This window comes from Frankia umida (assembly GCF_023242945.1).
GTDB lineage: Bacteria > Actinomycetota > Actinomycetes > Frankiales > Frankiaceae > Frankia > Frankia umida.
This window is the reverse complement of record NZ_JALKFT010000017.1, coordinates 76,465-131,496: the sequence shown is the minus strand read 5'-3', so window position 1 is coordinate 131,496 and position 55,032 is coordinate 76,465. Positions and strand designations below refer to the sequence as shown.

Genomic DNA, 55,032 nt, shown 5'->3' with positions numbered 1-55,032 from the left:
ACTGGCTCCTTCGGACGCGGCGGCGCCCAGGGCGGCTCGACCGGCTCCTTCGGACCTGGTGGCGCCCAGGGCGGCTCCACTGGCTCCTTCGGACGCGGCGGCGCCCAGGGCGGCTCGACCGGCTCCTTCGGACCTGGTGGCGCCCAGGGCGGCTCGACCGGCTCGTTCGGTAACGGTGGCGCCCAGGGCGGCTCGACCGGCTCGTTCGGTGGCGGCGGCGCCCAGGGTGGCTCCACTGGCTCCTTCGGACCTGGTGGCGCCCAGGGCGGCTCGACCGGCTCCTTCGGACCTGGTGGCGCCCAGGGCGGCTCCACTGGTTCGTTCGGTGGCGGCGGCGCCCAGGGCGGCTCCACCGGCTCGTTCGGTGGCGGCGGTGCCCAGGGCGGCTCGACCGGCTCGTTCGGTGGCGGCGGTGCCCAGGGCGGCTCGACCGGCTCGTTCGACTAATCTGCCCGTAGCACCAAAATACCTTCCCTGTACGTAGCCAACGGCGGCCCTCCCGTTTCCCTTCGTGGAATACATTGAAACGGGCGGGAGACGGAGGGCTGCCTCTACACCGACCACGGCAAAAGCCACAACATCGCGAAGGTTCGCCGACACGACGGAACCGAGCATCCGGTTACCCCAACCTGACCGGTATATTTGAAATCTTCCGCAACACGCCGATGCCAGCGGCCGGCTGTTTCAGCGAAGCAATCATTATTCTCTCGCCGAGACGCTTTGGATCCTAGTTTCGAGCGGGGACGTCATGATTCTCAGGAAAAGCTTGCCCGCCTTGTGGCTGACTGGTGGAATATCCGCCATCACCATCCTGTCTGCGGCGCCAGCAAGAGCCAACATAGCCACGCTGTTCGATACGCCTCCAACCTACGCAGCGATACCGGGACAAACGTCCGACTACAGCCTGCCAAGCTGGCACGAAACGCTGCCATGGACATGGGACGACAAGGAAAAAGAACTGTTCCCGAGCGTCCCGGCAATCTCGATAGTTTCAGTTTGGAACACCGCGATCGGCGGTCCTACCAACGCGTTCGGACCGGGCGCCAACGCACAGGGCGGGTCCACGGGAACCTTCAAGGAGAACGGTTCCCAGGGTGGCTCCACCGGCGCGTTCGGGGCGGGTAACGCCCAAGGCGGTCTGACCGGCTCGAGCGACGGAGTGACCACCCCGTTCGCACCAGACGATGCCCTCGGCGATGGAACAACCGGCTCCTTCACACCGGACAGCATCACCAGCACCACCTCCGGCTCGTTCACTCCGGCCAGCATCACCGACAACACCACCACCGGACCGTTCGCACCGGACAGCATCACCGACAACGGAACAGCCGAAGGGTTCTGGCCGCAGGACACCCAGGACGAGTCGGCGGCCCCCGATCTCGGCAGCTACGACCCCGTCCACCAGTTCCTTTATAATCTCTATTCCTTTTTTTCCTTCATCGGCTCACTAGGACTCCAGAGCCTTCAGTCCACACAGCCAACTGGAGCCGCGGGGAACAGCTGAGGTCTGCGCCGGCCGCTTCCTGGCTCAGGTCGAGGGAGTAGATGCACGCCCGTCCACGGTGTGTTGCCGGACCGCGACGACGAGGCGGGGCCACCAGGGCCGCACAGGTGAGAACCCGCCACGCGGACCGCACCCGGCAAGCATCGGCGAAGGGCACGACGATCCGGCCACGCCGTCGGCCAGCAGACGGTGAACGCCAGGTTTGCGCTGGCCGAGACGGTGGGTACCTCGGGATCCATCCAGTCGTCGATCATCGGCCGAGCCGGGCGCCGATGATCAGCATCTGTCGGAGGCCCCTGTCATGCTCTGGACTCTGCTCACGTGGATTGTTCTCGGTCTGATCGCGGGTGCTGTCGCCCGGCTGCTCGTGCCCGGACGTGATCCGATGAGCGTTCCCGCGACGATCCTGCTCGGCGTGATCGGCTCGTTCGTCGGTGGTTTCCTCGGCTACGTCCTGTTCGACAAGGACTTCGGGGAGGGAGCGCTGCAGCCGTCGGGCATCGTCGGGTCGATCCTCGGTGGCATCGTGGTGCTGCTGATCTGGCGTGCCGTCGGCGGTCGCAGCCGCGCCCTGCACCGCTGAGGCTCGTTCACGTGGGACGTCCGTAGCCGGCGTCACGCCCCCGTTTCGTCCCCCCGATGCCCACCGTCGCCGCCCCGGCCAGACGGTGGGCATCGGCCGTTGGGCGATAGCCGGCGGCTGCCCTTCTGGCCGTGCGCCCCCACCCTTGATGCCGACCCCGACCCCGGCGCCGCTCGCCGCGCGCAGAGAGCAGCTCGGCAGAGGTTTCGCCTGACCGTCTCGGCTCAGGGGCGTCGGATGAACCGGATGCTGTACGGCTCGTATCCCAGGCTTGCGAAGAACGCCTGGGCATCCGCGTTGAAGCTTCCCGTGCTGAGACGCAGAACGTCCAGCCCGCGGTGCGCCGCGTGCTGTTCCGCCGCGGCCATCAGGGTTCGCCCGACGCCGCGTTTGCGCCGGTCGGCGCGGGTGCCGAGATGGTGGATGTGGAGGTCGTTGGACGACCGTTTGAAAGCATCCCCTTCTCGACGCTGCTCCTCGGCGTACAGGTAGCATCAGGCGCCGTGAACTCGGCCGGCTGCGCGCGGACATGCAACTCCTGCACAGCGGCGTTCAGGGCCCCGAGCGTGGCCACGTCCGACGCTGTCGCCGGTCTGACCACCAGCCCTGCGAGGAGACGATCGCTGTCCACGCGATCATTCTAGTGACCCGGGAAGCCGCGTCTGGGTATCACTTCCAAGGTCTCCTACGCCGACGTCGCCGACGTCATGCTCACCCAGCTCACCAGTGACGCCTTCGTCCGCCGGGCCGTCGCCATCACCTCCCAAGCGGATGGCGGAAGATCCGCTGACCCGCGGGGCCGCATCCGGTGGCCGGACGGGCGGCGCTTCGGCGATCGGGGTGACGAACCACCGTTCGGTTTCCGGTCCGTGCGGGCAGCGCGCGGTGGCGGGCGCGTCCCGCACGGACCGGTGCGCGGGCACCGTACTCAGCGGCGTCCCACGCCCGGCTGGTTGACACGGGGCGGCACGTAGACCCGGGGTGGTGTGTAGACCCGGGGCGGCACATAGACCACCGTCGGCCCGGAGGTCGGCGAGGCACTGGTATCGGGCACGGTCCCGTAGACCACGCCCGGCCGGTAGACCCGTGGGGGCACGACGACCGCGCCGGGTCGGTCGACCCGGGCGCCTCCCACGGGTCGCGCCTGCGCCGCGGCGACGGGCAGGAGCACGAAGGCCACGGCAATGGCGAGGAACAGGGCGAGCTTCGACAACAACGTCCGTTTGAGGATCATGTTCTGCTTCCCGTCGTGGGGTCACGGCTCGTGGAGACGCCGCTGGGCACTGGACGGTGGCCACTTCGTCACGACGATGTCACCTATAGCACGGATTCGATCGCCGCCGGTTACAGCATGGGCGAGGTGGGACGGATACGCCACCGGGGCCCGGCAGGGCGGGTTCCGCACCTCACTCGGGGATGAAGGACACCCCACCACGGCCCGGGCGATCAGCGCTCGCGCGGCGGGCCAGGCGCTCCCGGGCGGGGCGCGGAAGGCGCCGTCGTCCAGGACGGGAACGGCGGCGCCCGCGCCAAGGTCGGCGGCCGCCGCGTCGATGCCGCCAGACACCACAGGGCAACATCGCACCTTCGCCCTCCATGTAAAGGAGGCTTGACATCGCACCTTGATGTCAAGCATCCTTTACATCATGCGGAACTCGGTCCGGGCGCTGAGAACAGCCAGGGGGATGTCGCAGGCCGAGCTGGCAGGTGCGCTGCACGTGTCCCGCCAGACGATCAATGCCATCGAGACCAGCCGATACCTGCCGTCGCTGCCGCTGGCCATCCAGCTCGCCCGTTTCTTCTCCACCCCGGTCGAACAGCTCTTCGACCTCGACGACGACGGAGGCAAACGATGACCACCTCACCGACCCGCACGCCTCGGCCACCACGAACACACCGGCTGGGCCGACTGGCCACCACCGCCGTCCTGCTCCTCGGCGGCGGCGCCATCACGCTCGGAGCCTGGCTGGGCGGCGACCGCGACCTGGCGCTGGTCCTGGCCGTCTTCTACGTGGTCATCGGTGTCGTCGCCTTCGTGGTGGCCGGCGGTCGCAGCGACGTCGCGGCCCTGCTGCGGGTGGCCGGCGACGAGCGGCAACGCTCTCTCGATTTGCGCGCCACCGCCCTGTCCGCGCTGGCGATGGAAACGTTCTGCGTGGGTGGCCTGGTCGTCGACCTGGCCCGCGGGGGCAGTGGCTATCCGTGGGCGCTGGTCTGCGCGGTCGGCGGCGTGTCCTATGCCATCGCCCTGGCCGTCGTGCGCACCCGCCACTGACCGCGGGCCTCGACCACCCGACTCGGCGGTCGAGGCCGGCTCCGCCTCACCTCAGAGCGAGCGGCCAGGCGTCAAGGACCTCACGTGCTGCCCCACCCAGCACCCGTCAGCGCCGTGCGCGCCCCTTCCGCTACCGGATATGTGGATGATCGCCGACAATGACCCGGTGACCACCACGGGGGATGACGCCGCCGGACCACCGCTGCCAGCAGAACTCATCACCGCGCTGGACGAGACGGACGGGGCGTGGGACGGCTGGCAGGCCGCCGACCAGCGGACCCGCACCCTGTTCGCGGAGTGGGTCGCCAAACCCCGCACGGCCCGCCTACGCCGGGAACGCGCCGCGATCACCGCCGAGCACGCCGCCCACGGAGTGCTACGGCACGCGATCGAGCGCCCCGGCCTCGCCGAGGCAGGCGTCGAAGCGGGCGTCGAGACCGGCGTCGAAGCAGGCGTCAGCGCCGCCGCGCCCGGCGTGTCCCGCTGGCTGATCCACACCCTCGGCAATATGATCAACTGATCGCCGAACTGATCACGTGGGCACGACGATGACCTGCGCCGAGGCGGCAGGCCGTGAGACGCGCCCCAGCGCCACCGCTGGATTCGACGGCAACCGGCGGCTGCGGAGTTGCCCGTGCCGCGCGCCCGAGAAGATCGACACAGCGGCCGCGTCACCGTCGGCAACCGGTCGGCGGCGTTCGGGCTTGTATGGAGGTCGGATGCGTATCGAGGGTGAGGGTGGGGTCGTGGACCGCCACGGGTCGCGGGTCGCCCGTGCCGTCCGCCGCAGGCGCTGGCGGTCCGCCGCCGTCGTCGCCGCGGCGGTCGTCGCCCTGGCCGCGTGCGGCGACCCTGGCCGCGAGGGCCCGGCCGCGATACCGGCCGGGTCGGCCAGCCCGGTCGGACCCCCGCCTGTCGTGCTCCCCGCCGGCCCGGAGGGAAAGCCGGTCACGCTCCGTTTCGTCGAGACCCAGCGGCTGCTCGACCTCGATGCCGACGCCGAGGCAGCGGTCGTCCACCGCTGCGTCCCGGGAATCAACGGCAGCCCGGGGTCGTCGGACGGTGGCAGCCGGTTGCTCGTCGCGGTCGACGGCCCCCTGGTGCTCGTCCAGAACAGTCAGGGTCTGGCGGCCTGCCTGGTCGAGCTGGTCAGCCGCGACGGCCCGCCGGATTTCTCCTGGTCCGACAAGCCCATGCTCCAGTGGTGGCACTCGGAGCGCAGCCCTGACTTCTCCCGGCCACCAGGGGCACCGATCGAGGTGTTCAACACGAGCGCCACGGATGGCGTCGTGGCCGACTGGGTGCACCCGACCTGGTTCTGGCGTGCCTTCGGGCGGGTGTCCCCGCAGGTGAAGGAGCTGTTCGCCGTGATCCCGAGCGGGGAGGCGATCCACGTTCCCGTCGGTACCACGGGTGCGTTCGCCCTCTCCTGGCGCAGGACGGTCGACACACCCGAGCAGGCGCGGCTCCAGCCGCCGCTGTCGCTGTTCGCCCGCGACGGCACCGGCCGGGTACTGCCCTCGGTGACCCTGCCCTGATCCCGGGGCGGCGGTGGGTGCAACTGTCCCGCTAGGAGGACGACCGGCGGTAGGTCAGGAAAAGCGCACCGCTTTTCAGGACAGTGTGGTCGGCCAGCATCCAGGTTCTCGGGTCGAACACGGCGGCGCGGGAGAACAACGGGATGCCGGTGCCGAGGGTCAGCGGCCCCAGCTTGACGACAAGCTCGTCGATCTCCGGGTAAAGAACGCCGGCGAGCTCACCCCCACCGACCAGCCAGAGGTCCTTCCCGTCCAGTTGTTTCAACTCCCGCACCGTCGTGACCGGATCGGCGGCGACCAGCTCCACCCCCGGGTCCGGACTCACGGTCAGAGTGCGCGAGAACACCAGGTGCCGCAGGTGCGGGAAGGCGTTCGTCAGGCCGGCCCGCAGCCCGACCTCGTAGCTGCGCCGGCCTTCCAGGACGGTGTCGAAACGGGTTCCCGGGGCGGTGACACCCAGGGCCAGCCGGGCAGGGCCGGGCAGGGTCTCCGGGTACTCGGCGACGAGGTGATCGACATAGTCCTGCGGCACCGGCCAGAACCCGTCAGGACCGGTGGGATCGGCACCGTCGGGACCCGCCACGAACCCGTCGAGGGTGGACGCCACGAAATAGACCAACCTGCGCACACACCACTCCTTCCCGCCGGCAGCACCGACGCCGGTCACAGCTGACGGCACGTTCCACGGACGAACCCTACCCATCCGAGATCCGGCGCCCCGACGCTTCGGAGAAGGCCGCCGAGTACCTGGCCGGGCGCACGGCCCTGGACCTCCAACGCCCGGCCGATTCGGTCGCTATGCCCGCACCGATGTCGAAGGCCTGCGTCATGACCGCTGACCAGCCTGAAAGGTGCGAGCCGAAAAGCGACGCGACGTTCTGGCCCTCAGGGCGGTGATGCCTCTCGTGCCCGGTCCGGCGTGCCTGCCGAGACGCGCTCCGCGGTCAGTGGCGGTATCCGGGAGTGGCCGTGTTCAGGTGTGTTCGGGGGCCGGTGCGGTCGTAGCGGCCTGTGCGTTGTCCCAGACGTCGGCGGCGATGGTGGCCCACAGATGTTCTGGGAACTCGTGTCCCATGTCGGGATAGGTGGTCAGCCGGGCACCGGGAATCGTTTTTGCCAGGGTCCGGGCGGCGCGCAGGCGAATCCAGGGGTCGTCCTCGCCGTGGATGACGAGGGTGGGTGTCTGGAGCCGGCGTAGCTGGGCTCGGAGGTTCGTGGCGGTGCGGGCCGCGGCGAGTTGACGGTGAGTCCCGCCGGGGTCTTGGTCGCGGTCGATGGAGGCCTCGGCGGTGGCACGCACCCATTCCTCGTCGATCGGGTGTCGCCGCGAACACATGAGCAGGTAGGTGTCGACCAGCCGCCGCACGTCCCCTTCGCGGGTGTTGTCGTAGCGTTTGGTGGCCAGCCGCAGCAACGTGCCGATCTTGAGATTGCGCAGGTTGCTGAGCGCGCCGCCGGTCCCACCGGCCATCGCGGACACCAGACTGCGCACGCGGGAAGGATGGTGGATCGCGACCAGCTGCGCGAGCGTGGCCCCCAGCGACTCCCCGAGCAGATGGGCGGAACTCCAGCCGAGGTCGTCGAGGACCGCGACCGCGTCGCCGACCATGTCGTCGACGCGGTAGGCCGGGCCGCCACCACGTGCGGTGAGCGCCCGCCCGGTCGTGCCGGGCGCGTCGGCGAAGTGGGTGGACAGGCCCGCGTCGCGGTTGTCGAAGCGGGCGACGGCGAACCCCCGGTCCGCGAGCTTTCGGCAGAAACCGTCCGGCCACCAGATCATCTGGAAGGTCAGACCCATCATCAGCAGCAGTGGTTCACCGTCGGGTGGACCGAACGTCTCGTATGCGATCTTCACGTCGCCGTGCTGGGCGAAGGACATGGTCACCGGCGTCTCCGTTGCGGTGAGGTGGTGCAACGAGGCAGAACCCTTGGCAATGCAACTGACATGCTAAGGGGGACGTGGCACCGATGCAATGCGCTCGCATTGCCAAAGGGGGTTGTGATGCCCAAGCGGGTGGACCCGCTCGAACGGCGCCGCCACATCGCGCAGGCGGTGTTCCGGGTGACCGCCAGCCACGGCGCCGAAGCGGTCAGCCTGCGTGACGTCGCGGCCGAGGCCGGCGTGTCGATGGGGATGGTCCAGCACTATTTCCGGACCAAGGACGAGATGTTGCTGTTCGCGCTCGAGCACATGCGCGAACGCGTCGCCACACGCCTGCACGCACGGCTCGCGCATCTGCCGGAGGCCACCCCCCGCGACCTCGCCCGCGCGGTGTTCACCGAACTGCTGCCCACCAGCGAGGACAGCCGAGCCGAGGCGGCCGTGTCGGTGGCTTTCTACTCCCGGGCCGCCGTCACGCCGGCCTACGCCGCGGCACTGTCCGAGGGCCTGCGAGGCCTGCTCGCCGCCACCACCGAACGACTACGCGCCGCCCAGCGCGACGGCCACCTGCACCCCGACCTCGACCCCGAGCAGGAGGCCGCATCGCTGTTCTGGCTCACCCACGGTCTGGTGGGACCGCTCCTGGCCGGTCTCTACACCCCCGCGCAGGCCCTGGCGATCCTCGACCACTCCCTCGACCGGATCTTCATCGCCGACGTGCCGACTAAGGACCGGCGGTGAGGACACGGGTCACAGCCGCCGCGACGGCGGGAGTGAGGCGCGGGTGGTCGAGCGCGGGCAGCAGCGCCTCGGAGGGTGTCGCGGCGACGAGGGCGTACACGGCGGCGACCCGAGCTTCGATGGTGATCGGCCGGCGGACGGCGACGGCCGCGCGCAGCAGCCCGGGCAACGCGTGCAGCGGACGGGGCCCCGAGGTGGCAGCGGCCAGCGGAGGAGGAGTCTCCGGGCGGGCACGCAGGACGAACACGCCCTGCGGCGGCGCCGCCAGCCCGATCAGATCGACGATCAGGTCGAGGTCAGGGGCCAGCCGGTGTAGCGCTTGGACGCCGTACTCGATCGGGTCGTAGAGCGTGAGATCGCCGATGCCGACCGCGATCAGCAGGCCGGCCAGGTCCCCGCCTCGGGCGGGATCGACCACGGCCACGCGGGCGCGGCCCGGGGTGATGCCGCGCGCCCGCAGGTAGCCCAGCACCGCGGCCGTGGCGGCGACGGCGAGGCCGTCGTTGACCGTGTCGAGCAGCAGGTGGGAGTCGGCCGCGAGCGCGGCGCGGGCGGCGTCGACGCGGTGCAGGTGGGTGTGGACCAGGACGGTGGCGGCGAACCCCGGGGCGAGCAGGCCGATCGCGGTCGCAAGATCGGCAGGGTCGCGGGCGGCGACCGGCAGCGGGACGACGTCCAGGCCGGTGGCCAGGTGCAGGTGCAGCGCCTGGGACTCGACCGCCGGCAGGGCGGCCTCAGGGGCGAGCGGCTCGAAGTCCAGCACCGCGCTGGCGTCGGTCAGCAGCGCCACCCGGCGGGAACGGCCGGTGACCCGGTCGACGTGGCGGGGATGGTCCGCCAGGTAGTCGATGACGCGTCGGTCGGCGTCCGCGTCGGACAACGCCAGGTCGTGGCTGGTCGTGGTCGCAGCGCAGGCCCGCTGGACGAGCTTGCCGGTGGACGCGGCGACGAAGACCAGGTCCTCGGCCAGCAGCAGATCCGCGCCCAGCCGTTGGCGCAGCGCACTGACAAGCCAGCGCAACGTGGGGTCGCCGTCGGCGTCCAGGGTGATGTGACGATCGCCGACGGGATCCGACTCGTCGGAGTGCACCGTGATCGTGCCGGGAGCATCAGCCACGACCGCCGCGACGGTCGCCGCCGCCGATCCCGGGACGCGGACGCGGATGCTGTAGGCGGGCTTCGCCCCGGGCGGATTCGAGATCATCGCCTCGACGCCCTGACATCCGGCCCGGACGGCGCCGTCCAGGACCGGGGCGCTCGGTGCGGTGCGGCTCCCGCGGTCACCGCACACTCGTCTCGGCCCCACGGAGCTGCTCGAGCAGCCCCGCCTGACCGGCGAGCATCCCGGTGAGGATCCGCCGCGCGGCCTGCATCAACTCGGCCACGTCGACCCCGGCCAGCGCGTAGACCACGGTCGAACCGTCGCGGGTGGCGGTCACGATCCCCGACCGGCGCAACACCGCGAGCTGCTGCGACAGGCTCGAGGGTTCGATCTCGATCGCTGCCAACAGATCCCGCACCGGCATGGGCCCGGCCTGCAACAGCTCCAGCACCCGGATCCGCACCGGATGACCCAACATCCGAAACAGCTCCGCCTTCGCCTGGTACAGCGGCACCTGCACCGCAGCCCCCTTCCTCCCGGACGCCCCACACACGACGGCCGAGGCCACGAGGTTCCACGTTCGAAAACTACTACATAATCAATTGAAAAATTATGCAATTCGTTGTCTTCTGAAGAAAGACCAGGACGAGTCCCGGCGGGTCTGGGCGTTGGCGATGCCAGAGGGCAGAGGATGCACCAGGACACCGGCGACACCCTGCGCGGTCGTAGTGGTACTCGGCGTCGTAGCCGCCGACGGTGCCGCGTGGACCTCCGCCGCCTGGTCTCAGGTGAACAGGCGGTCCCAGGCGGCGAGCATGGCGCCGCGTCCCCGGGAGATGTCCGCCGGACGGTCGAGCAGGATCATGCCTGCCCCCCATCGCCGCGTGAACCGACGAGCCCCGCGTCGTCACGGTGGGAGGACGTCTCCCCGCACCGGACCTCTCACGCCTGCGCGACGAGAACGCGCAGCCGCGGGCAGGCTCCGCCGACGATCAGACGCCCGGGTGGGGACGTGGTCGGCCGGTCGATCAGTCCGTGAGGATCAGGTTGAGCTCGGTGCTCAGATCGCGGGGGTCCATGCCGGGTGCGGGTTTCGTCAGGTGGACCTCCCATCTCGTCGTTCCCGCGGCGAGGCCATCGCGCGGTCCGTGGCGAATCCGACCTCAAGATCGACGGTGGTGGCGTCGTCGGCGACAGCCGGTTCGTAGCAGAACGGGCCGAGGTGTTCCTGGTCCTCCGCTTCAGTGGAAGCGTGACTGGTGTCGATCGTTTTATCCTGGGTGCTCGCAGGAAAGGAGCAAGGAGCGAGGTGGACTGGGGCACACTGGTCGCGACCGCCAGCGGCGCGGTCATCGCGATCGCCGGCACCGTCCTGGCCGATCATCTGCGTGGCCGGCGCGACGACGACCGAGGCCACCTGCTGCGGCAGCGGGATGCCTACATCGCGTTCATCGTGGCCGCGGGTGTCTGTCACACCCGGCTGCGTCAGATCGCCCAGGACAACACCGGCAGCGGTGACCCCGATGCGGCGTCGCGGGCGGTGCTGGCCGATGCGGGCATCTACGACGTGCGCGAGCGGCTGTTCATCGACGCCACCGCGACAGTCGCCGGCGCCGGCCAGGCGATGTTCGAGCGGTTGCGCACGTTGCGGCAGGTGGTCGCCACCGGAGCCGGCCTGTCGTCGGCGCCCTTCCATGACGCCTACCACCCCTACCTGGACGCGGTCTGGCGCTACCGGGCGGCAGTTCGCGCCGAGTTGGAGACCACCGCCCTGTCGCCCATGGTCTTCGGCTGGGACAGCTGGGACGGCAACGATCGCTGCCCGATCTGCCGATCGGCCGCCAGCGGCGCCTGACCGGAGACCGGTCCACCCCGGCCGCGCATCGCCAGGTTTGTCCACCGGACTGGCCGCATCTCGTCACCTCCGCATGGGCTCAGAGGTCACTGGATCTTGCCAGGACCCGTTGCGGGGCGTGGTGGTGGCGGGGGTGGATTGCCCGCTGCGAAGGTGATGCCTGGCTTGGTTGCGGAGAGTGGCCGGGCCGGTGGGCGGGGGTGCGGAGGCGGAATCGTGGGGCTCCTGGCGACGACGTGTGGCCTTTGCTACCGAGCCGGGCCGCCCAACAGCGGCCAGGATGGACTTTCTACCGGGCGTAGAATCTCGGGGGTGCGACGACAGGGGCAGGTCCGGGCTGGTAGCCGTCACCGCGAGCGGGCGCGGGCGCCGATCGGGCGCGTGGTGGCCTGCCTGCTCGTGGCGCTGCCGGCGCTGGTGATCGGGCTGGCCGCACCGGCCTCGGCCCACTCCCGGCTGGTGTCGACCTCCCCGGCCGCGGACGCCACCGTGGCGGACCCGCCGACCGAGGTCACCCTCACCTTCAGCGAGTCGATCTCGTCCCGCTACACCCGGGTGGCCGTCACCGGGCCCGACGGTGCTCCCCACACGGACGGGGCACTACGGGTGCAGGGCGGTACCGTTCACCAGCCGCTGACGGCGACGAGTAACGGTGTGTATACCGTCTCCTATCAGGCGGTGTCCGCCGATGGTCATCCCATCGGGGGTACCTTCACCTTCACTGTCACGCAGGCCGCCACACCGACCCCCACCACCCCGCCGGACGCCACCCCGCCCACCACCACCTCGCCGGGCGCCTCCGCCGTCACTGTCTCGCCGACGGCCACGGCGACCGACGCGTCCGCCAGCGCTGTCCCGACCCCGGCTACCACCGCCGACGACCCTGACGACGGGGGCGGCATCGGGGGGTGGGGCATCGCCGGTCTGGGCGTGCTCGCGGTCGCGGTGGTCGGGGGCGCGCTGTACTTCGTCCGACGTCGACGCCGTCCGGGAGAACACTGATCATGGACCTCCCCCCCGCACCGGGCACGCCTTCGGACGCGGCCGGCGACAGCGCTGCCCCACCCGACCCCACGGGCGTCCCGGCGGGCTCGGCCACGTCCGAGGATTCCCCTCGACGGGGGACGGCCGGACGGATGCCACCGATCGCGGTGGCCGCGGGGCTGGCGGGGCTCGGTGTGCTGGCGCTGGTGGTCTGGACCGGGCCGGGGCCGCTGCGGCTGCCCGGGCTGCCGTCGTCGGGCACGGGGACGAACTGGGCGCTGCCGATGGCCCAGCTGGTCGGGCGGATCGCCGCGGTGGCCACACTGGGCTGGCTGCTGACCGCCGCGACCCTGCTGCCCTCCGCCCGCGGCGCGGCGCCGAAGACCCTGACCGCGACGGCCCGTCGGTGTGGCCGGCAGGCGGCCAACGCGGCGGTGGTCTGGCTCGTGGCGACCCTCGCCGAGCTGGTCTTCACCCTCTCCGAGGTCTCCGCCCGACCCGCCGGTGACGTGCTGGACCGGCACGCGCTGCGCCTGTTCGTCACGTCCACCGGGCAGGGACGCGCCCTGCTCATCGTCGCGGCACTCGCCCTCGTCCTCGCGATCATCGCCCGGACCGTGACCACGACCACCGCCGCCGGCGCGCTGCTGATCGTCGCGGGGGCGGCGCTGCTGCCGCCGATCCTGACCGGGCATGCGGCGAGTTCCGGCGATCACGCGGTGGCGGTCGTGGCGCTCGCCGTGCATGTGCTCGCCGCGACCAGCTGGGTCGGTGGCCTGCTGGGGCTGCTCTCGGTCGCCCGGCTTCCACTCGCCTCCTTCGGCCCGGCGCTGCGGCGATACGGCGCCGTGGCCACCCTCGCCGCCGCCGCGACCGCGCTCACCGGCATCGGCAGTGCGGCGCTGCGCCTCGGCGGCGTCGAACCGTTGTGGCAGACCCGTTACGGCGTCCTCGTCCTGCTCAAGACGGCCGGGCTCATCGCGGCGGTCCTCCTCGGTGCCGTGCTGCGACGCCGAGTCGTCAACCGGCTCATCGCGACCACCTCGACCACCTCGTCGACGTCGACCACCGCGTCCACCTCGTCAGCCTCGACCACCGCGTCCACCTCAACCAGCGCGTCGGCCTCGACCACCGCGTCCAGCGCGTCCGGTGGTGGTGTCGATGTGGGACGGACGGCGGTCATCGGGCGGTTCCTGCGGCTCGCGGGGGTCGAGCTGATCGTGCTCGTGGCGACGTTCGGGCTCGCGGTGGGGCTGTCCCGCACGGCTCCCCCGGTCGACGACGCGTTCGTGCCGAACGATGCGAACCGGGCGCTGCTCGGCTATCCGATGCCACCGGCGGTGACGGCCTGGCGCCTCGCGCTGGACTGGCGTATCGACTGGGTGTTCCTCATCGGCTCCCTGCTCGGCGCGGGGACGTATCTGGCCGCTCTGCTGCGCCTGCGGGCCCGCGGCGACCGCTGGCCGATCGGACGCACCATCGCCTGGTTCTTCGGCCTGTTCGTCGTGGTCGCCGCGACCTCCAGCGGACTCGGACGCTACGGCCCGGTGCTGCTCAGCGTGCACATGACCCAGCACATGCTGCTGAACATGCTGGCGCCGATCCCGCTCGTCCTCGGTGCGCCGGTGACGTTGGCGCTGCGCGCGCTGCGCCCGGCCAAGGCCCCGCATCGCAGTGGGCCGCGGGAATGGCTGGTCGCCGGGCTGCACTCGTGGCCGGTGCGGTTCCTGACGCATCCGGTGGTGGTCAGCATCAACTTCGTCGGCGGTCTGTACGTGCTGTACCTGACGTCGCTGCTGTCCACGCTCATGAGCAACCATCTCGGCCACCTCTACATGAACGTGCACTTCCTCGCGGTCGGCCTGCTGTTCTTCGAGCTGATCATCGGCATCGACCCGCTGCCGCGCCGGCTGCCGCACCCGGGCCGCATCCTCATGCTGATCGCGATCGTGCCGTTCCACACCTTCCTCGGCCTGACCATCATGGGGACGTCCAACCTGCTGGGCTCGGGCTGGTACGACCGGCTGGTCCGGCCGTGGGGGTCCAGCCCGCTCAGCGACCAGCACACCGCCGGCGGGATCGCCTGGTCGTTCGGGGAGCTGCCGACCTTCACCGTGCTGCTGGTGCTCGTCGCCCAGTGGGCCCGCACCGATGACCGGCGCAACCGCAACCGCGAACGGCGCATCGCCGCCGCCGGTGACGTCGACGTCGAGCTTGACGCCTACAACGCGTACCTGGCGCGGCTGTCCGCTCGCCCCGGCGGAGGCCAGCTCCCGCCCACCGGCATGACGACGGTGCCCGGCCCGATCCGCCCGCCCCGCCCCCGCGAAGCCGCCGACAACCAGGAACCCCCCGCCCGCGGCACCCTCCCGTCCGCCTGACCAGCCGCCCGTCCCGCCGGCTCGGGCTCAGGAACCGGACGCGGCGGAATCCGACGTCGACTTCGCGGAATCCGCCTTCGGCCTCGCGGGTGCCGGCAGCGCGGCTGACGACCCGGCGGGGCCAGCCGACGGCACCACGGATGGCTGCACCACGGCGGCTGGCGGGACCGTGGCTGACCGCACCACGGTGACCATCGGAGTGGAGGCGCCGGCGCGCGTCACCGGGGAGGTGGGGACGGGAGCGCGACCGGCGGCAGCGGTGGTGTTGGTGGTGGTGGTGGTGGTCGCGGCGGGGAGGGTGCGGACGTGGCTGCGCTGGACGTGGGGGCGGTGGGTGGCGGCGAGGCCCTCGCGGGCGGTGGCGGCGGCATCGCGGCGGCGGATGATCACCCAGGCGATCTCGAGCAGCAGGCCCGCGCCGACGGCGATCGCGAGACCGCTCAGGGGGCCGGTGGTTCCGACCAGGGAGAGCTGGAAGAAGTCCTGACCGAACGGGATGACCAGAACCAGCACGAACGCGACGGCCATGGTCAGCACCAGGGCGATCCGCCACCAGGTGTAGGGGCGGGCCACGATCGCCAGGGCCCACAGGGCGATGACGAACAGGGTGAGGGTGGCCATCGACGTCTCGGCCTCGAGGTCGGCGTAGATCGACCGGGCCAGCAGGTAGGACGCCATGGTGGCCCCGCCGGCGATCACCCCGGCGGGGATCGCGAAACGCAGCACCCGGCCGACGAAGTCGGGGCGGGCCCGCTCGCTGTTGGGGGCCAGCGCCAGGAAGAACGCCGGGATGCCGATCGTCAGGGAGCCGAGCAGGGTGAGGTGGCGGGGCAGGAACGGGTACGGCACGCCGGTGACGACGACGAGCACGGCCAGCAGCACCGAGTAGACGGTCTTGGTCAGGAAGAGGTTCGCGACCCGTTCGATGTTGCCGATGACGCGGCGTCCCTCGGCGACGACCGACGGCAGGGTGGCGAAGCTGTTGTCGAGCAGGACGATCTGGGCGACGCCGCGGGCGGCCTGGCTACCGGAGCCCATCGCGACCCCGATGTCGGCGTCCTTGAGGGCGAGGACGTCGTTGACGCCGTCACCGGTCATCGCCACCGTGTGTTTGCGCGACTGCAGCGCGGCGACCATCTCCCGCTTCTGCTGCGGGGTGACGCGGCCGAACACCGAGTGGCGTTCGAGCAGGTCGGCCAGGGCGTCCTGGTCGGTGGGCAGGGTGCGCGCGTCCACCGGATGCTCGGCGCCGGGCAGACCGAGACCGCGGGCGACCGCGCCGACGGACAGCGCGTTGTCCCCCGAGATGACCTTGGCGGCGACGTTCTGCTCGGCGAAGTAGCGCAGGGTGTCGCCCGCGTCGGCGCGTAGCCGCTGGGCGAGCACGACCAGCGCCGTCGGGGTGACCGTGCCCGCGACGGTGGCCGGGTCGGCGAGGGCCGCGTCCAGCGATGTCGTGGTCTGGCCGAGCAGCAGCACCCGCAGGCCCTGCTCGCCGAACCCGTCGGCCTCGGCGAGGGTGGGATGCCCGGCGGGCAGCAGGACGTCGGGGGCGCCGAGCAGCCAGGTGGTGACGGTGTCGGTGTCGTCCGCCAGTGTCGCGCCGCTCCACTTGCGGGCCGAGGAGAACGGGGCGGCCGCCCGCACCGCCCAGCCCGTGGGGGCCGGGTAGGCGTCGATGATCGCCTGCAGGCTCGGGTTGGGGCGGCCGTCCGCGGCGCCCAGCGCGCCGAGCACCGCCCGCACCCGGCCACCCCCGTCGTCCTTCGCACCGGCCTCGGACAAACCCGGCCCGACACCGGGGGAACCGGCGGTGCCGGGGGGCACCAGGCGCAGCTCGGTGACGTCCATCGCGGGTTCGGTGAGGGTGCCGGTCTTGTCCAGGCAGACGACGTCGACCCGGGCCAGGCCCTCGATGGCCGGCAGCTCCTGCACCAGGCACTGGCGCCGACCCAGGCGCACCACGCCGACGGCGAAGGCGACCGAGGTGAGCAGCACCAGCCCCTCGGGCACCATCGGGACGAGGCCCGCGACCATCCGGCGGATCGCCTCGGGCAGGTCGTTGTCGTTGACGAGCAGCTGGCTGATGATCAGCGCGATACCGGTCGGGATGATCATCCAGGTGACCACGCGCAGGATCGTGCTGATCCCCGTCCGCAGCTCCGAGCGGACCAGGGTGAAGCGGCTGGCCTCCTCGGCGAGCTGCGCCGCGTATGCCTGCCGGCCGACCCGGGTCGCCCGGAACGCCCCGCTGCCGGCGACGACGAAACTGCCGGACATCGTCGTGTCCCCGGGCTGCTTGTGCACCGGGTCGGCCTCACCGGTCAGCAGCGACTCGTCGACCTCGAGCCGGTCGGCGGCGACGATCTCCCCGTCGACGGGGATGCGGTCACCGGAGCCGAGCTCGATGATGTCGTCCAGGACGATCTCGGCGGTGTGCAGGGGGGCTGCGATGCCGTCGCGGCGCACGAGGGGACGGGCCTCGCCGACGAGGGCCAGGCGGTCCAGCGTGCGCTTGGCCCGCAGCTCCTGGAACATCCCGACCAGGGTGTTCGCGATGATCACACCGCCGAACAGGGCGTCCTGCACCGGTCCGACGATCACCACCAGGATGAACAGGACGCCGATCAGCGCGTTGATCCGGGTCAGGACGTTCGCCCGGACGATCTCGGCGACCGACCGGCTGGAGCGCACCGGCACGTCGTTGACCCGGCCGTCGGCGACCCGCTCGGCCACCTCGGCCGTGGTCAGACCCGTGAGCACCGCGGGCTGGTCCTGTCCGGCCGGTGGCCGATCCATCGTCTCCTCCAGCCCGTCGCGCGCCACATGCCGCCTCGGCCAGTGCCCAGAGGCATCCCGCCGACCACACCGGTCCGCACACCGCAGGGTCCGCGCGACCACCGTAGTCGACCACACGGATCCATGGCGCGGCCGCCCCACCGGGTCCGTCCCACCGCGCGAACCCGACCGGGCCCGCCGCGCGGCGGTGCGGCCCAGCCCCGTCCGCCCGATCAGTCCTGCGGGGTGCCCGCCTGGGCGTCGAGAACACCGGCGGCGAGCAGGACGAGCAGCAGCACCCCCAGCCCGACCCGGTAGGCGACGAACGGCGCGAAGCTCCGCGAGGAGATGTAGCGCAGGAACCAGGCGATCGCCGCGTACCCGGTGGTGAACGCCACACCGGTGGCCAGCAGCGTGGGTCCCCACGACAGCTCCGCGACACCCGCCACCGACGACGCCGACTGCGTGGCCGCCGAGGCCGACGGGGTGTCGCCCGCGTCCTCGTCGCCCGAACCGATCAGATGCCGCAGCTCGAACAGGCCCGAGGCCAGCACCGCGGGCATCGCGAGCAGGAACGAGTAGCGGGCCGCGGCCTCCCGGGTGTAGCCGAGCAGCAGGCCGCCGCTGATCGTCGCCCCCGATCGGGACACCCCCGGGATCAGGGCCGCGGCCTGCGCGAAACCGAAAAGCACCCCGTCGCGCACCGACAGGTCCTCCAGGGTTCGCCGGGGCCGGGGCAGCGCGTGGCGACCCCTGCGCCGGCCGGAGGCGGCGTAACGATCGGCGCCGCCGAGCACGAGGCCGAGCAGGATCAGGCTCATCGCGGTCAGGCGCAGGTCCCGAAACGGCCCCTCGATGGCGTCCTGGAAGGTCAGGCCGAGCACACCGATCGGGATCGTGCCGAGCAGCACCAGCCAGCCGATGCGCGCGTCCGGGTCGTGGCGCGCCTCCCGGTCCCGGATCGACCGGGCCGACGCCCGCAGAATCCGGGCGATGTCCCGGCGAAAGTAGAGCAGCACGGCGGCTTCGGTGCCGATCTGGGTGATGGCGGTGAACGCCGCACCCGGATCGTCCCAGCCCGCCGCCGCGGCGGTGATCCGCAGATGGGCGCTGGAGGAGACCGGAAGGAACTCGGTCAGCCCCTGGACCAGCCCCAGCATCGTGGCCTGCGGATAGTTCACCGCGCCACCCGCCGTCGATCCCTCGTCGGCCCACCACGCCCAACCCGGTACCCACCCCATATCCGCACGGCTCTCACGCTAACGTCCGTGCACGGCGGGCCTGGCGCGACCCCGGCGCCATCCGGCCGGCGACCGTCGGCTACGGTCGGCCGGCCTCCCGCGCCCTGGCGCCGCCCGGCGTCGACCGGGTGCGGTCGGTGAGATGGCTCGCCGCCGCGACCGCGAGCGCCACCGGCCACTCGACCAGTTCGACCGCGACCAGAGCGCCAAGCCCCAGGTAGTACGCCACCCGCCCCGGCGTCGGCACGCCCAGCGGCCCCACCCGCAGCCGCGCCGGCGGCTGCGGAACCGCCACCTCCAGATGGGCCGTCACGAACGGCATCCGCACTGTCATCTCACGCCGGCGCACCAGCCCGGACGCGCCTCCCCCACCCGCACCCACCTGACCCGCCGGGCCCGTTCCGACCACCCGATCCGACCTGGTGGACGGCACTCCGCGGGTGGTGGCGGTGGCGCCGCGTCCCCCCGTACCGCCACGGGCTGGTGTGCGTCCACCCTCCGCCTGGCGCACCGCGGCCGTAGACCGCCCCGAGGCGACCCGCACCCCGACCGCCCGCGACGTGCTGGTCCGAGGCGCACTGACACGGGACATGCTGGTCCGAGGAGTGCTGGTACGGGACGCGCTGGTCCGAGGGGCACTGGTCCGGGACGCGCTGGTCCGAGGGGCGCTGGTCCGAGGAGTGCTGGTACGGGACGCGCTGGTCCGAGGGGCACTGGTCCGAGGGGCACTGGTCCGAGGAGTGCTGGTACGGGACGCGCTGGTCCGAGGGGCACTGGTACGGGAGGCGCCGCTGGTGCGGGGGGCCGCAGGACCAGGGGCCGGTGCCGGCCGGCTCGGCGCGGGACCAGCCGACGCCGGAGGTGATGCCGACGCGGCCCGTGACGGCGTGGGCCCGGACGGCGTGGGCCCGTCCTGGTCCGGGGACATGAACAGCGGGCTGACGGAGACACCGGTGATCGGGCCGCCGCCACGCAGGACGACATACCCCGGGCCGACGCCGTTGTGCGAGCTCATGCCTGCCATGGAGCCGTACCTCCCCCGCCGGACGATCCCCCCGCCGACAGCCGTCGACATTACGGATCGCATCGATGGGAGCACAGCCTGACAGCAGACCGCCCACCCTGCCACCGCACCACCCACCCACCACCACCTCCACCAGCACACCACCGCCGACGCATCGCCCCACCACGGGCGGCATGTGCGCGGATCGGCCGGGAGATGCGCGGGTCGGCCGGGAGGAGGTGCGGGTCGGCCGGGAGGAGGTGCGCGGGTCAGAGCAGGGCGAAGCCGGTGGCCAGGAGGCGCAGGGCCTCGTCGAGAATGATGACCAGGTCGGCGTCGTCGGTACGCAGCCACTGCTCGTAGGCGGTCACGGCGACACCCAGATGCGCGGCGGCCACCGACTGCGGGATGAGGGCGCTCTCGGGCTGGCCTATCCGCCCGGCGACGAACTCGGCGACCACGTCGCGCCAGCTGGCGAAGCGCAGCGTCGAGTGGGCCTGCAAGGTGGGGGTGCGCAGGATCAGGGCCATCCGCCGGCGCAGCCAGACACCCTCGGCCGGCGGGTAGGTGTTGAACTCCAGGATCGCGTGACGCAGGACGTCCAGCGCGGGCGCGTCCGGTGCCGCCTCGGCCAGGGCCGTGCGCATCACGACCAGGTGCGCGTCGAAGTTGCCCCAGGCGAGGTCGTTCTTGGACGCGAAGTAGCGGAAGAACGTGCGCCGGCCGATACCGGCCTCGCGGGCGATGTCGTCCACCGTCGTCTCGTCGAAACCGCGCTCGGTGAACAGGTGCAGCGCGAGGCGTTCGAGTTCGGCCGCGTTCGTCGCCGGACGTCGGCCGGTACGCCGGCCTTCTCCGCGCGGCGGTGCCACCGGGGCGACCACGGGCTCACCACCCCTCCGTCTGTGCCCACCGTACGTCGGCTGCCAGCCCTGCCGGGAGGCAGGCGGTGGCCGCGTCCCGGACTCTGGCGGGCTGCCCGCGCGACAGCCCTGCCCGTGATGTTCCCATGCCCGCGGGGCGTCTGCCGCCACCCGGGTGCGCTGTTGCTCTCACCAGGCCACCATCATCGGACGGGCCAGCCGGACGGGCATCCGCCACCCCGGATCGCGCCCCGCCAGCCGTGGTCAGAGCAGCCCTGATCAGACCAGCCGTGATCAGGCCAACCGTGATCGTCCCCAGGATATGAGAACATGGTCCCATACCTCGGGACATCTGGATCGCGAGATCGTCGAGGCGACGTGTCATCGCGGCGACATCCTCGCCGCGCAGTCGCAGAGTGGGAGCCACCGTCAGTCACATGAGCATCGTCAGCCCCGCCGCCGTGAGCGCCGCCGCCACCAGCCCCACGGCCACCAGCTCCACAGTCACCGGTCCCACGGTCGCCGCGCCCGTCGCGCTCGCCGCGCGGGCCAGTCGGCTGCGCACCTCCCCCGTGCGTGACCTGCTCGCGCTCACCGCCGACCCGGAGCTGATCTCGTTCGCCGGCGGCCTGCCCGCCCCCGAGCTGTTCGACGCCGAGGGGCTGCGCCGGTCCTACGCCGAGGTGCTCGTCGAACGGCCCCGGGAGGTGCTGCAGTACTCGACGAGCGAGGGTGACCCGGCGCTGCGTGCCGTGCTCGCCGACCGGCTGACCCGGCGGGGCCTCGGGACCGAGGCAGACGATCTGGTGATCACCTCCGGTTCACAGCAGGCGCTGGCGCTGCTCACCGCCGCGCTGCTCGATCCCGGTGACACGGTGGTGGTCGAGGAACCGACCTATCTGGCCGCGTTGCAGGCCTTCGATCTCGCGGGCGCCCGGGTCGTCGCGGTCCCCACCGACGACGACGGGGTGCGGCCCGACGACCTCGAGAAGATCGTCGGTCAGCACCGGCCGCGGCTGCTCTACCTGGTGCCCAACTTCCAGAACCCCACGGGACGCACGATGTCCGCCGCGCGCCGGCACGCCGTCGCCGAGATCGCGGCCCGGCGCGGAATGTGGATCATCGAGGACGATCCATACGGTGAGCTGCGCCTTTCCGGTCAGCCGCAGCCGTGGATCGCGGGCCTGGCCGCGGCAGGCGATCGCACGGTGCTGCTCGGCAGTCTGTCCAAGACCATGGCCCCGGGTATGCGGCTGGGCTGGCTGCGGGCACCGGCGGCGCTACGACGGGCCTGTGTGATCGCCAAGCAGGCCACGGACCTGCACACGTCCACCGTCGACCAGGCGGCGGCCGCGCGTTACCTCACCACCGCGGACCCGGACGCGCGGATCGCGCTCATGTGTGCCGCCTACCGCGAGCGGCTCGACGCGTTGCTGGCCGGGCTGCCCGCGGCACTGCCCGCCGGCAGCCACTGGAACCGGCCCGCGGGCGGGATGTTCGTCTGGGTGCGCCTGCCCGCCGGTCTGGACGCCACCGCCCTGCTGCCGGCGGCCCTGGCCCAGCGGGTCGCCTATGTGCCGGGCGCGGCCTTCTATCCCGGTGCCGCCGACCCGCGCACGCTGCGGCTGTCGTTCACCACGCACTCCCCGCGGCGCGTCGCCGAGGGCCTCGACCGGCTCGGCGCCGCCTTCGCCGGCGCCACCGGACGAGCCACCGGGCGGGGCTGACCAAAAGGGCCGACTTTCCTGACCTCTCCGGGATGGGGAACCTTTACCGAAACGGGCCGTTTGACAGGGTCGGCACCGGGGATATCCCTCCTCGATCAGCCCGGCGAACTGGAAAGCGGCACTCCTGGCCGCCGCCGGCCCCGCCTGTACCTATGGAGGTTCCCGTGCTCTGGTTCATCATCAGCTTCATTGTTCTCGGTCTTCTCGCCGGCGCTGTCGCCCGCCTTCTCGTCCCCGGTCGTGACCCGATGGGAATTCCGGCCACGATCGGCCTTGGAATCGTCGGTTCCTTCATCGGTGGTTTTCTTGGCTACATCCTGTTCGGTCATGACCTCAGCGAGGGCGCCTTCCAGCCGTCGGGCTTCATCGGCTCCGTGCTCGGCGCGATCGCGGCTCTGCTGATCTACCGGGCCGTCGCCGGTCGTCGCCTGGTCCGCCACTGACCGACGGGCGCGGTCTCGCGGCGGCGGGCCAGCCCACCGCATCCGGGCCGGTGGCCACCCGCCGCCCCCACCACCAGCGCCACCAGCACCAGCGACGTCTCGCCACACCACGCCACCCGTGCCACGCTGTCACCGAGGAACCGTCCGCCTACCCGGCGTGATGATCGGTGTCAGGTGGCGCGGGTGGCGGCGTACGTGGGTCGGCGCGGCGGGATGGTGGGACGGAGGTCGCAGGTGGTCGAGCAGGGTGCCACACAGCCGGGCGACCCGTTCGAACCGACCGAACCCGCCCGGGCGCGGTTCACCGGCTCCCCGCGCCCCGGTGACGACGGCGACAGCGACCTGCGTCCGCTCCTCGACCGCCCCGGCGACCCCGACGCCCCCTCGCCGGGCCCCGCCATCAGCCAGCACGACCAGGCCCATCCCGACGGTGCCGCCAGCCCACCCGGTGCCGCCAGCCCACCCGGTGCCGCCAGGCAACCCGGTGCCGCCAGCCCACCCGGTGCCGCCAGCCCTGGCCGTCCGGGTGTGGGGGAAGCCGCGGGCACCGCTGGGGGGGCGCAGGCACCGGCGGTTCCCACGCCCCGGTCCAGAAGCACCCCGCGGGGCTGGCCGGCCCGGGGCGCACCCCGCGACCCACTGCGGCTGCCGCGCCGGGTCACCGGGCGCACCGGCGCCGAACCCACCCTCCTGGAAGCACCCAGAGTGCCTCCCTCGCTACGCGAGTGCGCCGGCTGCGCACGTCCGGTCGCCCAACCGGAAGGATCGGGGGCGGCCGCCCTCGAAGGTGCCTGCGGAGAATGCGGCCATCGCTATTCGTTCACCGTGAAACTTCGCCCCGGCGAACGGGTCGGCCGTTACACCGTGCATGGCGTCATCGCTCATGGCGGACTCGGCTGGGTGTATGCCGCCACCGACGACAATCTCGGCGGCGACGGTGTGCAGGCCTGGGTGGTCCTCAAAGGACTGCTGGACGCGGCGAACTCGGAGGCGCGGCGCGTCGCCGAGGGAGAACGACGCATTCTCACCACCGTCTCCCATCCGAGCATCGTGAAAATTCTCGACTACGTCGCGCACGCCGGCGAGGACTACATCGTCATGGAGTACGTGCCTGGCATCTCGCTCGCCGCCATGGCCGATGCCGCCCACGCGGAGCAGGCCCGGGCGGGCCTGGGCACGCAGCCAGGTGCGTACCCGGGTACGGGTGCGGCGGGGCGGCCGGTGGTGGCGGACGTGCTGCGCTATCTGCTGCGGGTGCTGCCGGCCCTCGGGCATCTGCACCGGATGGGGCTCGTCTACTGCGACTTCAAGCCGGACAACGTGATGATCACCGCGTCCGGGGTGAAGCTGATCGATCTGGGTGGTGCCCGCCGGCTCGACGACCGGGTCTCCGGGTACCTGTCCACTCCGGGTTACCGCGCACCGGAGCTCGACGACGACGGGGAACGTCCCGCGGGCATCATCCGGTGCGCTCCCACGATCACCACCGATGTCTTCGCGGTCGCGCGCACCCTGGCCCGGCTCGTCCTTGGCCGGTTCGCCGGTTTCGTCGACGCCTACCGGCACACGATGCCGCCCCGCCGGGCCCACCAGCCGCTGCGCCAGTTCGAGTCGCTGGACCGGTTGCTGCGCCGGGCCACCGCGACCGATCCCGACCGGCGGTTCCAGAGCGTCACCGAACTGGCGGACGAGCTGGTCGGTGTCCTCTACGAGATCGTCGCCCGCACCGAGGGACCCGTCCCACCGCTGGCCAGCAGGTGGTTCGACGCCGCCGGCCATCCCACCGGCGAGGCGGGACCGGGGCTCGCACCGGCCGCCTTCGAGGTGCTGCCGGATCTGCGGGTCGACCCGGACGACCCGCACGCGCCGGCGCTGGCCGCCGGTCCCGACGAGGAGCCCGCGGCGCACGCCGCCCGGCTCGCGGCGATCGTCCCGGTGACCACCGAGGTCCGGTTGTGCCTGGCCCGCGCCACCATCCGCGCCGGGGCGTTGGCGCAGACCGCCCGCGTGCTGGACGAGGCCGCCCGGGTCGCCCCGCTGGAGTGGCGGGTCGACTGGTACCGCGGTGTCGCCGCCCTCGTCGGCGGCCAGCCCGAACGGGCCGTGGCCGCGTTCGACCTGGTCTTCTCGCAGGTACCGGGCGAGCTCGCCCCCCGCCTCGCCCTCGCGATGGCCCAGGCCCAGGTCGCCGAACGGGCCGCCGCCGTCGACGGACCCGAACCCACCGGACGAGACGCGCTCACCCCCCGGGCGACCGGTGACCTTCGGACGGCCGGTGACCCCCGGACGGCCGGCGCCTCCCAGGCGGACGCGGCCCGGCTGCGCGCCGCCGACCTGTTCGACATCGTGTCCGCCATCGACCCGGGCGTGACCAGCGCGGCGTTCGGGCTGGCCCGCTGCCGCACCGACCCCCAGGGACGCCTCGACGCCTACCTGCGGGTGCCGCGGTCGTCGTTCGCCTACACGGCGTCCCGGGTGCGGATGATCGAGGTGCTGGTGGCCCAGGCCGCCGCGGACGACACGCCGGGAGCCGGCCAGGCGGCGCTGACCCGGGCCGCGACGATGCTCACCGACCCGCTGCTCGACCTCGGGGAACGGCGCCGCGCCGAGCTGTGCCGCGACCTCTACCTCGGCGCCCTGGACCTGCTCGCCGCCGGCCTGATCGGCGGCGACAACGGTGGACGCGGACCTGGCGGCGGGCGGGCCGACCCACCGCTGCTGCTGGGAGGTCCGATGACCGAACGGGAACTGCGGTTCGGGTTGGAACGCACCTACCGGGAGATGGCCCGGCTCACCTCCGACCGGGCCGGCCGCGTCCGGCTGGTGGACCAGGCCAACCGCGCCCGCCCCCGCACCCTGCGCTGATCCGCCGCTCAGCGCGCGGCGGCGCCGAGACCGCCCAGGGGCGGCTGCCCGGCGACCCGCAGGCCCGGGCGCAGCCATTCGTCGTAGAGCCGGGACCACGTCCCGTCCACCATGATGGAGCGCAGGACACCGTTGACGAAGGAGACGAACAGGTCGTCGTCGGCGGAGTCCCCGGTGATCGGCATCGCGATGCCGTAGGGCTCGTCGAGTCCCCCGTCGGCGGCGAAGGCGGGGCCGAACGCCTCCGGGCCGAGCACCGTGGTGTAGGGATCCTGGGCGGCGAGGCCGGCCAGCAGCACGTCGTCGCCGACGATGGCGTCGACGTCGCCGTACTGCAGGGCGACCAGGCAGTCGGCGAGGCGGGGCAGCGTCACCACCTTCGGGGCCTGCGCCGGTGGGCGGCGGGTGAGCTTCTCCCCCGCGGTGCTGCCCGCCGACGTGCACACCGGACGGCCGGCGAGGGCCGCCAGACCCGTGATGCCGGAGTCCTGGCGCACCAGCAACCGCAGCGTGGCCTCGTAGTAGACGCTGGAGAAACGCACCTGCCGTTTGCGTTCGCAGGTGATGGTCATCGTCGCGACCAGCATGTCGACCATGTTCGAGCGCAGCAGATCCTCCCGGTCGGTGGTGGTCACCGCCCGGAACTGGATGTGGCTGTCCACGTCGGTCGGCCCGAAGACCGCCGCGGCGACGGCCCGGGCGATCCCCACGTCGAAGCCCTCCAGCCGCAGCGTGCGCCAGTTCATCAGCCCTGCCGGCGGCGCGTCGGTCACGATCCCGATCCGCAGGTAGCCGCGATCGTGCGCGATCGTGCGCAGCCGGCTGCCGGCCGGCATCCGACCTGGGGGTGGCAGCGGGGTCAGCGGCGGTTCGCTGGAACGCACGGGACGTCCGTCCGCCTGGCAGGTGCCATCCGGCCGCGTCGCACCCCCGTTCGCGCCCGCACCGCCGCCCGTGCCCGCACCAGCTCCGCCGCCCATGCCCGTATCGGCACCGGCGGCTGGGCCGGGGCCGCCCGGGTCGGGAGGCCCCATCTGTTCGTCCGGACCGGCCGGCGCGGGTGAGGCGGGTAGCGGTCCGGCCTCGATCGGCAGCGGGCGGCGGGCCGTGCCGCAGCCCGCCAGGCCCAGGAGCAGACCCAGCAGCAGCAGGACCGTCAGCGGCACCCGTCCGGCGGGCACCCGGGCACGGGCCGGCCGCCGCCGCGAGGTCTCGACGGACGGGGCGATCGGCGGGGCGTCGGACGGGGCGCTCACAGGAACTCCCGCAGGCGGGGCCACAGGCCGGCGACCGCGGCGATGATCGCGGCCAGGACCAGCGCCGGGCCGGCCAGCCGCAGTCCGCGCAGTTGCGCGCTGGCCCGGTGGACCTCGGTGTCGAACCGACCGCGGGCGGTGTCCACCGCCGTGTCGAGGCTGTCCAGCAGCCGGGTGAACGCGGCGGTGCCCGGGCCGAGCGTGCGGGTGACCGCCGCCCCGAACGCGTCGGACGAGCGAGGATCGCCCGCCGTCGGACCGGTGTCACCGGGGCCACGGGCGGCCGCGACCACCGAATCGGGCGACGACGCCAGCAGCCGCACCACCGACTCGTGGATGCGCAGCCAGGCCCGCAGGTTCTCCTCGAGGTCGGCAGGCAGGCCCGCGCCGGCGGGCGCGTCCAGGGCGACGACCAGGGACCCACGGCGGGTCACCGGTTCGGGCGGCAGCCGATCGCCGGACGGGTCGAAACCCAGTCCCCGGGCCACCCAGGCGAAGTGCTCGTCGAAACGCAGCCCGTTGCCCAGCGCCGCCAGCGACAGGTTCTCGTCGACCCGGGCCTCCAGCGCCAGCGCCTTCGACCGGGCCAGCAACGTCATCGGCCGGTAACCCACGTCACGGGCGGTGTCCAGCCTGGACTGCTGGCTACCGAACGCCACCGCCGTCCAGGTCACCGCCGCCAGGACCGCGCCGGTGGCGACCAGCAGCCCCGGGTTGACCAGCCGGTTGGTCCGCCGGACCAGCAGCACCTGGACGCCGACCAGTACCCCCAGGGCGACGGCGGCGGTCAGCACCACCGCCCACTCGCCGCGGGAGCCGGTCGCGTCCTGATAGCCCCGGTCCACCGCGGCGGCATACCGGGCGACCAGGATCTCGGTGGCGGGCAGGATCTCGGCGCGCATCATCGTGGACGCGGCCCGCAGGTTGGCCTCCCCGATGGACAGCCCGGCCCGGTTGTTCGCCCGCGCCCGCTCGACCATCCCGTTGTAGACCGGGATCTCCTGCGCCAGCAGATCCAACGGGCAGGACGTCGGACCCGCCGCGGCGCTCCCACCCACGGCCGTGCCCTCTCCCGCGATGGCCCGGCCGGACGAACCAGCACCACCGGACGCCCCAGAACCCGCCGACCCCGCCGACCCGGTCACGGAACCATCGGAGGTCACGGTGCCCGGGCCGGCCGGGTGCGGTGGGGCGGGTGGGGCGTCCGACCAGGGCGGTTCGAGCCCTCCGGACTGGCCGCCCGGACCCGCCCCGGGCGGGCCACCGCCATCGGTGCTCTGCCCGAGATCGGCACCGGGATCCACCGCCCCGGCCGCCAGCCGGTCACCGACGTCCTGCGGGCACAGTTTGGGGTCGAGGCGGCGAAGGTCCAGGACGCCCCGCGCCGAGGCGGCCACACTCGTCTCGAACGACACGTCCGACTTGACGGTGTCGTAGCGCTGCCGCTGCTGCGCGGCCGGGGCCGCCCGGTCGACGAGCAGTTCCACCGGTGCGAACACCTCGGCCGCCGCCGCCGCGTCCGCCTGGGACAGCGCCGCACGCAGGTCCTGGGCGGTGGCCAGCGCCCGGCCCTGCCGGGTGAGCAGATCGTCGGTGGCCGCCAGCCGGTGCGCGACCACGCCCCGCAGCGTGACGCCGAACAGGCCCAGCACGAGGACCAGCAGCGCGAGCAGCCCCACCAGGAGAACCTCGGCGTCACAGCGTCCGGCGGCCACCCGGGCCAGCCGCGCCAGACCCGCCGCGGACCGGCGCGGATCCAGACCCGGATGAAAGCGTCGTGGGACGAGGGGCGCCGCGCCGCGCGATCGCACCCTCGATCGCACCCGCGCGTCCGGACCGTGGTCCGGCGGCGACACCACACCCGTCACGCTTACCGAGCGTACGCATCAGGAGGCACTCTGGTTACCACGCGCGACCGTTCGGCCGTTACTGTCCTGCTCCGCGCCCCCGCCGGCGGATTCTCCGTACTGTCGCAGGGATGAGCACATCCGCGTCCGAGCATCCACCCCCGCGGCCGGCACAGCCGCCGGACGGGCCCCCGCCGCCACGGGTCGAACCGACGCCGACCGAGCCGCCGGCGGGGATCACCGACGGCCGGCTGGCGCGTCAGATCGCGTTCCTGGTAGAGATCGACAAGCTCAAGACGGTGCTGCGGCGCAGCAACCTGATCGACCTGTCCCGCAGGGAGAACGACGCCGAACACTCCTGGCATCTGGCGATGCTCGCCGTCGTGCTCGGCGAGTACGCGGCGGCGGACGTCGACCAGGCCCGGGTGCTGCGGATGCTGCTCGTCCACGACCTCGTGGAGATCTACGCCGGTGACACGTTCGTCTACGACGTCCAGGCGCTCGCCGAACAGGAACAGCGCGAACGTGCCGCCGCCGACCGGCTGTTCCCGCAGCTACCCGCCGACCAGGCCGGGCCGCTGCGGGCGCTGTGGGAGGAGTTCGAGCAGCGGCACACCGCCGAGGCCCGGTTCGCCCGTTCCCTCGACCGCGTCCAGCCGTTGCTGCTGAACTTCTACACCGCTGGGAGCACCTGGCGTCCGCACGGCGTGTGCCGCGCGGACGTTCTGGCCCACCGGGATGTGATCGAGCAGGGTTCCCCGGCGCTGTGGGGATACGTCCAGGCGATGCTGGACGACGCGGTGCGCCGCGGCTATCTGCTGCCCTGACCGGCCGCCAGCAGGCCCTCGAGGAACAGCACCGTGCGGGCGGCGACGCTGCGCCGACCCGGACCGACCAGGGGATCATGGCCGCCGGCGACGACGGCGAGTTCGGTGCGCGGCGCGGTCCTGGTGACCATGCGGACCAGCGGGAGCGGACTCACCTCGTCCGCGCCGCCGTGCAGCAGCAGGATCGGCAGGTCCGGCAGGGCCCGCGGCAGGGATTCGACGATGGGCTGCTCGGCCACCGCCGTGTGCAGCGAGGGCAGCCCGAGCAGCACCAGACCGTCCGGGCGGACCGCCGGTGAACCGACCATCGACAGCGCCTCCAACGCGCCGGTGTCGGCGCCCAGCAGCACGAACGGCACACCGGGCATCCGGGTCTCGACGACCGCGGGTATCCGCACGGCACCGTCGGTCACGACGACGAGCTGGTGACCGTCGAGGGCGAGCCGCTCGGTGAGCGCGTCGAAGTCGCGGGCGTTCTGGCCGCGGCCCGGCAGCGCCGCGAGCACGGAGCGGACCTCCCGGCGCACCACGGCGACGCCCCCGGACGGGGACCGCGCCGGACTGGGCCACACACCGGCGGGTCCGGTCTCCTCCACTCGGGGCACCCGCGGCCCAGGTGGGACGGGCGGCACGGGTGAGACAGACGGGACGGGTGGGACCGGCGGGACGGGTGTCTCAGGGGAGACGGGCAGCGCGGGTGGGACGGCCAGCACCAGGGGGACAGGGGGGAAGGCGATCGGGCCGCGGGCTCCCACGGGTGGGGCCTGGGTGATCGCCGGGGCGGGCAGCGTCGGATGCAGGGGCGACGTCATCGGCGCCTCCGTCTCTCTCGCAGGGGGCGGGTCGCCGGGCCACGGCGACCCGTCAGGTCAGGGACGCCGACGTGGCAGCCGCGGGACTCGGTGAGTCGTCACAGCAGGACCACGCTCAGCAGCATGCCCCCAGCGTAGGACGGCGCGCCGGCCATCCGAAAGGGGTAACGGCACGCGAGTGGGTCCGCTGACCGACAGTGCCTCAGGGTTGCCGGGAACGCCGGTCCACCCCATGGCGCGGACGACGACCCGTGGCCGCGGACGACGACGGCCCGCCCGGATGACCGGACGGGCCGATGCCACGGACATCCGTGGACGACGCCTGCGCTCAGGCGCCGAGGCCCTTGGCCTTCGCGTAGCGCGCGGAGACATCCGCCCAGTTGACGATGTTCCACAGCGCGGCCGCGTAGTCGACCTTGACGTTCTTGTACTGCAGGTACCAGGCGTGCTCCCAGGCGTCGAACACCAGCAGCGCCGGGTTGCCGATGCCCACGTTGCTCTGGTGGTCGTAGACCTGCTCGACGAGCAGCCGGTCGCCGGTCGGGTCGTAGGCGAGCACGCCCCAGCCCGAGCCCTGAACGGTCGTCGTCGCCGCGGTCAGCTGCGCCTTGAAGGCGTCGAACGAGCCGAAGTCGGTGGCAATGGCCTCGCCCAGCGCGCCGTCGGGCTTGTCGCCACCGTCCGGGGAGAGGTTCTCCCAGTAGATGGAGTGCAGAATGTGGCCCGAGAGGTTGAAGGCCAGTGTCTTCTCCAGGCCGACGATCGCCCCGAAGTCGCCCTTGTCCCGAGCCTCGGCGATCTTGTCAAGGGTGTCGTTGGCAGCCTTGACGTAGGTCGCGTGGTGCTTGTCGTGGTGCAGTTCGACGATCTGCCCGCTGATGGACGGTTCGAGTGCGCCGTAGTCGTACTTCAGGTCCGGCAGAGTGTACGTAGCCACCAGAGCACGGTCCTTTCCGTTCGCGAGGGATTCGACTGGGGCCCCTGTCCAGGGGCACCCGACGGTTCAGCTGGGGGGTTCGACGGCGCCGACGGCCGCCGCCCCGGACAAGCCGGCCGGACGGGACCGGATAGTGATCATCCGCTGCTCCCCTCCGGCCCGCTGCCAGGAAGGCCATGGATGGACCCCGGCGCCAGGTACAGCGAACCTCCGGGGTGAACCCTATCGCCCCCAGGATCGATCCTGCAGCGCCACAGCCGGCTTCAACCCGGGCGGGCTGCCCACAAAGCGTCGAGCAACCATCGGAAATAACAGTGTGTGACGAAAATGGAGCAGTCCGGAAAACGCGCTTCTCGCATACTGGGACGCCCCCGGGGCACCGCACACCACGGCCCGGCGCCCCCGTTCCCCCCGCCGCCGATCGGCGCCCACGAACCCACGCCCCATCACCCACCTGCGGTCGTCCCCTCCCCGTCACCCGCGACCCGACGAGCCGCACCCCGGACGGGGACCGACTCCGCGACCGGCCGCGGGGCCGCCGTGGGGTGGCGACGGCCGCGCTGGCTCAGTCGTCCTCGTGGATCTGCTGGCTCAGGTAGTTGGCGGCACCGAGCTGGGAGATCAGCTCGAGCTGCGCGTCCAGCCAGTCGATGTGCTCCTCCTCGGAGACCAGGATCTCCTCGAGCAGCACAGCCGAGCCGATGTCGCCACGCTCGCGGCCGAGCTCGATGCCACGCCGCAGCACCTCGACGTTCTCGAACTCGCCGCTCCGGTCGATCTCGAGCTGCTCGGGCACGGTCTCCCCGATACGCAGGGTGTGCAGCCGCTGCAGGTTCGGCAGACCACCGAGATAAAGGACACGCTCGATGAGACGGTCGGCGTGCTTCATCTCGTCGATGGATTCGTGATAATAGTGCTCCGAGATCCGACGGTAACCCCAGTTGCGCTGCATCCGGCTGTGCAGGAAGTACTGGTTGATCGTCGTCAGCTCGTTCGTCAGCACGCTGTTCAGTACTTCGATAATTTCAGCGTCCCCACGGGTCGCCATTAGTTCCACATCCTTCCGCCCACCGTTTCGACCGGACGACCGGCCCGCATCGTCACGATGAGGACCAGCTCGCACGGACGTGGCGCGCCCCGCACGCATCCCCAACGATCTGCGACGACAGCGATACAGACCGAGGGAGGGCAGCGGGCACGCGCCCCTGTCGACATCAGCAAATCACATGGATAAGGAATTCGCAGCACGCCGGGCCGAGATGACTCCACAGGCGCCAGCAGAGCCCTTCACAAGGTAAGCTTGACCAAAGTTAGGGGAGCCTACCCAGAGGTGGCCACACGAACCGACAACAGGCCGCAATAGCCTCGGGATCGGGCACCTTCGGACCCCCACATTAGCCATCTACCTTCGGGTCGGTCGCCGGCAGGAATTGCCATGGCGACGTCATGCCCACCCGTACGCCGATCCAGACGAAGCGTGTGGGAAATCATGTGTACGACAGACGGGCCCAGGCCGGCGCGGCCGGCACCTACGGGCGGGGCCGCCCGCGCGGTCGGACCGGGAGCCTCAGGGCAGACCACCCGCGTCCCAGCCGCGGACCGCGCCACTCCAGCCCCGGTCGATTACCCTACGTGATGACTCGGCCACCAACCTGGCCTTCCGGGAGGTACGGCGTCGATGTTCATCGGACGGCGCACCACCGCCGCGTTGTTGCTGGTCAGCGCCGTGTGCGGAGCCGGCGGCCTGACGGTGCTGCGCCGGGCCGCGGGCTACCCGGAGGTTCTCACCGTGTCCGGCACGGCCACCCTGGCCGCCGTCCAGCAGCACTGGTTCGCCGTCGTCGCCGGGCTCGTCCTGGCGGTGGTGGGCGCTGCCCTGCTGGTGCCGATCACGGTGGGCATCGTCCGGTTGCTGCCCGGCGGCTCGCACCGGCCCCTGCCGATCGTGCTGGCCACCGCGGCCAGCGCCGCCCAACTGGTGGGCCTGCTGTTCTGGCTGTTCGTCGTCCCCGCCCTTTTTGGCCGCTCGACGCCACCGGCCCTGTCCGATCAGGCGACGGTCGTCTTCGACGCCGCCCGCACCCTGTTCGCGATCATGATCGGCGAGGTCGTCGCCTGTGCGCTGACCGCCTGCTGGTCGGTGTCACTCGTGCTCCGGGTGCTGCGCTCGAAGCTGCTGGGACGGCTGCCCACCGACGCCCGCCGTCCCCGCGCCGCCCTGGTCGGACTCGGTATCTGGGGCGCGGTGGCCTCGGCGGGTGTCCTCGGCGGCATCCTTCTCCCCTTCGGCATCCATCCGGCGGTGACCGGCCGGGTGGTCGGGCAGCTGCTGTGGAGCCTGTGGCTGGTCGGCCTCGCCGTCGCCGTCTGGCAACTGGACCCGCGTCCCCCCTCCCCCGCCGCACCCACCCCGACCCGGCCGGACTTCTCCCGGCCGGCACCGCACCCGTCTCTGCCCGCGGCCGGACCCAGCGGCTCCGCGGCTGTCGGCTCCGTCTCCGTCTCGGCCTCCGTCTCCTCACCCGAGACTCCGATCGAGGACGCCTTCTTCGAGGCCATCACCCATATCGAACCGCGCACGACCGCCGACGCCCCGGTATGCGAACCACCGACGCCCGGGCCGCCACCATCCGTGCCATCGGCATCCGAGCCGCCGCCGGGGACCAGCGAGGCGCCCTCGTCGGACGACCCGGCGAGCAGCGGCGTCGCCCTCCGCGCGGCACCCCAGCCCGCCGGACGGGCCATCGGTAACGACGATCCCACCGAACTCGGGATCCTCACCCCGCCCAGCCAGCACACCCCGGCGCCGACCTCCCAGTAGTACGCCATCAGGTCGCGTCGATCATCGCGGCTGCACGGTCGGCGCTCCTGATCCACGAAGGCGCTCCATCGGCCGGCGTGGTCAGGCGGGTGGGCGGTCAGGCGGGTGGCAGGTCGTCCAGCACCGTGCGGGTGTGCGCTCCGGGCTCGGCCGCCTGTGGCCAGGGTGGGGTGTCCCCGGTCGGCCAGGGCGGGGTGGGGGGCGCGACCGGGTGGGAGTGCCCGTCGAGGTGCGCCGTCCACCCGTACTGATCGCTACCGGTCATCCGGACGGCTGCTGCCATGGCGCCCACGGGTGGGGCGATGTGTGCGGGGTCGGCGGTGGCCGTGGGTGCTGGTGGGACGCGGGGCAGGGGGGCGGCGGTCCAGGCGGCCACGTCACGCATGGCTATGTCCAGCAGCTGGCCACCGCCGCGGTGCAGGGCGGCGGCGACGGCCACCGCCGCGAACAGGCCGGTCAGGGGGTCGGCGATGGCATCCGCGCAGAAGACCGGGGTGGGGCTGGGGGTGTGGGTGTGCCACTGCCAGGCGACGAGTCCGCCGGCGACGGCGGCATCGTCACCGAAGGCCACCGGATCGGGGGCGGAGTCGCTGGCGGCGCCGGTGCGTCCATGGGCGGTGATACTCGCCCACACCTGACCCGGACGGGCCGCCAGCAGCACGTCCGGGTCGATTCCCAGGTGGGCGAGGGCACGGGGCCGCGAGGACTCGAGGACGACATCGGCGTGGGCGAGCAGACGGCGCAGGGTGGCCCGGCCGTCCGGGGTGGCGAAGTCGAGGACGACGCTTTCGTGGCCGGCGTGCATCCAGTCGTAGAAGTCGGCGTTGCCCCGGCGGGCACCGTCAAGCCGGCGCACACTCTCCACCTTGATCACCCGTAGGCCCATCCGGCCCAGCAGGTGCGCGCACAGCGGTCCGGCCCACATCGATGACAGGTCGATGACCACGCGCCCCCCGATCGGGCCACCCCCGGCCCGGTCCACTGGCCCGGACGGGGGGTGGCTGCCGCCCGACGTGCGGGCCAGGCCTCGGGGCAGGCTTCGGATGGGCACTGGCCGGCGGGACACCTCGAGTGCCGCGACCGGCATCGCCAGCAGGCGGGCGAGCTCGACCACCTCCCGCGTGGGACGGGTGGCCACCGCGGCGCCCAGCTCCGACCAGGTTCGCGCACCCACCTCGGAGGCATCCGAGCCGGTGCGGACGGCCGGGACGGTGGAGGAGGCCGGGTCGTCGAGGGCACCGAGGGCGCCTAGGAGGGCGACGACGGCGTCCTCGTCGTGGGGGCGGGCGAGGTTCACCGCGAGCCAGCCGTCCGCGGCGGGCAGCAGACGGCAACTGCCGCCGGCCGAGCTGGTTCCGCCCCGGGTCAGACCCAGCAGCGCCGCCCGACCCCCGAGCAGCACCGCGACATCGGGTCGCACCGTGCGGCCCAGCCGTGCCGACAGGGCGGTGAACAGGCGCGCGGCGGCCTCGGCCCGGCCGATCACCGGCCCGTCCGGGAGTGTCGGTGGCGCCTGCGGGGAGCCGGTGAGCCACATCAGTCCGCTGTCCGCCCAGGCCGACACCAACGCCCATGACGGCGAGACCACCGCCGCGGCCGGGGACGGGGCCGGTCCGGCTTCGACGGGAACGGGCAGGCCCTGCGCGGCCAGCGCGGCGCACAGCTCGTCCCACAGGAGCTGGTCCAGCGAGGTCGGCATGGGGGCGGCGCTCGTCAGTGCCTCTCGGCGGCGGGTTCCACCACGGGAGTCTCGCCGCACTGGACGACGACGAAACCGCCGCGGCCGGAGTACTCGATCTGCGCGAGTTCTCCGGATCGGCGCCCGACGAGGTTGCCGATCCGAAACGTCGAGACGACCCGGGTACGTACCCCGGCGGACCAGGCCACGGCGGCGTCGCGGTCGACGCACACCGGCTCGTCGGTGGGCAGTACCAGCGGTGAACCCACGCACAGCACCGCCACCCCGCCGGTGCCCGAGATCTCGGTGTTGAACAGGCCACCGGCGACCATGGCGCCGAGCCCGCCGGAGGTGGTCGTCGCCTTGTACCGCAGGCTCGACTCGAGGGCGAGCAGGTTGCGACCGTTGATGGTGAGGCTGTCCTGGTCGAGGGTGAGGATCGTGATGTGGTGGCCGGCGTCGGCGAACCAGACGGTGCCGCGGCCGGTCGCCTTCATCAGGTCCTGACCTTCGCCGGTGACGGCCCGCCGCAGGAATCCACCGACACCGCCGCCGTGGTAGGCGAACTCGACGCGGCCGCGGTAGGCGACCATCGAGCCCTGCTTGGCGTGGACCCGCCCGCCCTCGAGGCGGACCCGCAGCATCCGCTCGCCCGGTTCGAGGGCGAAGGGCGCGTCCGGTGCCGGACCCGGGCCGCCATGCCCCGAGGGAAGCATCAGACCAGCATGACAAGCATCGCGGCGGCCATCACCAGCCGGCTGGCCGCGGGCGTGATCGGCACCGCGGCGGGCAGGACCGGTCCCGCACTCAGCGGCCGGGCCCGCATCCACGCCCAGGCCCGGCGCGGCAGCGATCCGACGAGTGCGGAGGCCGCGGAGACGGCGAACACGACGATGAACCAGCCGGAGAGGTCACCGGCCATGCCGAACTCCGCCATCGGCCACTGCCCCGCCCGGGCCATGCACGCCATGGCCAACGACTCCACGACCAGCATCGAGCAGCACGACCAGCGGGCGGGTTCACAACACGCCGGCCCGGTCACCACCAGGGTGAGAAAGACCAGGGCGATCCCGGCGAACCCCAGTGCGAAGGCAGGGGAACGCCACCAGCCGGCTGGGCCGACGAACATGACGACCATGCCGGCGGCGACGATCGTGTGTCCGGTCTCCGCCGGGACGAACCGTGGACGCCCCCCGACCACGCGACCGGCGACCGGGCCGAGCAGACGAGCGGCGTGGTACAGCCCGACGATCCCGGCCAGCACCGCCGCGAGGACGGCGACGGAGGTGGGCAGCCCAGTGGCGGAACGCGTCAGATGGTCGTGGTTCACCGGCGTGTGGACGCGCGGCCCGACCACACGGTGCTACCCGCCATGCCAGTGGTACCCGCCATGTCAGTGGTACCCGCCATGCCAGTGCTACCCGCCATGCCAGTGGTACCCGCCATGTCAGTGCACGCCGAGGGCGAGTTCCGCGTCCACGAGCGTGGTGATCTGCCCGGAACGGGCCTCGTCGACGATGACCTGTAGCTGCTCGACGCTCATCTGGATCCGCTGACCGAAGTCATCGGTGATCACGATGCGGCGCTCGGGGGCGGCGTCGTGGTCCACGAACAGCTCGGGACAGCCGCAGCTGCACTTCCCGCAGAAAGTCAGGACATGACGCGCCTGCTCGGCAGCCGACATGGCAACTCCAGGGCTGGGGGATGACCGGATGGCGCAAGTTTAGAGTCCGTGGATGCCATCGTGGTGGTGATGCGTGTTTTCTCCCACGTTCGGCTCCAACCGCCTCGGATCGCCCACTGCTGCGTTCAGGTTCTCCTTGATGATCCGGGGGGCCACCCAGCGCAGCAGGTTCTGAGCCGAACCGGCCTTGTCGTTCGTGCCGGAACGGCGGCTACCACCGAACGGCTGGCGGCCGACGACCGCGCCGGTGGGCGCGTCGTTGACGGTGAGGTTGCCGGCGCAGAAGCGCAGGCTGTGCTGCGCCTGTGCCAGCGCCGCCCGGTCGGTGCCAAGGACCGCGCCGGTCAGCGCGTAGGCGCTGGTCCGGTCGACGAGGGCCAGGACGTCCGACCAGGCGTCGGGCCGGTCGTCGGGGTAGACGTACACGGACAGGACCGGGCCGAACAGCTCCTCGGTGAACCACTCCCGTCCCGGGTCCGTCCCGAGCAGCAGCGTCGGACGGACGAACCAGCCGACACTGTCGTCGCAGCGGGCGCCCGCCAGCACCGTCACGGTGGAGTCGCCGCGGGCGCGGGCGCAGGCGGCGGCGAGCCGCGCGTACGCCCGGGCGTCGATGACGGCGCCGGTGAAGTGGTCGAACCCGCCGATGTCACCGACCGTCAGAGCCTCGGTGGCGGCGGCGAGATCGGCGCCGAGACGGCGCCACAGGCTTGCCGGCAGGTAGGCCCGGGAAGCCGCCGAGCATTTCTGGCCGCTGTACTCGAACGCGCCGCGGACCAGTGCGTCACGCACGGTGGCGACGTCCGCGCTGGGATGGGCGACGACGAAGTCCTTGCCGCCGGTCTCCCCCACCAGCCGGGGATAGCCGCGGTAGCGCTCGAGGTTGCCGGCGACGCTCTGCCACAGCCGGCCGAACACCGCCGTGGAACCGGTGAAGTGCACGCCGGCGAGGTCGGGATCGGCGCACACCACCTCGGTGACCGGCCCGCCGGACCCTCCCACCAGGTTGATCACACCGGGCGGGAGGCCCGCGGCCTCCAGCAGGCGCATGAGCAGGTGGGCGGCGAACGCCTGCGTCGGCGCCGGCTTCCACACGACGGTGTTGCCCATCAGGGCCGGCGCGGTCGGCAGGTTGCCCGCGATCGAGGTGAAGTTGAACGGGGTGACCGCGTAGACGAAGCCCTCCAGCGGACGCAGATCGAGCCGGTTCCACTCCCCGGTGACGCTGTGTGGCTGCTCGGCGGCGAGTCGGGCGGCGAAGGCGACGTTGAAGCGCCAGAAGTCGATGAGTTCGCAGGCGGCGTCGATCTCGGCCTGGTGGTGGGTCTTGCCCTGGCCGAGCATCGTCGCCGCGTTGATGGTGTCCCGCCACGGGCCGGCCAGGGCCTGCGCCGCCCGTAGGAACACCGCGGCCCGGTCGGTGAGATCACAGTCGCGCCAGGCCGGTGCGGCGGCCTTCGCGGCGGCGACGGCCGCCGCCGCGTCGGCGTGGGTGCTTTCCCGCAGGGTGGCGAGCACCTGCCGGTGCTCGTGCGGGATGACGACATCCCGGCGCTCACCACCCCCGGGCCGGGGGCGGCCCGCGATCGTGTTCGTCAGCTCCAGTGGCGTGGCGCGCAACCGCTCCAGTTCCTGTCGCAACCGCGCCCGCGCCGCCGAGCCGGCCGGATACGAGCGGACGGGTTCGTTGCCGGACACCGGCACCGCCGGGACCATCCCGGCCGAGACGGGTCCGGCCAGGGCCGGCCCGGTCAGCGCCGGCCCGGTCGGGGCCGCTCCGGTGGACGTGCTCATCGGGCTGCTCGGTCACTCGCGGCGTGCAGGGCCAGCAGCAGGTTCGCCGGTTTCTCGACCACGCGGCGGGACAGGTACGGCACGCAGTCCGGCCCGTACGGCAGGTACACCCGCACGGTGGCGCCGGCCGCGGCCAGCCGACGCTGTTCGGCGGGACGCACCCCGAACAGCAGCTGGTACTCGTAGCTGGCCGCCGGGCGGTCCAGATGGCGCACCAGCCGTCCGGTCAGCTCGAGCAGCTCGGGATCGTGCGTGGCGATCATCGGATAGCCCGGGCCGGCCATCAGGATGCCCAGGCAGCGGGCGTAGGACGCGGACACCGCGCGGCGCCCCTGGTGGGCAAGCGAGGCGGGTTCGAGGTAGGCGCCCTTGCACAGCCGCACGCGGGAGCCGGCCCGGGCCAGGTCGCGGCAGTCGGCCTCGGTGCGGCGCAGCTGGGCCTGCACGACGGCGCCGACCGTCGGGAAGTCGCGGCGCAGCTGCACCAGGGTGGTCAGGGTCGCGTCGGTGGTGGTGTGGTCCTCCATGTCCAGGGTGATCGTCGCCCCCAGGGACTGGGCCCGTGCGGCGATGAGCGCGGCGTTCGCGGCGGACACTGCCTGCCCGTCGCGGGGCACCGCCTGGCCGAGCGCCGACAGCTTCACCGAGACGTCCAGGCCGGCGGCCACCCCGTGCTGGTCGGCGACCGCGAGCAGGCGCAGGTACGCCTCGACGGTGCCGTGGGCGTCCTGCGCGCCCAGCACCCCCTCGCCCAGCAGATCCACCGAGGCCCGCAGTCCCCCGCCGGCCAGTCGGACGACCGCGGCCACCGCGTCCTGCTCAGTGCCACCCGCCACGAACCGGTCGACCACGGCCGACGAGAGCGGGCCATGGGTCAGCGCGAGGCGCACCGGCGCGGTCCGCAGCAGGTGTGGGACCAGGGTTCTGAGCATGACCACCTGCCGTTCGACACCACGGGTACGAGCAGAGACCTCACGTAGCGTCACCCGATCGGAGCGGGCTGTCCATCCGACCGGCCGATCGGCGCCGCCTGGCTGATCAGCCAGCTCTGATGGTTCTCGTAGCTCGGACGGTGCTGGCGGTCGGACGGTGCTGGTGGTCGGACGGTGCTGGCGGGTCAGAGGCGTCGCAGGCTGGACAGGACCCGGCCCAGCAGATCCAGACCGGGCGCACCGTTGTTGAGGGTCAGCTGGGACACGTCCACCAGGCGCTCGGCCGCGGCGTCCGCGACGAGCACCCGCACCACGCCCACCGGCAGGCGCAACCCCGCCGCGATCTCGATCACTGACTGCGGACGTTCGCACATCGACACGATGGAGCGCTGTTCCAGCAGCAGCGCGGGCAGCCGGGCCAGACCGAACGACGTGGTCGTGACCATGGCCTCGAGGGCCAGCAGGCGTGAGGGCCGGGCCCGGCCACGGGTCGCCGCGTACGGCCGGACGAGTTCGCCCGACGGTTCCATCACGTCCCCGTTCACCCGGTCGTCCGCCCGCCGGCGGCGAGCGACGCCGCTCGCGCGATCATGTCTCACACGCTCTCGCGTGCATCGGTACGCCGAGCCGGCGTCAGCGCCTCCCGGGTACGCGCGACGAGCACCGTCATCTCGTACCCCACCAGGCCGATGTCACAGGTGTTGCTCGCGAGCACCGCCAGACACGAACCCTCCCCCACCGCCATCAGCAGCAGTGACCCCTGCACCATCTCGACGACCGTCTGGGTCACCTCACCGCCGTCGGCGAACTCCGCCGCGGCTGCGGTCAGGCTGAACAGGCCGGACGCGATCGAGCCGAGCTGCACGGCCCGTTCCCGCGGGAAACCGCCGCACACGGCGAGCAGATGCCCGTCGGAGGAGGCCAGGATCGCGTTGGCCACACCCGGCACGAAGTCGACGAAGTTGTTGATAAGCCAGTCAAGCGAGGGGTTCTCGGGATCCGGATGGGTCACGACCGTCCTCCAGGCAGCAATGGCGGGTGGGTGGTCACGGCGAGCCGGGGGGGAACACGACACCGCCGGTCTCGGCACCGGAGAAGTCGCCACCCGCAGCGGCGGGTCTGGCCGCGTCGGAGTCCTCGGCGCCGGCCTGCTGGCCGTCGCGGGCGTGCTGGACTCCCTCGTACAGGCGGCTCAACCGGCCGCGGATCCAGTCGGGTGCTGGCGCCTGCGGGGTCTGGGCCGAGGATGACGGCAGCTGTACTGTCCCGAAGAACGGGTTCTGCACCGGCCCGTCGCCGGGGCGCGCGGCGGGAACGGCGGAGGGCAGGTCGCCGGGAAACGGCTGCGCGCTGGGCGTGCGTCTGGGCAGACCGGACGACGTGACCCGCCGCGGCGCACCCGGACCGGGCTCAGCCGAGGGCCACCCCGACACGGAACCGGTGGACGCGGCCTGCCCGCCACCACCCGGCGACGTGCTGGCTGGCGTGCCAGGAACTGGTAGATCTGCGGCCCACCGGGGTTCGGGACCAGCGACATCATCGTCCCCGAAGGGTACCCCGCCACCGCCTGCCCCCACCGTCCGCTCAGCCGCAGCCGCGGCTGCGTCGTACGTCACACGGGTCGCGATGGCCACCTGCCCGGCCGGTTCGCCGTCCTGCTCGTCCCGGGTGAACCAGTCGAACGGCGCCGCCGAGAACGCGACCGGAATCGCCTCCTGCGCCGCGGTCCGAACCAGATCCGCCAGCCGGCCGGTCGCGGCCGAAGCCGCGGCCGGAGCCGAGGTGACAGCCGCCACCGGGGTCGCGGGACCGGCCGGAGCCGGGGCGGCGGCCGGGGTGCGCTCTGTCTCCTGTGCCTCGGTCTCCTGGAGTGCCTCGACGCGCCGCTGCCGCAACGCCGCCACCGCGTCGGCGATCGCCGGCAGTTCGGGTGCCGGCGGTGACGCCAGGGCCACGGGCGGCTCGGTACCGACGGGCGGCTCGGCGCCGGCGGGCACACCGGTGCGGACGGGCAGCGGCGTGCGAACGGGCAGATCGGGATGGCCCGTGGGCACGGCCCGGGTGGTGACCGGGTCCGCGGCCGGTGGTGCGACGAGGTCGACCGGCCGGGTGATCGTCTGATCGGCGTCCGGGTCCGGTCCCGCCGACATCCTCGGCAGCGGCAGGTCGGTGTAAGCCGGTTCGAGCCCGCCCGCCGTGATCTCGCGGGGGCTCGTCACGGGGGTCGGGGCTGGGGCCAGCAGTGCGGCGGGCAGCAGGGCCGTGGCCCGCACCCCACCGTCGTGCGAGTGGGCCAGCCGCACCTTGATGCCGTGGCGGTCGGCCAGGCGGGCGACGACGAACAGGCCCAGGCGCTGCGCGATGGAGAAGTCGAACAGCGGGGGCTGGGCGAGCCGCTGGTTGGCCAGCCCGAGCTCCCGATCGGACATGCCCAGACCGCTGTCGTCGATGGCCACCAGCACCGCGCCGTCGCCCAGCGTGGTGGCCGCGAGGTCCACCGGGAGGTACGGCGGGGAGAACTGGGCGGCGTTCTCGAGCAGTTCGGCCACCAGGTGCACGACGTGGTTCACCGCGTCGGCGGCCAGGCGCACGTCCGCCACCTCGACGATCTGCACCCGTTCGTACTGCTCGATCTCGCCGAGGGCGGCCTGGAGCACGTCGCCGAGGGGCACCGGACCCGACCGGCGCCGGCCAGGCCCCGTGCCGGCGAGCACCAGCAGGTTCTCGCTGTTACGCCGCATCCGTGTCGCCAGATGGTCCAGGCGGAACAGGTTCTCCAACTGGGCCGGGTTCTCCTCGGCGGCTTCCAGCCGGTCGATCAGCGCGATCTGGCGTTCGATCAGACTCTGACTACGCCGGGAAAGACTCAGGAACAGAGTGTTCACATTGCGTCGCAGTCCGGCCTGTTCCGTTGCCAGCCGCACCGCCTCACGCTGGAGATGGTCGACCGTGCGGGCGACCTCACCGATCTCGTCGCGTGAATCGATGCCGATCGGTCGGATCACCGTCTCGACATGTTCGGAGTCGGAACTGCGTAGTTCCTCGATGAGTGCCGGCAACCGCACCTGCGCGGCCTCGAGCGCGCCGGTACGCAGGCGGCGAAGCGGGACCGTCATCGTCCGTGCGATCGCCAGTGTCCAGATGACCGCGCCGATGGTGATGACCAGAATGAAGGCGCCGATCAGTCCGGTGCGTTCCCAGGCCTGCGAGCGCAGATCCTCCGCGGAGCCGGTGACGTTGTCCAGCAACGTGGACTCGACCGTGCGCAGAAGTTCGATGTAGGTGGTGCTGGCCGCGAACCACTGCTCCGGGTCGATATCCAGATCGCTCAGTCGCTGCCGTTGGACCGCGCGTTGTGCGATGCGCCTGACCGTCAGCACCGCCTGCCCATTGACCACCTGGTCGAAGCGGGCCCGGTCGCTGACCCGGGCGGTGGCGCGGAAGGCGTCCTGCGCGGCCTGTTCCTGCGCGAGCAGACCGGAGAACCGATCGGAGTCACCGAAGGCAAAGCGATGTGCGAACGCGGTGGCGAACAGCTGACCACGAATCTGGGATTCGGTCTCCTTCAGCGTGGTCAGGCTGTTCAGGACGGCGACCGAGTACTGCAGGTCGACGTCGTCACGACCCTGCCCGATCCGCGCGTCGAGCGCGACCAGTGCGGCGATCGTGCCCGAGTACTGGTTGAAGATCGCATCCGTGGGCAGCCCGCCGGCCCGCACGGAGCGGCGTAGCGCCGCCAGTCCGTCCAGCCGGCTCTGCAGTCCGTCCACCAGACGGTCGCCGGACTCACCGAGATCGTCCCGGGAGGAGCGCAGCGATCCGCGCAGCGAGCCGACCGCGGTGTCCACGACGCGCTGCTCGCCATCGAGGCGGGTGGTCAGGGACGTCGCCGGGTCGGCCCCTCGCCCGGCACTGATGAACCCGACCGCGAGGTCGCGCTCGATCTGCAGTTCGTGGACGGTGGCGACCACCTGCCGTCCCAGCTTCGCCGCGGTCACTCCGCGTCCATAGCTGGCCGCGCTGGACAGCCAGGTGGCGGCGGAGAGCAACGCCAGGGCGAGGAAGGCCGCCGTGGGCACGGCGAGCGCGGCGAACAGCTTGCCGTGGACGGGCAGGTCACGCAGCGCGAACCGGCGGCGTGAGCCTCGCCCCACCCTGACCTCGCGATGGGTGTGCCGCCCGGTACGCAGCGGGCCGGTCGCCGCGGGCGCCTCGGTGGGCGGGTCCGCCGAGGCGCCCGCGGCGCTGGCGGCCACGGGCTCGCCGACGGCGTCGGCCAGGCGGACGGCCCGGCCCGCCGGGACGGCCGCGCCCACCGGCGTCGGCGCGGCGCGGCGCACGGAAGCCTCGGCACCGTCGGTGGATTCCCGCACGACCGGCGGGCGGCCGAGCTCGCGGGAGGCATCCACCCGCGTGTCCGTTCCCGCTTGCGCTGTTCCCGGCTCGCTCACGTGCCCCGTTCCTCTTCGCCTCTCGTACGTCGCCCCCTGCCGACACCCGACCGGCAAGGGTCCTCCGCCTGGAACCGGCCGTGACGTTGCGCACTGCGACTTCCCGGCCGAAAGGCTATTTGCGTGTACGCCGCCGCCCGCACCGGGGGCACTTGACGAACCACGTTTCAATCGTCTGTGTCGGACCCGAGCCCCCTGCCGGTAGCCCCGCCGAAACCACTAGTGTCGTCGCACGTCACTGTAGCTTTGGCCAGCGTGGACCAGGGGACGGGGAGCGTGATGATCCACGGTTTTCGAAGAGCATGCGTACCAGTAGTTGCGCTGCTCTGTGGTGCCCTGATCGCGTCCTGTAGTGGTGACGGAGATGCGGAACAGTCGAATGTCTCGGGAGAGGTGAAGATCGGCCTGATCGCCCCACTGACGGGCAACGATCCAGCCACGGGTCGCGATGCGCAACGCGGAGCGGAGCTGGCCACCCGGCTCATCAACACGGGGACGGCCGGGTTCACGTACGCGGACGGACGAATCTGGGGGCCGACCGGACGAGCCCGCCTCTCCATTGTGACGTTGGACACCAAGAACGATCGTCAGCGTGCGGCCGACGAAACATCGACGCTCGTCGGCGACAAGCAGGTGGTGGGCATCGTCGGCGCCTTTGACGCCGACTCCACGCTCGACGCGAGTCAGCGAGCCGAACGCCTGCAAACCCCCTTCGTCAGCGGCGACGCCCCGCTGACGGCGCTCACCGAACGCGGACTGAACTGGTTCTTCCGTACTGCTCCTGATGCCGCGGACTTCGGCGGCGGCTTCCTGTCGTTGCTGCGCAACGCCGAGCAGGTGGGCCAGGAGCGCCGCCGGATCGCGCTGTTGTACAGCAACGACGCGACCGGCAACGACCTTCGTTCGACGGTGACCGAGTTCGCCGAGGAGGCCGGCTACCCGCTGGTGGCCAGCGTGTCCTACGAGCCGGGGGATCCGAACCCGGTGGGTGCGGTCACCGCGGTCCGCGACGCCGCGCCCGACATCGTCCTCGCGACAGTGGACGGCGACCACGGCGAACATCTCGCGCAGGCGTTCAGCACCGTCGGCTATGTACCCCCCGCGCTCGTCGGGTACGGGCCGGCCGCGCAGACGGCACGGCTCGCCGCGCTGCCGGGCTTCGCCGACCGGGTCAGCCGCCAGGCCTCCTGGTCGCTTCCGATCGCGCGGGCCAACCCGCTGGCCGCGGCGGTCGCCGAGCGCTACCAGCGTGACTTCGACACCGCGATGTCCGCCGAGGCCGCCAACGCCTTCACCGCGGTCACCGTCCTCGCCCAGGCGATCAACGACGCCGGCAGCACCGACCACGAGCTGGTGCGGTCCGCGCTCGTCGCGGTCGACCTGCCGGGAAACCAGACGATCATGCCGTGGAACGGTGTGCGTTTCGACGGCACCCATCAGAACACGCTGGCGTCCACGGTCATCGAGCAGAACACCGACGGCTCGTTCGCACCGGTCTACCCCCGCGATCTGGCCACGGCCACGGTGCGCTGGCCAGCCCCCGGCACCGCCGGTACGACCAGCCCGACCGACGCGGCCGGGACCACCGGTGCCACGGCGGCGGCCCGGTGACGGTGACGGTGACGACCGAGGCGTCCACCCTGGTCTGCTTCGAGCAGGCGGCCAAGCGCTATCCCGATGGCACCCGGGCGTTGGAACCCGTCGATCTCACGGTGCGCGACGGCGAGTTCGTCGGCGTGGTCGGCGCGTCGGGCTGCGGCAAGAGCACGCTGCTGCGGCTGGCCTCGGGCCTGACCGCGCCGTCCGCCGGGACGGTGCGCACCACCGCCGACCGCACCGGCTACGTCTTCCAGGATCCGACCCTGCTGCCCTGGCGCAGCGTGCGCCGCAACGTGGAGATGCTGGCCCAGCTCACCGGTCTGCCCAAGGCCGAGTACCTGCCCCGGGCCAGCGATCTGATCGATCTGGTGGGCCTGCGCGGATTCGAACGGCACCGGCCGCGATCGCTGTCGGGTGGGATGCGGATGCGGGTGTCGCTGGCCCGCTCGCTCACCCTGTCGCCGGACCTGTTCCTGCTGGACGAGCCGTTCGGCGCCCTCGACGAGATCTCCCGGGAACGGCTCGGTGACGAGCTGCTGGCGTTGTTCGCCCAGCGCCGGTTCCGCGCAGCGATCTTCGTGACGCACTCGGTGGCCGAGGCCGTGTACCTGTCGACCCGGATTCTGGTGATGTCGCCGCGTCCGGGTCGGGTGGTCGCCGAGTTCGCGGTGCCGTTCGGCCCATCGCGCTCGGCCGACCTGCGGTTCGACCCGGTGTTCACGCAGCTGGTGGCCACGGTGTCGCGGCGGCTGCGCGAGGGCGGAGACCAGGTGTGAGCACCTCCGGGTTCGTCCAGCGGGCCGGCCGGGTCGCCGCGGTGATGCGGACCGGGCGGGCCCGGGCCACCTGGCGTGACCGGCTGGCGCCGCTGGTCCTGTTCGCGATCATCCTGGGCGTCTGGTACTTCGTGAGCCTGGTCCTGCTCGACCGGGACCGCCGGTTCCTGCTGCCAAGCCCCGACTCGGTGGTCCGGGTGGCCTTCCTCGACCGCGACAACCTGACGCAGCTGCTGCGCGGGCTGTGGCTGTCGACGTCGGTGGCGCTGATCGGGCTCGGCATCTCGATCGTGCTCGGGATGAGCATCGCCATCGCCATGAGCCAGGCCCGCTGGGTGGAGAAGTCGGTCTACCCCTACGCGGTCATCCTGCAGACGATCCCCACGCTGGCGCTGGTGCCGCTGATCGGATTCTGGTTCGACTACGGGTTCTCCAGCCGGGTCGTCGTGTGCGTCCTCATCGCCCTGTTCCCGGTGATCAGCAGTACCTTCTTCGGCCTGCAGTCGGTGGATCAGGACATGCTCGACCTGTTCCGGCTGCACCGGATCTCCCGCTGGCGGCGACTGGTCTCGCTGCAGCTGCCCGCCGCGATGCCGGCGACCTTCGCCGGGTTCCAGGTCTCAGCCGGACTGTCGGTGGTCGGCGCCGTCGTCGGCGACTTCTTCTTCAAACAGGGCAATCCCGGCATCGGCGTGCTGATCGATCTCTACCGGGCCCGACTGCTGTCCCAGCAGCTGTTCGGTGCGGTCATTCTCGCGTCCCTGCTGGGGCTGGTCGTGTTCGTGTTCTTCGGCTGGCTGAGCCGGCTGGTCACCGGCCGCTGGTACGGCGCCGAGACCCCCTGACTCCGCGGCGGCCGCGGCGATCCCGCCACCTCGCCCTGGTGGCGGGCCGGTCGTGAGCGGAAACGTGTCACCCCGAGGGTTCCCCGAGAACCCTCCAGAACTAGGAGCGAAATGGGACGACTGAAGCGGGGTGGCATTGTCGCCGCCACCGCGGCGCTGGCTCTCACCGTGGCGTCATGCAGCGGGAACACCGCGGGCAGCGACTCCTCCTCATCGGGGGCGTCCACCGCCCCGGCCGCCGTGTCCGGCAGCGCGCTTGACCTGCGCGGCGACTGCCCGGCCACGGTCGTGGTGCAGACCGACTGGTTCGCGGAGTCCGAGTACGGCTACCTCTACAACCTGCTCGGGCCGGACCGTAAGATCGACACCGCCAAGAAGCGCATCACCGGATCGCTGGTCTCCGGCGGCAAGGACACCGGCGTCGACCTCGAGGTCCGCTTCGGCGGGCCGGCGATCGGCTTCGAGCAGGTCAGCGCGCACATGTACGTCGACAAGGCGATCACCCTGGGCGTCGTGTCGACCGACGAGTCGATCCAGAACTCGACCTCCCAGCCCACCAAGGCGGTGTTCGCGCCGTTCGACGTGAGCCCCATGATGATCATGTGGGACAAGAAGGTCTACCCGAACTTCACCACCCTGGTGGACATCGGGCAGTCGGACACCAAGGTCCTCTACTACGAGACCGACTCGTACATGCAGTACCTGCTCGGCGCCGGCATCCTGCGCCAGGGCCAGGTGGACGGCGGCTACGACGGTTCGCCGTCGCGGTGGGTCACCGCCGACGGCAAGGTCGCCGAGGCCGGCTTCGCCACCTCCGAGCCCTACATCTACCAGCACGAACTCGGTGACGGGCACAGCTACGACGTCAACCTGCAGCTCATCAACGACACCGGCTACCCGGTGTACGGCCAGGCGCTGGCCATCCGCAGCGGGGACGAGAGCAAGCTCGCCCCCTGCCTGCGCAAGCTCGTGCCGATCGTCCAGACCTCGCAGGTCGACTTCATGGCCAACCCCGCCACGGCCAACAACCTGATCATCGACGCGGTCAAGGCCGACAAGGCCTCCGTCTGGAGCTACTCCCCTGGTCTTGCCGCCTACGCCGTCCAGGCGATGAAGGACCGCAGCCTGGTCTCCAACGGCTCGAACACCACCATCGGCGACATGGACCAGGCCCGGGTGGCCCGCATGCTGCAGATCCTCACGCCGATCTACGCCGGGCAGAAGAAGCCGGTCAGGAGCGGCCTGACCCCCGCCAACCTGTTCACCAACACCTACCTGAACACGAGCATTGGACTGAAGTGACTGACTCCGCCACCGTCGCCGGTTCCCCCACGACCTCGGGCACGGGATTCGTGCTGCGGGCACGTCATGTGCTGACGATGGGTGCGCCGGGCCATGTGCGGGACGGGGCGGTCGCGGTCGTCGACGGGCGGATCGCCGCTGTCGGTGACCACGACGACGTCCGGGCCCGCTTCGCGGACCTGCCGGTTCTCGGCGACGGTGGCGGCATCCTCATCCCCGGTCTCGTCAGCTGCCACGGGCACTTCTCCGAGGGGCTGGTGACCGGCATCGGCGAGACACACACCCTGTGGGAGTGGTTCGTCCACGTCGTCGAGCCCATCGAGGACGCCCTCACCCGTGAGATGGCGTACGTGGGCACCCTGCTCAAGGCCACCGAACTGGCCCTGTCCGGGGTGACCACCGCCGCCGACATGTTCTGCTCGGCGCCCGGGGCGACCCCGATCACCCCCGGTGTCGTCACCGCCCTGGACGAGGTCGGCCTGCGTGGTGACGTCTCGTTCGGGCCGTCCGACCTGCCACATGATCGCCCCCTCAGGCACATCCTCGCCGAGCACGAGGCGTTGGCGCAGGCCGCCGCCGGCTCCCGGCGCACCCGCTTCCGGGTCGGGCTCGCGACCGTCCCGGCCAGCAGCGACGCCCTGCTCGACGCGACCCGCTCCCTGCTCGCCGAGGTCCCCCGCCTGCACGTCCACCTGCACGAGGTGCGCGAGGAGGTCACCGCGTCGCGGACCAGTCGTCGGGCGAGTTCCATCGAGTTCGCGGCCGACCTCGGCCTGCTCGACGCACAGACCGTCGCCGCCCACTGCGTCTGGCTCTCCGACGCTGACATCGCCCTGCTGCGCCGGCACGACGTCGCCGTCGCCCACTGCCCGGTGTCCAACATGATCCTGGCCAGTGGCGTCTGCCAGGTGCCCCGGTTGCTACGCGAGCGGGTCCCGGTCGGCCTTGGCGTCGACGGCGCGGCCAGTAACGACTCGCAGAACATGCTCGAGACCATCAAGGCCGCGGCACTGCTGCAGAAGGTGCACCACCAGCAGGCCGACATCATTTCCGCACCCGCCGTCCTGCGGATGGCGACCCTCGGCGGCGCCCAGGCCCTGGGCCTGGCCGACACCGTCGGCAGCCTCGAGGTCGGCAAGGCCGCCGACCTCGTCCTGCTCGCCGAGGCGAGCCCGTCCATGGCCTTCGTGCACGACCCCTACCAGGCCGTCGTGTACTGCGCCGGACCCCGCGACATCGCCGGGGTGTGGGTGGACGGCGAACGGATCGTGGCCGACGCCCGCATCCTCACCACCGACATCGCGGCGGTACTGCCCCGGGCCCGCGCCCTGGCCAGCGACCTGGCCACCCGCGCCGGCCTGCACTCCGAACTCGCCGGCGTCCCCAGCTCCGACCACTAGACCCGGTACCGCCCCGACGGAGCACCCCTGGCCATCCGCGGCCACGAACAGGGACCGAGGCGCCACGGTCCGCGGGGGACGGCCCGGGCGGGCCTTCCGGATCAGAGGGCTGGCGCGGTCAGGGGCGATCCGTGGTCGCTGGGCACGGTGGTGGCGAGGATGGCCGACGGTCCACACGAGGCGACCCGACCCGTTCCACCTTCCACCGGCGCACCGAACGGATCGGCAGGTCGGTGAATGTTGCGGCGATGTGACACGCGGGCTTCGAGCGGCCACCCTGAACGCAGACAAACGCGACTGGCGCTGCTAGCGTCGAAACCGTGAGGTCACAGGCGCGACGTCCGCACCGGTGGCCGGTCGGCCCACGATGTTGCCCGGGTTGTCCGGTCGCCCACGCGGCCACGACGGAGCAGCGCCGCCGAGACCACCACGCACCGCATCACACCGCCTACTGAACAGCGGCGATCACCAGGAGCGCCCCAGCCGGTCCACGATCGACCAACGCGGGTTGCCCGAGAGATCGGCACGCACGCGCCGAACGACATGGAAGGCCGCCACCTCTCCACCGTCAGCACCTGCGCCGTCCGGCATCCGTCGCGCGGCATCTGTCGTGCGACATCGACCATGCGGCATGCGGCATGCGGCATCCGTCGTCCGGCATCCGTCGTGCGACACCTGCCAGGTCGATATCGGCGGTCCGATATCGACGGTCCGACATCCGTCATGTGGCGTTCGTCGTGTGGCGTTCGTCGTGCGGGACCCGGCAGGTGGCATCGGCGGTCCGACGGCAGGCGCTCGCGAGGCGCTCGCCTTCGGGGGCGGTCGAGGTGGGCGGGGTGGCGGCGCGTCGCAGCACCAGATTCCTGCCAGATTCCTGCCACGGGGCAGGAGTTCGCCGATTGACGACACGGGGAGAGTCACCAGATGAGCTCCGACGGCTGGTCGTTCGAGACCCAGCAGATCCACGCGGGCGCACAGCCCGATCCGACCACCGGCGCCCGAGCGGTGCCGATCTACCAGACGACGAGCTACGTCTTTCGCGACACCGAGCACGCGGCCGCCCTGTTCGCCCTGGGCGAGCCGGGCAACATCTACACCCGGATCATGAACCCGACCCAGGACGTGTTCGAGCAGCGCGTCGCCGCGCTCGAGGGTGGCGTCGGCGCGCTCGCGACCGCGTCCGGTCAGGCCGCGCAGACGCTGGCCATCCTGAACCTGGCGGAGGTGGGGGATCACGTCGTCTCGTCCTCGAGCCTGTACGGCGGAACGTACAACCTGTTCCACTACACGCTGCCCAAGCTGGGCATCGAGGTCAGTTTCGTCGACGATCCCGATGATCTGGGCGCGTGGCGCGACGCCGTCCGGCCGAACACGAAGGCGTTCTACGGCGAGACGATCGGCAATCCGCGCGGCGACGTGCTCGACACCGCCGGCATCGCCGAGGTCGCCCACACCCATGGCGTCCCGCTGCTGGTCGACAACACGCTGGCGACGCCGTACCTGTACCGGCCGTTGGAACACGGCGCGGACATCGTCGTGCATTCGGCGACGAAGTTCATCGGCGGGCACGGCACCGCGATCGGCGGTGTGATCGTCGACGGCGGACGGTTCGACTACGCCGCATCCGGACGCTTCGCGAACTTCACCACCCCGGATCCGAGCTACCACGGCCTGGTCTACTGGGACGCGCTCGGCCACGGTTCGTACATCGCGAAGGCCCGGGTGCAGCTGCTGCGCGACATCGGCGCCGCGATCTCACCGTTCAACGCGTTCCTGCTGCTCCAGGGCCTGGAGACGCTGTCGTTGCGGATCGAGCGGCACACCGCGAACGCCCAGCGGGTCGCCGAGTGGCTCGAGGCCCGCGACGAGGTCACCTGGGTCGCCTATCCCGGTCTGCCCTCGTCCCGGTGGTACGACCGGGCACGGCAGGTGCTGCCGCGTGGTGCGGGGGCGGTCCTGTCGTTCGGCATCGCCGGCGGCGCGGCCGCGGGACGGCGCTTCGTCGACGGCGTCGAGCTGTTCAGCCATCTGGCCAACGTCGGTGACGTCCGCTCCCTGATCATCCACCCGGCGACGACGACCCACTCGCAGCTCACCGAGTCCGAGCAGGCCGCCACCGGCGTGACCGGCGACCTGATCCGCCTGTCGGTGGGCATCGAGAACATCGACGACATCCTCGCCGATCTCGATGCCGGATTCCGTGCCGCCAAGCCCTGACCCGGACGCCCGCGCCGCCCCGGCCCCCATCGCCGGGGCGGCCCCGACCTGGCCCCTCCCACCCAGCGCACCCTCCATCGCAGCGCCGGACAACGCGGTCTTCGGGGGGTGGCGGGAGGGTGTCGATCCGGTCGGGGAGCGCCGTTTCGCCCGGTTGGGACAGCCGTTGCGGTTGGAGCGCGGTGGGGACGTGGCCCGGGTCCGGATCGCCTACGAGACCTGGGGCCGGCTGGACGCGACGGCGAGCAACGCCGTGCTCGTCCTGCACGCGCTGACCGGCGACAGCCACGCCGCGGGCCCGGCCGGACCCGGCCATCCAGGTCCCGGCTGGTGGGACGGGTTGATCGGACCCGGACGAGCGCTGGACACCGGGCGCCTGTTCGTCGTCGCACCCAACGTGCTCGGCGGCTGCCAGGGCAGCACCGGACCGGCCAGTCCCGCACCGGACGGGCGTCCCTACGGCTCACGCTGGCCCGAGGTGACGATCCGCGATCAGGTCGACGCCGAGGCCGCGCTCGCCGACGCCCTGGGCATCCGACGCTGGTCCGCGGTCGTCGGCGGCTCCATGGGCGGGATGCGCGCGCTCGAATGGGCCGTTCGCCACCCCGGGCGCGTCGCCCGCGCGGTCGTGGTGGCCTGCGGCGCGGTGGCGACCGCCGAACAGATCGGCCTGTACGCGGTCCAGCTCCAGGCGATCACCGGCGACCCCGGCTGGCACGGCGGCGACTACCACCTCTCCCCCACCACACCCCTCCCACCGGACGGGCAGTGGCCGGCGGGCTGGCAGGGGCCGGCGGACGGGCGGGGGCCGCGGGGCGGGCTTGGCCTGGCCCGGCGGATGGCCCAGGTCAGCTACCGCAGCGAGGCGGAGCTCGAGGCCCGGTTCGGCGCCCGCGTCCGACCGGACGGCGCCTTCGAGGTCGCCTCCTACCTGGATCACCATGCCGACCGACTGATCCGCCGCTTCGACGCGGGCAGCTACGTCACCCTCACCCGGGCGATGATGACCCAGGACGTCGGACGTGGACGTGGCGGGCACGCCAGCGCACTGGCCACCTGCCCCGTGCCGTTCACGATCGCCGGCGTCGACTCGGACCGGCTGTACCCGATCCGGCTGCAACAGGAACTCGCCGACCTGACGGGTGTCCCGCTACGCCGCATCCACTCCCGCCACGGACACGACGGCTTCCTCCTCGAGATCGACCAGGTCGCCACGATCATCCGCGACGCCCTGCGAATCCCCTGACGGCGGACGCGTCGCGCATCTGACAGATGCCCCTTACGCCACAGTCGCCGGCTACGCTGCCATGCTCAGCACCATGACGACCATGTCCGGCGAGTGGACGCGGCCGGTGCTGACAGGACGACACGTCCGACTTGAACCGCTACGCACCGAGCACAGCGGCGATCTGCTGCGCGCCGCGTCCACGGACCGCCGTTCGTTCTCCCTCACCTGGGTACCCGACTCCGACGCCGCGATGCGCCACTACGTGTCGACCGCCCTGGCCGACCGCGCGCTGGGCCTCGCCGTCCCCCTGATCATCCGCCGGATCCCCCCCGGCCCGGCTGGCCCGGCCGGCCCGTCCAGCGCGGACGGCGACTCCGGCGCCACGATCGTCGGCAGCACACGGTTTCTCGACCTGGGATTCTGGCGGCCGACGGCCGAGGGCGCGCTGGGCAGCACGCCCGTGGAGCCGGCGGACACCCCGGCGGCGTCCGCGGCGGAGTCCGAACTGCCCTCGGTGGCCGAGATCGGCTATACCTGGCTGTGCGCCGCGGCCCAGCGCACAGCGATCAACACCGAGGCGAAGCTGCTGCTGTTCGAGCACGCGTTCACCGTCTGGTCGGCGCTGCGCGTATGTCTGAAGACAGATGTGCGCAACACCCGGTCACGTGCCGCCATCGAACGGGTCGGCGGGCGTTTCGAGGGTGTGCGGCGCGCGCACATGCCTGCCTCCGACGGCACCATTCGCGACACCGCCTACTACTCGATCACCGCCGCGGAATGGCCCTCGGTGCGCGCGAACCTGGTCGCCCGACTCGCTCGTCCCTAGGACGCGGGAGCCGCGAGCGGGCGCGGCGCCGCGCG

At 72.1% G+C, this 55,032-nt stretch carries 48 protein-coding genes and 1 pseudogene; 25 read left to right on the top strand and 24 right to left on the bottom strand.

The window, feature by feature from the left end:
• The 3 genes and pseudogenes from MXD59_RS17265 to MXD59_RS17255 all read left to right on the top strand — a co-directional run.
• Positions 1-447 (top strand): annotated as a pseudogene (locus MXD59_RS17265) (hypothetical protein); the annotation flags it as partial.
• A 301-nt stretch (positions 448-748) separates the two neighbouring features.
• On the top strand, positions 749-1,504 hold the full coding sequence (locus MXD59_RS17260) for a hypothetical protein (protein ID WP_248825725.1): 756 nt from the start codon (positions 749-751) through the stop codon (positions 1,502-1,504).
• 301 nt (positions 1,505-1,805) lie between these two features.
• The gene (locus tag MXD59_RS17255) at positions 1,806-2,087 is read left to right on the top strand and encodes a GlsB/YeaQ/YmgE family stress response membrane protein (protein WP_248825724.1); all 282 of its coding nucleotides are present in this window, start codon (positions 1,806-1,808) and stop codon (positions 2,085-2,087) included.
• 224 nt (positions 2,088-2,311) lie between these two features.
• Here MXD59_RS17255 and MXD59_RS17250 read toward each other — a convergent pair whose 3' ends face one another.
• Both MXD59_RS17250 and MXD59_RS17245 read right to left on the bottom strand, forming a co-directional pair.
• Positions 2,312-2,575, bottom strand: a complete 264-nt coding sequence (locus tag MXD59_RS17250) for a GNAT family N-acetyltransferase (RefSeq protein WP_283097061.1) — start codon at positions 2,573-2,575, stop codon at positions 2,312-2,314.
• A gap of 440 nt (positions 2,576-3,015) precedes the next feature.
• Positions 3,016-3,321, bottom strand: coding sequence for a hypothetical protein (locus MXD59_RS17245; RefSeq protein WP_248825723.1), 306 nt, complete (start codon positions 3,319-3,321; stop codon positions 3,016-3,018).
• Positions 3,322-3,733: 412 nt separating this feature from the next.
• On the opposite strand from MXD59_RS17245, the gene MXD59_RS17240 reads away from it, so the two are divergent.
• From MXD59_RS17240 to MXD59_RS17225, 4 genes are all read left to right on the top strand, one after another.
• A complete protein-coding gene (locus tag MXD59_RS17240; protein WP_248813797.1) occupies positions 3,734-3,943 on the top strand; it encodes a helix-turn-helix transcriptional regulator in 210 nt (69 codons plus the stop codon).
• Positions 3,940-4,362 carry a hypothetical protein gene (locus tag MXD59_RS17235; protein ID WP_248813798.1) on the top strand — a complete coding sequence of 141 codons (423 nt, stop codon included), beginning with the start codon at positions 3,940-3,942 and terminating at the stop codon, positions 4,360-4,362. The genes MXD59_RS17240 and MXD59_RS17235 overlap by 4 nt, the downstream gene beginning before the upstream one ends.
• Before the next feature lie 166 nt (positions 4,363-4,528).
• Positions 4,529-4,882: a YdeI/OmpD-associated family protein gene (locus tag MXD59_RS17230; protein ID WP_248813800.1), complete on the top strand. Its 354-nt coding sequence runs from the start codon at positions 4,529-4,531 to the stop codon at positions 4,880-4,882.
• A gap of 199 nt (positions 4,883-5,081) precedes the next feature.
• Positions 5,082-5,900, top strand: a complete 819-nt coding sequence (locus MXD59_RS17225; protein WP_248825722.1) for a hypothetical protein — start codon at positions 5,082-5,084, stop codon at positions 5,898-5,900.
• A gap of 31 nt (positions 5,901-5,931) precedes the next feature.
• Here the strand turns inward: MXD59_RS17225 and MXD59_RS17220 are convergent, their stop codons facing one another.
• Together MXD59_RS17220 and MXD59_RS17215 are read right to left on the bottom strand one after the other, a co-directional pair.
• A complete protein-coding gene (locus MXD59_RS17220) occupies positions 5,932-6,528 on the bottom strand; it encodes a dihydrofolate reductase family protein (protein ID WP_248825721.1) in 597 nt (198 codons plus the stop codon).
• 345 nt (positions 6,529-6,873) lie between these two features.
• Positions 6,874-7,779, bottom strand: a complete 906-nt coding sequence (locus tag MXD59_RS17215) for an alpha/beta fold hydrolase (protein WP_248825730.1) — start codon at positions 7,777-7,779, stop codon at positions 6,874-6,876.
• A gap of 123 nt (positions 7,780-7,902) precedes the next feature.
• Between MXD59_RS17215 and MXD59_RS17210 the strand changes: the two genes are divergently transcribed.
• On the top strand, positions 7,903-8,523 hold the full coding sequence (locus MXD59_RS17210) for a TetR/AcrR family transcriptional regulator (protein ID WP_248813806.1): 621 nt from the start codon (positions 7,903-7,905) through the stop codon (positions 8,521-8,523).
• Here MXD59_RS17210 and MXD59_RS17205 read toward each other — a convergent pair.
• Both MXD59_RS17205 and MXD59_RS17200 read right to left on the bottom strand, forming a co-directional pair.
• On the bottom strand, positions 8,507-9,727 hold the full coding sequence (locus MXD59_RS17205; RefSeq protein WP_248825720.1) for a malic enzyme-like protein: 1,221 nt from the start codon (positions 9,725-9,727) through the stop codon (positions 8,507-8,509). The genes MXD59_RS17210 and MXD59_RS17205 overlap by 17 nt on opposite strands.
• Positions 9,728-9,803: 76 nt before the next feature.
• Entirely contained in the window at positions 9,804-10,145 is a 342-nt protein-coding gene (locus MXD59_RS17200) for an ArsR/SmtB family transcription factor (protein ID WP_248825719.1), read from the bottom strand.
• Between the two features lie 789 nt (positions 10,146-10,934).
• Here MXD59_RS17200 and MXD59_RS17195 point away from each other — a divergent pair.
• The 3 genes from MXD59_RS17195 to MXD59_RS17185 all read left to right on the top strand — a co-directional run bounded on the left by MXD59_RS17195 (position 10,935) and on the right by MXD59_RS17185 (position 14,845).
• A complete protein-coding gene (locus MXD59_RS17195) occupies positions 10,935-11,480 on the top strand; it encodes a CchlQ (RefSeq protein WP_248825718.1) in 546 nt (181 codons plus the stop codon).
• 312 nt (positions 11,481-11,792) lie between these two features.
• Positions 11,793-12,482 carry a copper resistance CopC family protein gene (locus MXD59_RS17190; RefSeq protein ID WP_248825717.1) on the top strand — a complete coding sequence of 230 codons (690 nt, stop codon included), beginning with the start codon at positions 11,793-11,795 and terminating at the stop codon, positions 12,480-12,482.
• A gap of 2 nt (positions 12,483-12,484) precedes the next feature.
• The gene (locus MXD59_RS17185; protein WP_248825716.1) at positions 12,485-14,845 is read left to right on the top strand and encodes a bifunctional copper resistance protein CopD/cytochrome c oxidase assembly protein; all 2,361 of its coding nucleotides are present in this window, start codon (positions 12,485-12,487) and stop codon (positions 14,843-14,845) included.
• Positions 14,846-14,872: 27 nt separating this feature from the next.
• Here the strand turns inward: MXD59_RS17185 and MXD59_RS17180 are convergent, their stop codons facing one another.
• The 3 genes from MXD59_RS17180 to MXD59_RS17170 form a co-directional block, all read right to left on the bottom strand.
• Positions 14,873-17,644, bottom strand: coding sequence for a cation-translocating P-type ATPase (locus MXD59_RS17180; RefSeq protein ID WP_248825729.1), 2,772 nt, complete (start codon positions 17,642-17,644; stop codon positions 14,873-14,875).
• Between the two features lie 212 nt (positions 17,645-17,856).
• Complete coding sequence (locus tag MXD59_RS17175; protein ID WP_248825715.1) at positions 17,857-18,804, bottom strand: undecaprenyl-diphosphate phosphatase; 948 nt, start codon at positions 18,802-18,804, stop codon at positions 17,857-17,859.
• Positions 18,805-18,943: 139 nt separating this feature from the next.
• Positions 18,944-19,186: a hypothetical protein gene (locus tag MXD59_RS17170; protein ID WP_225438691.1), complete on the bottom strand. Its 243-nt coding sequence runs from the start codon at positions 19,184-19,186 to the stop codon at positions 18,944-18,946.
• A 163-nt stretch (positions 19,187-19,349) separates the two neighbouring features.
• Between MXD59_RS17170 and MXD59_RS17165 the strand changes: the two genes are divergently transcribed.
• Positions 19,350-19,970, top strand: coding sequence for a hypothetical protein (locus tag MXD59_RS17165; protein WP_248825714.1), 621 nt, complete (start codon positions 19,350-19,352; stop codon positions 19,968-19,970).
• Between the two features lie 166 nt (positions 19,971-20,136).
• Here MXD59_RS17165 and mftR read toward each other — a convergent pair whose 3' ends face one another.
• Positions 20,137-20,751, bottom strand: coding sequence for a mycofactocin system transcriptional regulator MftR (gene mftR, locus MXD59_RS17160; protein ID WP_248825713.1), 615 nt, complete (start codon positions 20,749-20,751; stop codon positions 20,137-20,139).
• A 416-nt stretch (positions 20,752-21,167) separates the two neighbouring features.
• Here mftR and MXD59_RS17155 point away from each other — a divergent pair, with 416 nt between their 5' ends.
• The 3 genes from MXD59_RS17155 to MXD59_RS17145 all read left to right on the top strand — a co-directional run bounded on the left by MXD59_RS17155 (position 21,168) and on the right by MXD59_RS17145 (position 25,765).
• Complete coding sequence (locus tag MXD59_RS17155; protein ID WP_248825712.1) at positions 21,168-22,457, top strand: aminotransferase-like domain-containing protein; 1,290 nt, start codon at positions 21,168-21,170, stop codon at positions 22,455-22,457.
• A 164-nt stretch (positions 22,458-22,621) separates the two neighbouring features.
• Positions 22,622-22,900 (top strand): GlsB/YeaQ/YmgE family stress response membrane protein, encoded by a 279-nt coding sequence (locus MXD59_RS17150; protein ID WP_175084689.1) that lies wholly within the window; start codon positions 22,622-22,624, stop codon positions 22,898-22,900.
• A 174-nt stretch (positions 22,901-23,074) separates the two neighbouring features.
• Positions 23,075-25,765: a serine/threonine-protein kinase gene (locus tag MXD59_RS17145; protein ID WP_248825711.1), complete on the top strand. Its 2,691-nt coding sequence runs from the start codon at positions 23,075-23,077 to the stop codon at positions 25,763-25,765.
• An 8-nt stretch (positions 25,766-25,773) separates the two neighbouring features.
• On the opposite strand, the gene MXD59_RS17140 is transcribed toward MXD59_RS17145, so the two are convergent.
• Both MXD59_RS17140 and MXD59_RS17135 read right to left on the bottom strand, forming a co-directional pair.
• Positions 25,774-27,021: a glutamate ABC transporter substrate-binding protein gene (locus tag MXD59_RS17140; RefSeq protein WP_248825710.1), complete on the bottom strand. Its 1,248-nt coding sequence runs from the start codon at positions 27,019-27,021 to the stop codon at positions 25,774-25,776.
• Entirely contained in the window at positions 27,018-28,832 is a 1,815-nt protein-coding gene (locus MXD59_RS17135; protein ID WP_248825709.1) for a GlnX family signal transduction membrane protein, read from the bottom strand. The genes MXD59_RS17140 and MXD59_RS17135 overlap by 4 nt, the downstream gene beginning before the upstream one ends.
• A 167-nt stretch (positions 28,833-28,999) precedes the next feature.
• On the opposite strand from MXD59_RS17135, the gene MXD59_RS17130 reads away from it, so the two are divergent.
• Positions 29,000-29,695, top strand: coding sequence for an HD domain-containing protein (locus MXD59_RS17130; RefSeq protein ID WP_248825708.1), 696 nt, complete (start codon positions 29,000-29,002; stop codon positions 29,693-29,695).
• On the opposite strand, the gene MXD59_RS17125 is transcribed toward MXD59_RS17130, so the two are convergent.
• The 3 genes from MXD59_RS17125 to bfr form a co-directional block, all read right to left on the bottom strand.
• On the bottom strand, positions 29,680-30,507 hold the full coding sequence (locus MXD59_RS17125) for an alpha/beta hydrolase (protein ID WP_248825707.1): 828 nt from the start codon (positions 30,505-30,507) through the stop codon (positions 29,680-29,682). The two genes, MXD59_RS17130 and MXD59_RS17125, sit on opposite strands and share 16 nt — an antisense overlap.
• Before the next feature lie 328 nt (positions 30,508-30,835).
• Positions 30,836-31,444: a superoxide dismutase gene (locus MXD59_RS17120; protein WP_163549352.1), complete on the bottom strand. Its 609-nt coding sequence runs from the start codon at positions 31,442-31,444 to the stop codon at positions 30,836-30,838.
• A gap of 565 nt (positions 31,445-32,009) precedes the next feature.
• Positions 32,010-32,492, bottom strand: a complete 483-nt coding sequence (gene bfr / locus MXD59_RS17115) for a bacterioferritin (RefSeq protein ID WP_248813664.1) — start codon at positions 32,490-32,492, stop codon at positions 32,010-32,012.
• A 630-nt stretch (positions 32,493-33,122) separates the two neighbouring features.
• On the opposite strand from bfr, the gene MXD59_RS17110 reads away from it, so the two are divergent.
• On the top strand, positions 33,123-34,265 hold the full coding sequence (locus tag MXD59_RS17110; RefSeq protein WP_248825706.1) for a DUF4386 domain-containing protein: 1,143 nt from the start codon (positions 33,123-33,125) through the stop codon (positions 34,263-34,265).
• A gap of 97 nt (positions 34,266-34,362) precedes the next feature.
• Here the strand turns inward: MXD59_RS17110 and MXD59_RS17105 are convergent, their stop codons facing one another.
• The 9 genes from MXD59_RS17105 to MXD59_RS17065 form a co-directional block, all read right to left on the bottom strand.
• Complete coding sequence (locus MXD59_RS17105; RefSeq protein WP_248825705.1) at positions 34,363-35,964, bottom strand: CoA transferase; 1,602 nt, start codon at positions 35,962-35,964, stop codon at positions 34,363-34,365.
• Positions 35,965-35,978: 14 nt separating this feature from the next.
• Positions 35,979-36,659, bottom strand: a complete 681-nt coding sequence (locus tag MXD59_RS17100; protein WP_248825704.1) for an AIM24 family protein — start codon at positions 36,657-36,659, stop codon at positions 35,979-35,981.
• Complete coding sequence (locus tag MXD59_RS17095) at positions 36,659-37,300, bottom strand: DUF5134 domain-containing protein (RefSeq protein ID WP_248825703.1); 642 nt, start codon at positions 37,298-37,300, stop codon at positions 36,659-36,661. The genes MXD59_RS17100 and MXD59_RS17095 overlap by 1 nt, the downstream gene beginning before the upstream one ends.
• Positions 37,301-37,390: 90 nt before the next feature.
• Positions 37,391-37,552 carry a hypothetical protein gene (locus tag MXD59_RS17090; RefSeq protein WP_248825702.1) on the bottom strand — a complete coding sequence of 54 codons (162 nt, stop codon included), beginning with the start codon at positions 37,550-37,552 and terminating at the stop codon, positions 37,391-37,393.
• Positions 37,553-37,666: 114 nt separating this feature from the next.
• Positions 37,667-39,421: an L-glutamate gamma-semialdehyde dehydrogenase gene (gene pruA / locus MXD59_RS17085; protein WP_248825701.1), complete on the bottom strand. Its 1,755-nt coding sequence runs from the start codon at positions 39,419-39,421 to the stop codon at positions 37,667-37,669.
• Positions 39,418-40,353 carry a proline dehydrogenase family protein gene (locus MXD59_RS17080; protein WP_248825700.1) on the bottom strand — a complete coding sequence of 312 codons (936 nt, stop codon included), beginning with the start codon at positions 40,351-40,353 and terminating at the stop codon, positions 39,418-39,420. The genes pruA and MXD59_RS17080 overlap by 4 nt, the downstream gene beginning before the upstream one ends.
• A gap of 185 nt (positions 40,354-40,538) precedes the next feature.
• Complete coding sequence (locus MXD59_RS17075; protein WP_175084396.1) at positions 40,539-40,883, bottom strand: DUF742 domain-containing protein; 345 nt, start codon at positions 40,881-40,883, stop codon at positions 40,539-40,541.
• A 65-nt stretch (positions 40,884-40,948) separates the two neighbouring features.
• Positions 40,949-41,365, bottom strand: coding sequence for a roadblock/LC7 domain-containing protein (locus MXD59_RS17070; RefSeq protein ID WP_248813653.1), 417 nt, complete (start codon positions 41,363-41,365; stop codon positions 40,949-40,951).
• A 34-nt stretch (positions 41,366-41,399) separates the two neighbouring features.
• Positions 41,400-44,762 carry a sensor histidine kinase gene (locus MXD59_RS17065; RefSeq protein WP_248825699.1) on the bottom strand — a complete coding sequence of 1,121 codons (3,363 nt, stop codon included), beginning with the start codon at positions 44,760-44,762 and terminating at the stop codon, positions 41,400-41,402.
• 435 nt (positions 44,763-45,197) lie between these two features.
• Here MXD59_RS17065 and MXD59_RS17060 point away from each other — a divergent pair, with 435 nt between their 5' ends.
• From MXD59_RS17060 to MXD59_RS17025, 8 genes are all read left to right on the top strand, one after another.
• Positions 45,198-46,415 (top strand): ABC transporter substrate-binding protein, encoded by a 1,218-nt coding sequence (locus MXD59_RS17060; protein ID WP_248825698.1) that lies wholly within the window; start codon positions 45,198-45,200, stop codon positions 46,413-46,415.
• Positions 46,416-46,417: 2 nt separating this feature from the next.
• Positions 46,418-47,179 carry an ABC transporter ATP-binding protein gene (locus tag MXD59_RS17055; protein ID WP_504858357.1) on the top strand — a complete coding sequence of 254 codons (762 nt, stop codon included), beginning with the start codon at positions 46,418-46,420 and terminating at the stop codon, positions 47,177-47,179.
• Positions 47,180-47,223: 44 nt separating this feature from the next.
• Positions 47,224-48,024 carry an ABC transporter permease gene (locus tag MXD59_RS17050; RefSeq protein WP_283097051.1) on the top strand — a complete coding sequence of 267 codons (801 nt, stop codon included), beginning with the start codon at positions 47,224-47,226 and terminating at the stop codon, positions 48,022-48,024.
• Positions 48,025-48,135: 111 nt separating this feature from the next.
• Positions 48,136-49,326, top strand: a complete 1,191-nt coding sequence (locus MXD59_RS17045) for a hypothetical protein (protein WP_248825695.1) — start codon at positions 48,136-48,138, stop codon at positions 49,324-49,326.
• On the top strand, positions 49,323-50,726 hold the full coding sequence (locus MXD59_RS17040; RefSeq protein WP_248825694.1) for an amidohydrolase family protein: 1,404 nt from the start codon (positions 49,323-49,325) through the stop codon (positions 50,724-50,726). The genes MXD59_RS17045 and MXD59_RS17040 overlap by 4 nt, the downstream gene beginning before the upstream one ends.
• 924 nt (positions 50,727-51,650) lie before the next feature.
• Complete coding sequence (locus tag MXD59_RS17035) at positions 51,651-52,943, top strand: bifunctional o-acetylhomoserine/o-acetylserine sulfhydrylase (RefSeq protein ID WP_248825693.1); 1,293 nt, start codon at positions 51,651-51,653, stop codon at positions 52,941-52,943.
• A complete protein-coding gene (gene metX / locus MXD59_RS17030) occupies positions 52,915-54,189 on the top strand; it encodes a homoserine O-acetyltransferase MetX (protein ID WP_248825692.1) in 1,275 nt (424 codons plus the stop codon). The genes MXD59_RS17035 and metX overlap by 29 nt, the downstream gene beginning before the upstream one ends.
• Before the next feature lie 73 nt (positions 54,190-54,262).
• Positions 54,263-54,997 (top strand): GNAT family N-acetyltransferase, encoded by a 735-nt coding sequence (locus MXD59_RS17025; RefSeq protein ID WP_248825691.1) that lies wholly within the window; start codon positions 54,263-54,265, stop codon positions 54,995-54,997.
• Positions 54,998-55,032: the final 35 nt, after the last annotated feature.

Excerpts from the sequence above, each read along its gene's own strand:
- MXD59_RS17260 (WP_248825725.1), top strand. The coding sequence starts at position 749 with ATGATTCTCAGGAAAAGCTTGCCCGCCTTGTGGCTGACTGGTGGAATA.
- MXD59_RS17255 (WP_248825724.1), top strand. The coding sequence starts at position 1,806 with ATGCTCTGGACTCTGCTCACGTGGATTGTTCTCGGTCTGATCGCGGGT.
- MXD59_RS17245 (WP_248825723.1), bottom strand. The coding sequence starts at position 3,321 with ATGATCCTCAAACGGACGTTGTTGTCGAAGCTCGCCCTGTTCCTCGCC.
- MXD59_RS17240 (WP_248813797.1), top strand. The coding sequence starts at position 3,734 with ATGCGGAACTCGGTCCGGGCGCTGAGAACAGCCAGGGGGATGTCGCAG.
- MXD59_RS17235 (WP_248813798.1), top strand. The coding sequence starts at position 3,940 with ATGACCACCTCACCGACCCGCACGCCTCGGCCACCACGAACACACCGG.
- MXD59_RS17225 (WP_248825722.1), top strand. The coding sequence starts at position 5,082 with ATGCGTATCGAGGGTGAGGGTGGGGTCGTGGACCGCCACGGGTCGCGG.
- MXD59_RS17215 (WP_248825730.1), bottom strand. The coding sequence starts at position 7,779 with ATGTCCTTCGCCCAGCACGGCGACGTGAAGATCGCATACGAGACGTTC.
- MXD59_RS17210 (WP_248813806.1), top strand. The coding sequence starts at position 7,903 with ATGCCCAAGCGGGTGGACCCGCTCGAACGGCGCCGCCACATCGCGCAG.
- MXD59_RS17205 (WP_248825720.1), bottom strand. The coding sequence starts at position 9,727 with ATGATCTCGAATCCGCCCGGGGCGAAGCCCGCCTACAGCATCCGCGTC.
- MXD59_RS17185 (WP_248825716.1), top strand. The coding sequence starts at position 12,485 with ATGGACCTCCCCCCCGCACCGGGCACGCCTTCGGACGCGGCCGGCGAC.
- MXD59_RS17180 (WP_248825729.1), bottom strand. The coding sequence starts at position 17,644 with ATGGATCGGCCACCGGCCGGACAGGACCAGCCCGCGGTGCTCACGGGT.
- MXD59_RS17170 (WP_225438691.1), bottom strand. The coding sequence starts at position 19,186 with ATGCCGTTCGTGACGGCCCATCTGGAGGTGGCGGTTCCGCAGCCGCCG.
- MXD59_RS17155 (WP_248825712.1), top strand. The coding sequence starts at position 21,168 with ATGAGCATCGTCAGCCCCGCCGCCGTGAGCGCCGCCGCCACCAGCCCC.
- MXD59_RS17130 (WP_248825708.1), top strand. The coding sequence starts at position 29,000 with ATGAGCACATCCGCGTCCGAGCATCCACCCCCGCGGCCGGCACAGCCG.
- MXD59_RS17125 (WP_248825707.1), bottom strand. The coding sequence starts at position 30,507 with ATGACGTCGCCCCTGCATCCGACGCTGCCCGCCCCGGCGATCACCCAG.
- bfr (WP_248813664.1), bottom strand. The coding sequence starts at position 32,492 with ATGGCGACCCGTGGGGACGCTGAAATTATCGAAGTACTGAACAGCGTG.
- MXD59_RS17110 (WP_248825706.1), top strand. The coding sequence starts at position 33,123 with ATGTTCATCGGACGGCGCACCACCGCCGCGTTGTTGCTGGTCAGCGCC.
- MXD59_RS17105 (WP_248825705.1), bottom strand. The coding sequence starts at position 35,964 with ATGCCGACCTCGCTGGACCAGCTCCTGTGGGACGAGCTGTGCGCCGCG.
- MXD59_RS17100 (WP_248825704.1), bottom strand. The coding sequence starts at position 36,659 with ATGCTTCCCTCGGGGCATGGCGGCCCGGGTCCGGCACCGGACGCGCCC.
- pruA (WP_248825701.1), bottom strand. The coding sequence starts at position 39,421 with ATGAGCACGTCCACCGGAGCGGCCCCGACCGGGCCGGCGCTGACCGGG.
- MXD59_RS17080 (WP_248825700.1), bottom strand. The coding sequence starts at position 40,353 with ATGCTCAGAACCCTGGTCCCACACCTGCTGCGGACCGCGCCGGTGCGC.
- MXD59_RS17075 (WP_175084396.1), bottom strand. The coding sequence starts at position 40,883 with ATGGAACCGTCGGGCGAACTCGTCCGGCCGTACGCGGCGACCCGTGGC.
- MXD59_RS17050 (WP_283097051.1), top strand. The coding sequence starts at position 47,224 with ATGCGGACCGGGCGGGCCCGGGCCACCTGGCGTGACCGGCTGGCGCCG.
- MXD59_RS17045 (WP_248825695.1), top strand. The coding sequence starts at position 48,136 with ATGGGACGACTGAAGCGGGGTGGCATTGTCGCCGCCACCGCGGCGCTG.
- MXD59_RS17035 (WP_248825693.1), top strand. The coding sequence starts at position 51,651 with ATGAGCTCCGACGGCTGGTCGTTCGAGACCCAGCAGATCCACGCGGGC.
- metX (WP_248825692.1), top strand. The coding sequence starts at position 52,915 with ATGCCGGATTCCGTGCCGCCAAGCCCTGACCCGGACGCCCGCGCCGCC.
- MXD59_RS17025 (WP_248825691.1), top strand. The coding sequence starts at position 54,263 with ATGACGACCATGTCCGGCGAGTGGACGCGGCCGGTGCTGACAGGACGA.